Below are 56092 nucleotides of genomic sequence, written 5' to 3' on the forward strand. Positions count from 1 at the left end.
TGGGGGGTGCGGGCCGGTGCCGCATGTCAGCTCAATACAGCGCCAGAATGTCCGCCGCGGTGGTGCCGGTCGCGCGCACATAGGCCGCGCGGAACGGCAGGATCGCGCCCGCGGGCACGTTCTTCCATACTTGGTCGGCCGCGCCGTCGACGCCGCGCATCGTGACGTTGCCGGCGGTGCCGACAAACAGCGCCTTGGGAATGTCGGTCAGCGCGTTGGTGTCGTGCGGCGTCACCGCGAGCGCCCGGCGCGCGGGCGCCGCCACCGCATCGGCGGCGGAGGAAAAGGGATCGGTCATGTTGGTCTCCGGACAGAAAAACAGTCCGTCACCCCGGCCCTGAGCCGGGGTCCCGCTTCTTCTTGAAGACATGAGAAGCGGGATGCCGGATCAGGTCCAGCATGACGGAAAGGAGAATGGCAAGTCCGTCGGACGAGGACGCTATGCGCCCTCGCCGCCCGGCCTTACCGAGTCCTGATTTTGCTCGCGCAAAATCAGGCTCAGCTGGCGGCGAACTTCATCACCTTGATCGCTTCCGAATTGCTGACGCACCCGCCGACCCGCTTGGTCGCGTAGAAGTGCACGAACGGCTTGTTGCTGTACGGATCGCGCAGGATCGACGTCTCGGTGCGCTCGGCGATCAGATAGCCGGCCTTGAAATTGCCGAACGCGATCGACAGCGAATTGGCGGCGACGTCCGGCATGTCCTCCGCCTCGACCACCGGATAGCCGAGCAGCGTGTCGGGCACGCCCATCTGCAGCCCCGGCTGCCACAGGAACGCCCCGTCCGACGTCTTGAACTTGCGGATCCGTGCCGCGGTCGACGAGTTCATCACCCACACCGCGCCCTGGCGATAGGGCGAGCGCAGCGTCGCGACGAAATCGATCAGCCGGTCCTGCGGGTTGCTCCCGAAATCCCCCGCCGCGCCCGCCGGCACGTATTGCAGCTGGCCGAAGGTGCGCGCCGCGTCGTTCGCGGTCGACAGCGTCGCGGCCAGGAACCCCTTCGGCCGGTTGGTGCCGTTGCCGCCCACGAACGCCGCGCCCTCGGCCCGCGCGAATTCGCTGGCGATTTCCTGCGCTAGCCATGCCTCGACGTCGAACGCCGCATCGTCGAGCATCGCCTGCGACGCCGCCGGATAGGCATAGAGCTCGCCCATCGGCGGCACGATCTCGTGGAAATCGGGGGTCGCGGTCTCGGTCCGTGCGCCCGTCTCCGCCGACCAGCCCGACGGCGTGCCGCCCGACGTCACCAGCTTGCGATACCCGGCCGATCCGACCTTCACGACATTGGCGATCGAGCGGATCGGGGAGATGCTGGCCAGTGTCTCGTCGATCACCGCGTCGATCTCGCGCGGGATGGCATAGCCGCCGGTATTGTCCGCGGTCCCGGCCAGCGCCTTCATCTCGACCGTCGCGCCGGATCGCACGTAGCTGGCAAAGCCCCCCGACGGCGCCATCCCCCCCGCCAGCACCGGCCGCGCGATTACGGGCGGCATCGCCACCCCCGCAAACGACGCCTCGAGCGCGTCCGCCTTCACTTCGATCATGTGACTTTCTCCTTTGGACAAAAAGAAAGGGCGCCCCGGATGGGACGCCCCTGTTGGACATTTCTAATTTTAGCGACCGCTACGCCGTCGGAATTTGCCGATCTATTTGGCTGGCCACGCTACGCGGCGATGGAAGTCGGAATGCCAAAGTAACTCCGGCGTATCTCGTCCGTTGGGAAACGCGATAAGCACGATTTGTAACCCCGCCTTCCTGGCGTGCTTCATGGCTGGAACGCAGTCAGTGTCACCGGAAACAAGAATTATGCGTTCGACAGATCGCTGCTCAGAAAAAGTCGCCATATCGAGACCGATACGCATATCGACGCCCTTCTGCTCGAAGTCCGCAGTAAAGTCGGCATCGGTCAACGCTGCCGCGGCAACCGGTGTTTTCCTAGGCTTCCAGCCACGAAATTTCAGCACTCCTTGCCGTACAGCAAAAAGGTCCTTGGCTGCTAATTGATGGAGCCAGCGATCTGAAGCCTTAAATTCGTGGTCCTGACCACTGACAGGCAGTTTGACAGTGCCACTGAACAAAGCGCAATCGTAGTAGAGCACGCGCACCAAAGCTTCGTCCGCCCCCACGCAAGCGTGCGCAACTTTCTCGATAAAATCTGGATTGTAGGTATGTTTTGCAACACGGGCCAACGCGCGAACGTGCCCACCATCTATCAAAACCGCCGTCCGAACTTTGGAAATAGAAAACCCCCAACGCATTGCTGCGCCGGGGGCCTTCGGATAAGTGCCCGCCTACGGGCGTAGCGGATAACGTGGGTGGCAGATATGCCATGCACACCACATCGTCAATAACCCCTGAAACGTTAAATGTTTTCACCCTCCACCGCATGCACCCGCGCGAGCGACTGCATCGGGCGGGCGACCAGGCTGATTTCCACCAGGTCGAGCTCGGTCAGTTCCCGCACCCTCCCGCGCCGCGCGGCCCGCACGCGATAGCCGAACGACAGGCCGTCGACCGCCCTCGCCGCGACCAGCGTCGCGAGCGCCGGATCATCCACCGCGCCGATCACGCGCAAGCCCGTTTCGTCCGCCTCGACTCGCTCGATCCGCCCCACCGGCTCCCCGCGATGCTGCCACAGCAGCGGCACGTGCGCCGGCACCCGGATCGCGCCCCTGCGCACCACATCCCCGCCGCGATCCACGCGGTCGAACACCGCCGCATAGCCGGCGAAGCGGATCACTTCACGTACCCCGCAAACCCCAGCCGCACTGCGATGCCCACGAGCACCAGTGCCAGCACCATCCGCGCCGCCCAGCCGATCAGCGCCTTCCACACCGACCGTTTCGCGTCGCGCCACGCGCCGAGCAGTTCGCGCAGCTCGGCCATGTCCTTTTCCGCCGCCGCATCGCTCAGCCCCAGCCGCGCCAGCGCCCGGCTCGCGCCCAGTTCGCCCGCTTCCTCGGCGATCGCACGGAGCGTCGCCATGTCCGCGCCCTCGTCCCGCCCTTGCGCAAACAATTGCGCCAGCACCTCGGTCACGCTGTTTTCTCCAGGCCAACCATCGCGCGCTTCTCGCCGCGCGTCAGGAAATCCGCCGCGGTCACGCTCGCCCAGAGCGTCGCGCGATCCTCGGCCAGCGCCGGCACGCGATCGAGATCGACGGAGAGCGCCGCATCGGGGAACCACCCCTTCAGCCCCTGCGCCAGGCCACCCAGGATCATCCCCGCCAGCGGCAGCACTGCGAGCCGCCACAGCGCGCGATTGGCTTCGCGGTAATTGGCGTAGGTCGCATCCCCCGGCAGCCCGAGCAGCATCGGCGGCACGCCGAACGCCAGCGCGATCTCCCGCGCCGCCGCCGATTTCAGCGCGACGAAATCCATGTCCGCCGGGGTCATCGACAGCGCCTGCCACGACAGGCCGCCTTCGAGCAGCATCGGCCGCCCGGCGTTGCGCTCGCCCGAAAAGCTCGCCTCCAATTCGCGCTTAAGCCGCTCGAACTGCGCGGGGGCCAGCGCCGACCCGTCCTTGGGATCATAGACCAGCGCCCCTGACGGCCGCGCCGCATTGTCGAGCAGCGCCTTGTTCCACTGCGCCGCCGCATTGTGGATCGCGATCGCCCCCGACGCCGCGCCCAGGCACCCGAGGCCGAGATGATCGTCGACCGGATTGAAGCACTTGAGGTGGATCACGTCGGGCCGCGGCCCGTCGGGCGACAGCCGCGTCATGCGATCGCCGACCTTGTAGCGATATGCCGCCGGCCAGCCGTCCGCGCCCGGCTCGACCGCGACGCGCTCGGGCCGCAGCGCGAACAATTCGCCCGCCCCACCGCGCCCGTCATCCAGGATCTGCACGAATGCATTGCCGTGCAGCAGCAGTTGCGCGGCCACCGTCTCCAGCAGCGCCTGACCGCCCGATCGCGCGGCGACCAGCGCCGCCAGTTCCGGCGACGAAGCGGTGAGCGGCGCGTCGGCCACGCTTTCGGCGACCAGCTTCACCGCGCGTTGCGCCACCGCATTCTCGACGAACCCGGCGCGCACCTGCGCCTCGTAACTGCGCGGCCAGTCGCCCGTGATCGCCGCCGCGCCATAACGCGACAAAGGCGGCCGCGCCTCGTGCGGCGCGGACTTGCGTCCGAAGAGTCTCATTGGCTTTTCCTTCGATTCAATCTGTTCGCTTGCGCCTGCCCTCACCCTTCCGCGGCTTCGCCGCTCCCTCCCTCTCCCGATGGGAGAGGGAAGGGGCCCGCCCGGCGCGGCCGGTTGGGAAGGGTGAGGGCAGCGCGGCTAGCTACAGCCCCCGCACCCGCGCCTTGCCCCGCCGCGTCAGCAGCAATTCGCTCACCGCCCACACCAGGGCATCCGCGCGGTCGGGGGATCGCCCCGGCCCGGCGTAACCGCCGGTCCTCAGCATCCCGCACAATTGATCCTCCAGCGCCGGGAAAGTGCCCGCGTGCCGCACCTTGGACGCCTCGTAGAGATGCAGCACCGGCTCCGCGCGCGCCGACTTGCCGCGGCTGGCATGGACCAGCCGCACCGGCAGCGTCATGTCCGCGCCCATCAGCACGTGGCGCACCATCTCCCCGCCCTGGTTCTTCTCCGCGACGACGCAGTCCGCACCGACCCGCTCCACGCACGCAGCGACCGCCGCCGCCCAGCCCGCGGGGCTGGCCCCCGCGACGCTCGCATCCTCGATCACATAGCCGATCCCGTCCTCGTCCAGCCCAGCCGCGATGATCCCGCACGCGTCGCCGTCCAGTCCGGCGGGCGGATCGACGGCCACCACCACGCGGACCAATTCAGGCCGGTCGCCCGCTGCGATCCGGCACGCCTCGATCAAGTCGCGGCTCCACAGCGCGCCGTCATGATCGTCGAGCAACTCGCCCTCCAGCTCCTGCCGCCCAAGCCGCGTCCCGCCATATTGCTCCATCATCGCCGCAAGAAAGCTGGCGGGCAGATGAGGGTTGTCGCGGGTTCGGCCCTGCGTGAGCGCGTCCGCCTTTTTGGCCAGCGCGACAACCTGGTTGACCAGCGGCGTCCGGCGCGGCGTCGTCGTCACCAGCACGCGCGCATTCTCCCCGCCGCGCAGCCCCAGCATCAGGTTGCTGAACGCCGCTTCCCCGCCATGCCCCCATTTGCCGATCTCATCGCACCACGCCGCGCGATGCTCCGGCCCGCGCAGCAATTCTGGCGCGCTGGCCGAATAGACCGTCATCACCGCCCGATTGGCGAAGTGCAGCTCACCGTTCGTTTTCCACCAGCGCGGCTCGAGACCCCGCGATCGCGCGACCGCCAGCACACCGGCGGGCCCGTCGACCATCACTCGGCGCGCGTCGTCGATCGTCGCGCCGACCAGCGCGAAGCGGCCGCCGGGCGCACGCGCCGCGACATCGGTCAGCCATTCGGACCCGGCTCGCGTCTTGCCGAACCCCCGCCCAGCCAGGATCAGCCAGACCAGGGGTTCGCCATCCGGCGACAATTGCCCGTCATGCGCCCAGAGCGGCCAGCGCGCGAGCAATTCGCGCCGTTGATCCTGCGTCAACCGTCGCAGCGCGCGATCCTGCTCGTCCGGGGGCAGCATGGCGAGTTCCGCAATCAGGGCACGGTCGGCGGCGACCGCGTACGACGTTCCGGTCATTCGGACTTCGCGGCCAGCCGCTTGCGCGCCGCCGCCAGCGCCCTGCGAAGCGCCGCATTCGTCTCGTCCCGGGTCGCCGCGATCGGCCGGATGCCGCGCCGTAGGCGCGAATCGCCGTCGCGCGCGCTGCGATACTGGCGCAGCACCGTCAGCGCGCGGTCGAAATCGAACGGCGGCGCGCCGGCCGCCGCGCGAGTCGGATCGGGCGGCTCGAGCGGCTGGCCCGCCCCGCCATGCTCCAGCACCAGCGCCTCCAGCGTGTCGTAACCGGCCGCCAGCGCATCGCGCCATTGCTGAACGAACGCCGGATCGCGCGCACGGTGGTAATAGGCCGTCGTCACGTCGATCCCGGCATGCTCGGCGGCCAGCCGGACGTTGCAGGTATAGGCCAGCGCATCGAGGAACAGCTGGCGCTTCTCCGGCGAAAACGCGTTTGCCTTGGGCTTGCGCCGCCGCTGCGGCTTGCCGTCCTGCCGGCCGACGGCCACGTCGTGATCGCCCTTCTTCGTGCGCCCCATGACTGTCTCCCGGCAACAAAAAGGGCCGGCAGGCGTCACCGCCCCGGCCCGAATCACACTTTCTCAACGTTCCTGTTATGTGCCATATCAGCGTGACGATGGGCATTATTATATAAAGCGTACCCAATCAGGATCGGCGGTGCTAAATGAGCGCCGGTGACCGATCCCTTCTCGATTATTCGATCTTCCCGTCGCCGCCGCCAGGTGGAGTTACGATGGTGCTAAAGGCGTACGGGGACGAAAGCGGCAAGCGCACCGCCGGGGGTGAAAGAGTAATCGCGCTCGGCGCCCTGATCGCTGAAAATTCCCAATGGGCTGTGTTTGAACAGCAATGGGCAGCAATGCTCGCTCATTGGGAAGTACCGTATCTGCACATGAAGGAGATACAGGAAGCGCGACTGAATCCAGATCGACCCGGTCCGTTTTCCCATTTGGCGTCTGACATGATGAAGGTTCAGAGCCTGCTACATGGGGCGGTGAAAGTCATCGTTGATACTGGTTTGATTCCTCGCTCAATGGCCGTCTTTACCGATGATCTGGAAGAAGTGATGGTAGCGCATAAGGTCGCTGCCGACCCGTTTGCCTTCACGCTCTATATCGCTGTCGGCATGCTGGGAACTTGGGCGCTTAACAAGCACCCCGACGACCCGAGCTTTGAACTCGTACTTGATCGTTTGGAGAAGGGGCATAAGCGCGTTGCCGAGGCGCAAGACCTCTACGAATCCGACGAATTTATGGCTTGGCGGGGATGGCCCATCGTTACTCCGCTCTCGCCCAACAATGGTCCCGGCTCCAAAGATATTTTTGGCTTGCAGGCTGCTGACCTCGTTGCATGGGTTACTCGCTTCCAGTGCGACAATATTAAGCAGTGGACGCTGCAAGTGAAGCCCACGTTGGAACCGCTGAACTTTAAGCAGTGGAGCGAAAGCATGTTTGAGTTCTTAGCTCGTCGGAGAGTAGAGCAGTCGGAGAAGTTCCCCTGGGGGGTCGTCTTTAACAGCACCTTTGCCCGACTTGTGCATTATGGCGGCATGGAGTTCTATTTTTTCGACAAAGAGCGCCTCGAAGGTCATATTTTCGCATCGCGGTCAAAGCGCCCTGACACGCGCATCATCGATTATTCTATTGCGAAGTCGGGCCGCGCTCGTCCGCTAAGCGCTTAATCGCGCTGTCCATTAGTATTTCCGCGTCGGTGGGGTTGAGTTCGCCAGCGTCGATTAGCTTTTGCGCTTCTTGCTTGAACCGCTCGCTCTGATCCTCCGGAGTCTCCGGGGTTTTCTTCTCTGCCATTACGCGACCGCTCCACGAGTTGTTTGATAGGTCAGACGTTTGCCAACGATGCCCGAAAGCAGAATGTCAGCGCGATCAGCATCGTTGTAACCGAGGGCAACGCGATTGGAGTAGCGGAAATCGAACTCCGCCAGATAGCGGTGCAAGTGGTTTTCGTGGCAATGCTGATAGATGCCGCGCATGCCCCGCTTAAAGATCGAGAAGAAGCCTTCGACGGTGTTGGTGGTCACGTCACCGCGCACATACTCGCCGCGCCCGTGGGTGGTCCAATCGTGCGAGGCGTACTCCTTACCAACGGCGCTGTAGAGGCGGCTTTCGTCGGTGGTCAGCTTGGCTTCCTTGGCGATGTTGGCGCGAACGATCTGGGCGACCTCATCGCGGACCAGCGAGTTAGCGGGCATTGAGCGCGCTGCGCCGCTATCGCGGTCGATTAGCGCCACGACGCGCAGCTTGTGCGCCGAGCCGCCCTTGCCGGGCTTCTTTTGAACGCGCGGGTTGTAGCCGATGTAGGTCTCGTCAACCTCGACCCGGCCACCATTGCCACCGAACATGTCCGGGCTGCCATCGCGCATCGCTTCACGGATACGGTGCGACATGAACCATGCGGTCTTTAGGGTGACGCCCAAAGTCCGGTGAAGCTGATTGCTCGAAATGCCCTTCTTGCTTCCAGCGATCAGGAACATCGCCTGAAGCCAGATGCGGAGAGGAACCTTGCTGTCCTCGAAAATGGTCCCGATCTTGACGGTGAAGGGCTTGCGGCACTGGTAGCACTTATAGAGGCCAACGCGGGTCGATTTGCCGCCCATCAAACCGATGCGGTCAACGCCTCCGCAGTGCGGGCACACCGGGCCTTGCGGCCAAATGCGCGCCTCGACGTAGGCGTAAGCCACTTTCTCGTCGTGGAAGTGGGGAGATGAAAGAACCGACATGGTTATGAACCTCGTTTGTTGAGGCCCTTCTACGCCTGAAAAGGTGGGTACGTCAAGTATAATAACGCCGTGACGATGTCAAGAATAATTATCCCATTTGGTTATCATTGACGCTGGCGGCGATCCGGCGCAGTCTGGCTCGACCGGCGTGCCGCCCGCGCCCATCCGCTGGCGGCAACCCGGCAAAGGACGATTATGACCACGCGCACGACTCGGCGTTCCATCCTCATTCCGCTCACGCTCGCCGCCGGGCTGACCGCGTGCGGCGCCCGCACGGAGGCGACCATGACCAATGCCATCGACCAGTCCGGCCCCAAGAAGGCCAGGCTCAGGGATGCGATGGATCAGGGCACCGTCGTGAGGGCCGCAACGCCTTCCGCGAAGCAATTTGCCGATCTCGCGACGAAGAATGACGCGTTCGAAATCGCCGCCGCCAGGCTCGCGCAATCCAAGAGCACGTCGCCCGCGATCCGCGCCTATGCCGCGAAGATGATCGCCGCGCATGCCGGCCTGACCGCACGGATCACCAAAGCCGCTGCGGCGGCACGCCCCGCGATCGCCCCCGACGCATCATCGACGCAGGATTACGACGCCAAGCTCGCCGAGCTGCGCACGCTGAGCGGTGCCGCGTTCGACCAGGCCTATGTCGCCGGACAGATCCACGAACACCATGTCGCGCTGTCGCTGTACGAACTCTATGCGCGCGGCGGCGAGGACTCGAGCCTAAAGGCTGCCGCGATCGCTATCGTCCCAATCGTCAAATCGCACATCGCGATGGCGGAGGCGCTGGCGGCGAAATAGGCGTCAGGCGGGCGGATCAGCGCCATCGCAACCCGGCCTACGATGCGGCTGTCACTCCGATCTTGCGCAACAGTCGGCTGTTGGGCGGACGAGCCGCGTTAATTCCCGTCCCGGCGACGGACGGTGCTCCCCTAACCTATCGGTTGCCCCGGCCAGCGAGCCGTCTGGCCACGGCGGCAGAGCGCGACGGTGCGATCGTACGTGGCGGGAATTTCCGGTTTCCGGCCCGCGCCGGTAAAGGGCACGAACATTGCCGGCCCCAGCGAACAGCGGTCGAAACCGCCATCGCTGCGCTTGGTGAACACGATCAGCTGCTCGACGGCCGTGTTGGCGCCGATCGGCATGACAAGGCGGCCACCGGTCTTCACCTGCGCCAGCAACGCCGGCGGCGCCTCCGAACTGCCAGCGGTGACGATTATGCCGTCATATGGCGCATATTCCGGCCAACCGACGAACCCGTCGCCAGCCTTTATCGTTACCCCTTTGAATTTTAAGCGATCTAACCGTGCGGACGCCGACTGCGCCAATTCCGGCACGATCTCGATCGAATGCACGACCGCGCCCAGCCTGGACAAGACGGCTGCCTGATACCCGGACCCGGTCCCGATTTCGAGAACATTGCCCCCTGGCCGTGCGCCGACGGAATACGTCATCATCGCGACGATGTAAGGATCGGAAATGGTCTGGCCGAAGCCGATCGGCAGGGGTGTGTCCTTGCTGGCGTTGACCTGCTGATCAACGGGAACGAATTGAGCGCGATCGATGCTCGCTATCGCCTTGAGCACCGCTTGGAAGATGGGATCCTTCTCCACGCCTGGATAATCAACCCGCGCCAGTTTCAGTACATCGCTTGCAAGTCGCGACCCTGCCGGGCTCCGCGCCTCCTTGCTCCGGAGCGGATAGAAGCCAGAAAGGCATACGATCGCTAGCGCGAACACCAGTGCACGAGCGACGTGGTGAGGATACAGAACCATCTTTGCCGGATGTACTTGGCCCACCCGGCATCAACAAGAATGACCTGCGCCGCGGTAGTTGGAGAACAGCACCTTTCCCCTCGCCACCCTCAAAATACGACGAACCGTTGCAACTTCTTGCGGTCAATGCGGTTTACAACGCGCTTGCCGTGCCCCTGCCCGATTTGGCATAGGGCGCTGAGCGGCGGGCCTTGTAACCGTCCGCGCAATCCAGGGGATGCTAAAGTATGAAGAAGCTCATGATCGTCGCCGCCGCCGCCGGCCTGTTCTCGCTTGCCGCGTGCAACAAGTCGACCGACGTGGTCAACAACACCGCCGCCGCCGCTGACAACGCCCTGGAAGACCTGGGCAATGCGACCGACGCCGCCGGCGACGCCGCGGCCAACGCGGGCAGCGCGATCGACGCAGCCACCGACAATGCGACCGGCGCCGCCGGGGCCGCCGCCAGCAACGCTGCCGACGCGGTGAAGGCCTCCGCCGACAACGCCGCCGCCGACCTCAAGAAGAAGGCCGACGACGTGAAGGCCGCGGGCGAAAAGGCCGCCGACGCGATCAAGGCAAACAAGTAACGCTTGGCGAGGGGCGACCGGGGCAACCCGGTCCGTCCGACCAGAAACAGGAAAAGCGGCGGCGGGGCGACCTTCCGCCGCTTTTTCGTGTGCGCAGCGATACTGAAGGGAATATCGCGCCGGGCTATCGGCCTTCGATCGCCGCCGCCCAGGCCGCGATCTCGTCGTTGAAATGCCGGTCGACTCGCACGTCCCCTGCGATCGCACGGGCTAGGTCGATCGCCGCCGACCCCGCCCACTCCCAGGTCGCATTGCCCGACAGCCGCACCATCCCGTCGGGCGCTGCGCACCCCTTCACCAGCCCCCCGCGGTTAAACACCGTGACTTCCGCATCGAACGCCGCTCGCTCGGTCAGGCACGCAGCGAACAGCGACGCTGCCATCGCGCTCCCGCAACTGTCGGTCAGCCCGACCCCGCGCTCGCACGTTCGGACGAACAATTCCGCCGCTCCCCGCACCTCCACGAACGATACGTTCGCGCGGTTGGGCAGCCAGTCGGGCGCCGTCTCGCAGAAGCTGCCCACTGCAACCAGTTCGGCGTCGTCGATCGTGTCCACGAACGCGATCAAGTGCGGGTTGGGGATCGCTACCGCCGTGAACGCCCGATCGCTCGGCAACCCGGCGATCGGCATCTGCACATTCTGGTGCCGCCCGATCGTCATCGGCCAGTCATCGAGTTCCAGGCTCGCCGGACCGGCCAGTTCGCTGATCGTCACCACGCCGGGCGCGAGGTCGGGATCGCGCCGCACTTCAGCCCCGCTTGTCTTCAGACGCACCAGCGCCTGGTCGATCCCAAGCGCCTCGAACCCCGCGCGGGCGACGCAACGCAGGCCGTTGAGGCACGTCTCCGCCTCCGACCCGTCGCTATTGAACATCCGCATCCCGAACGCATGCTGGCCATCGCCGTCGGTCAGCAGCAACAGACCGTCACTCCCCACCGCGCCGCGCCGGTCAGCCAGCGCGCGAGCGATCACCGCCCATTCGGCGTCGTCCCGCACGACGCCACGCGCATCGACCAGCGCGAAATCGTTGCCCGATCCGTGGCACTTAATGAAGTTGATCCGCATGGCGGCGATGTAGCGCCGCCGCCTCGCAGGTTCAAACATGCCGCTTCGCGTCGTTCGCGCGTCCACCGCGCGCGGGTCAGGGAAGGCCATAATGACTCGCTAGCCGGTCGAGCGCCAACCCCAGCACCAGCCGCCCGGAACGCCCCGGCCACCCGAGCGCGCGTTCGGCGGCGGGGATCGCTTCGCCAGCGCAGACGACACGCCAGAGAATGTCGCTCAGGCCGCCGCCCACCGCGGCGATCGCGGCGTCGAACCGGCGCTTGGCGGCGATCTGCGCCAGCGCCGGGTCGACGTCCGCGCCGCCCCGGCCGCCGCCATCGACGCGCACGGCGTCCCACTGCATTGTCACGCGCGCGCCGAGCTGCGCGATCTCATAGTCGCGGCGCATTCGCTCGCCCGCCTCGATCTGGCGCGGATCGACCAACCCGCGCGCCGCCAGCCAGCTAAGGGGCGATTCGGCGCGGTTGACGGTAACGGTGCGTGTCCGCCGCGGTTTCGCCGCCGCGCGGCCGGGGATGATCGCGACATCGGCGGGATCGAATGGCACTTCCACCAAGTCGCGCATGAAACCTCCTTCGGTTGAGTCGGGACACTCTTGCCATCTGGTTCGTTAAGTAGGAAAGTGTATAACCTATTTGGCAAATGGAGCCACCGATGATCACTGCGATCCGCGAAGTCCGCCGGGCGAAGGGTATGACGCTCGACGATGTCGCCAAGGCGTGCGAGCCGCCGACCACAGCACAGACGATCGGCCGACTCGAAACCGGCACGCGCACCGTGTCGGTCGGCTGGCTCAATCGAATCGCGGCGGCGCTGGGCGTCGAGGCGGCGGACCTGGTCAAGCTGCCCGACCACGCGGAGCTGCCGGTCGCGGCGTTGCTCGCGGCGGACGGGGCGCACGCGCCCACCCATCCGATCCTATTACCACCGCCGCGAGCCGTGGGTGGCACACTCGGAATCGCCGTGACGGGCGGGATTGGCGATTATCGCAGCGGCGACACGATCTGGTGCGAGCCGCTTGCGCCAGAAGCGTTCGCGGGCGCGCTCAACCGCGACGTGCTGGTGCCGCGGCCCGGCGGGCGGTTCCTGTTTGGGCGGCTGATCGGGCGCGAGGGCGACCGGCTGCAGATTCTCCCGCTCGGCGCGGGGCAGCGGCAACAAGTCATCACCGACCCGCCCTGGATCGCCCGGGCGACGACCCTCATCCGCGCGCTCTGATTCGCTCAGCGCCCTACGAGGACTGCCCGCAAATCCGACACCGTGATGATCTGGAACCCCGCTCTCACGAACGGCGCCGGTGGGGATGACCGGCGATGGTGGGCGCTGACGGGCTCGAACCGCCGACCCTCTCGGTGTAAACGAGATGCTCTACCAACTGAGCTAAGCGCCCGCCCAGCGGCGTTTGGCGCGAGATGCGCGACAACGCAAGCCGGATCAGAGCGCCGCGAAGCCGCCCTGGCGCAAAGCCGTGAGATAGCTCTCCATCTTGGCGCGCGCCTCGGCGCTCAATCCCAGGAAGGCGCGGCGGCGGTCGAATGGGTCCGGCTGGCGAACGAACAGTCCGACATCGGTCATCCGCCCGATCCAGCGCAGCGCCGTGGTCGGTGCGACGGCGGCGGCGATGCACAGGCTCGATACCGACACCTGCGCGCCCTCGAGTTCCGCGGCATACAGGTCGAGCAACATGTCCCAGGCGGGATCCTCGAACAGCCCGTCCGCGAAGAACTGATTGCGCAGCCGCCGGCCGCGAATGATCTTGCGAACGTCGGCGGCGGTGACGTTCGATGCGGCTGGTGTCGCTGGCGGCGGCGTGAAGCCGAGGGAGCGGTCCGCCAATCCGCCCGGCCTCTTGTCCTCGTTCGCCAGCCGCGACAGCACGCGCGAAATCCGTGCGACTTCCTCGTTCAGTTGCCGGAGCTGGGCCGATTCACCGTCACCCTTCCTGTCATGAAGCGTATCGCGTGAGAAACCGCTGAGGCCGATCAGGAACGCCGCCGCGCGATCGGCCAGCGTTGGCTCGCACAGCAGCTCGACTCGCTCCCCGAGCAAAGCCTCTGCGACGAGATCGATCTGACCCTGGTCGAGCGCAACCACGAACCGCGCGCCCGTTTCGCCGCGTAGCGCCGCGAGACGGGGAAGCGCGGCGGCGAGCATGTCATCCGGCACCCCCTGCGCCTCGACGGCGACGAGTTCGATCGGGCCGGGGTGATCGAACCGCCTGTCGATGGCGCCACGCCAGTCGGTCCGCCCGCGAAATTCCGCATCGGCCAGACCGATCGCACGATCGGCTTCGTCCGCGCCCAAGCCGCCGTTGGTAACGATCAGCGCCAACGGACGATCGCCCGTGCTATAATCCCCCGCTCGCCGCATCGACGCGCCCCACGCCCCACGGCCGCCCCTCGGCCGGATGCACCAGCCTTGCGTATTTTACGTACGTCGGAGAGGACTCCCCTCCGAAACGGCTGTATTTTAACGGATATTTGCCTCCATTTCGGTGGCATCGCCGATCAACCCAGCGCCTTGACGATCTCCTCGACCATCTTCTTGGCGTCGGCGAGCAGCATCATCGTGTTGTCCTGATAGAAGACGTCGTTGTCGACGCCCGCATAACCCACGCCGCCCATCGACCGCTTGATGAACAGCACCGTCTTGGCCTTGTTCACGTCGAACACCGGCATGCCATAGATCGGCGAGGACTTGTCGGTCTTGGCCGCCGGATTGACCACGTCGTTGGCGCCGATGATGAACGCGACGTCGGTCTGCGCGAACTCGGAATTGATGTCCTCCAGCTCGAACACTTCGTCATACGGCACGTTGGCTTCGGCGAGCAGCACGTTCATATGCCCCGGCATGCGACCGGCCACCGGGTGGATGGCGTACTTCACCTTGACGCCTTCTTCCTTCAGCTTGTCGGCCATTTCGCGGAGGACATGCTGCGCCTGGCTGACCGCCATGCCATAGCCGGGGACGATGATCACCTGGTCGGCCTGCGACATCAGGAACGCCGCATCCTCGGCCGAGCCCCGCTTCCACGGACGCTGTTCCTTCGCCTCGCCGCCCGCGGCGCTGCCAGCGTCGCCGCCGAAGCCGCCCGCGATCACGCTGATGAAGCTGCGGTTCATCGCGCGGCACATGATGTAGGACAGGATCGCGCCCGACGAGCCGACCAGCGCGCCGGTGATGATCATCGCGCTGTTATGCAGCGTGAACCCCATCGCCGCCGCCGCCCAGCCCGAATAGCTGTTGAGCATGCTGACCACGACCGGCATGTCCGCCCCGCCGATCGGGATGATTAGCAGGAAGCCGATCGCGAACGAGAGCCCCGTCACCGTCCAGAAGATCCAGGGCGACTGATCCTGCGTGAAGTACGCGATGAGGCCAAGGATGCCCGCCAGCACCGCGAGATTGATGATGTGGCGCCCCGGCAGCAGGATCGGCTTGCCGCCCATATTGCCGTTGAGCTTCAGGAACGCGATCACGCTCCCCGAGAAGGTGATCGCGCCGATCGCGACGCCGAGCCCCATCTCGATCCGGCTGACCTGATGAATCGCCAGGAACGGCTGGCCGATCATCGGATGGACCATGTCGGCAATGCCGAACGCCAGCGGGTTGAGGAAGGCGGCGGCGGCGACCAGCACCGCCGCCAAGCCGACTAGCGAGTGGAACGCCGCAACCAGCTGCGGCATCGCTGTCATCGCGATGCGCCGCGCGGTGACGATGCCGATCGCGGCGCCGATGCCGACGGCGACGAGGATTTCCCCCGCTATTGTCCAATCGATCGGGAAGTCGAGCGCGGAAACGTCGGCATTCTTCGACATGTATTTCGGAGCATGCACGACCAGCGTCGTCACCACCGCGATCGTCATGCCGATCATGCCGAAGCGGTTGCCGCGCTGGCTCGAGGTCGGACTCGACAGGCCGCGCAGCGCGAGGATGAAGCACACCCCCGCGACCAGATAGGCCAGCGCCGCCCAGGGATTTACTGCGATCTGTTCCATTCAACCCCCAGACGTCACCCCGGACTTGTTCCGGGGTCCACCGCGCCGCAAGGCGCAAGTGGATGAGTGGATCCCGGGACGAGCCCGGGATGACGAAATCAATGCTTGGCCGCCGGCCGATCCTTCTTCTTGTACATCGCGAGCATGCGCGCCGTGACCGCGAACCCGCCGAAGATGTTGACGCTGGCCAGCACCACCGCGACCAGCCCGAGCCATTTCGACGTCGCCCCCGTGGCCCCCAGCCCACTCGCTGCCGCCGCGATCAGCGCGCCGACGATGATCACCGACGAAATCGCGTTGGTCACCGCCATCAACGGCGTGTGCAGCGCCGGTGTCACCGACCACACGACATAATAGCCGACGAAACACGCCAGCACGAAGATCGAAAGGATCGAGATGAAGTCCATTCAGCGGCGTCCCTTTTTCGACAGCCCAAGAGCGCTTTCCAAAGCGTTCAATGCTTCGTCGTGTTTCGCCTTGAGCGCGCGAAGGTTTGCGCGATCAAAGACAGGATCATTCGTACGGCATCCGGCGATTGACAGTGCGCCGCTCACATCCTCGAACTCTGGATCGACCCTCGCATCAGCAGTCGCTACTGCCTCCTTACCGAACTGCGAAGTCAACGCTACGCGGATCGCCAACAGGCTCTTTCCGACATTAGCAAATAGCCGATCTTGTCCGGGCGGGTCGCAGTAGAACACGCCGCCTAACCGATAAGCTACCCGCTCCTTCACGTATTGATCGAACATCTGTGCTTTGAAATTTGGTTGAGGCAAAACCGCCTGAAGCCCCGCAAAGAGCAACGCGCTGATCACCCGAGCAGCCTTGCGTTCACGACCTTGCCGTCCTTCGTCAGCCGCACCGCATCGCCGATTTCCTCGTCGAGTACGGGCTTGCCCGCGTCCTTGTCCCAGAAGGTCGAGAGGAAATTGTAGAGGTTGCGCGCGAACAGCGCCGAGGCGTCCGCCGCCAGACGGCTGGCGACATTCTTGTGGCCGACGATCTTGACCCCGTGGCGCTCGACCACCTGGCCCGCGACGGCGCCCTCGACGTTGCCGCCGGCCTCGACCGCCAGATCGACGATCACGCTGCCCGCCTTCATCGTCGCGATCTGCGCGTCGCTGATCAGCCGCGGCGCGGGGCGGCCGGGGATCAGCGCCGTCGTGATCACGATGTCCTGCTTGGCTATGTGCGACGACACCAGTTCGGCCTGCGCCTTCTGATATTCCTCGCTCATCTCGGTTGCGTAGCCGCCCGAGCCTTCGCCCTCGATCCCGGCCACGTTCTCGACGAAGATCGGTTTCGCGCCCAGCGACAGGATCTGTTCCTTGGTCGCCGACCGCACGTCGGTCGCCGAGACTTGCGCGCCCAGCCGTCGCGCGGTCGCGATCGCCTGCAGCCCCGCGACGCCCACGCCCATCACGAACGCCTTGGCAGCGCTGACCGTGCCCGCCGCGGTCATCATCATCGGGAAGGCGCGGCCATATTCGGCCGCCGCGTCGAGCACCGCCTTGTAACCGGCAAGGTTCGCCTGACTCGACAGGATGTCCATCGACTGCGCACGCGTGATGCGCGGCATGAACTCCATCGCCAGCGCTTCGTAGCCCGCCGCCGCATAGCCATCGACGCGCTCGCGCGCGCCGAACGGGTTGAGACCCGCGACCACCCATGCGCCGGCATTGGCGCCCGTCAGGCTCGCCGGCTCCGGCCCCTGCACGCCGAGCACGATGTCCGCGCCCTTCAGCGTCGCCGCCCGCGCGCCGACGCTCGCACCCGCCGCGGCGAAATCGGCATCGGCGATGCTCGCGCTATCGCCCGCCCCGGCCTCGACCGCGATCTCGGCGCCCAGCGCGATGAATTTCTTTACGGTCTCCGGCGTGGCGGCGACACGGCGTTCGCCGTCGGCAATTTCCTTGAGGACGGCGATCTTCAAATTCTTAGCCCCCCAGCCAACGAACTTACTTGTGGCCGCCGGAGGCGATCAGCCAGATCACGATCGCTGCAATGATGATGCAAGCCACCGCGCCCCATTTCAGCAGCGCGATCACCGAATGATAGGTCTGCTCGTGCGTTTTCATGTCGGTATGGCCGGCCATGGTTCACCCTGTCTCCCGTGTTTGTCGCGCGGTCTTAACCGGCGTGAACGCGACCCTCAACCCCCTGAACAAACCCTATCCGGCTGCTTAAGGCTGCCTTTACCTTGCATCCTTATGGGTGGCCGCCTGAGCAAACAAACAAGAGGGCGGGATGACGCGCAACGGACAGCGCCTCCTGATGTTGATCGACGACGAACCGGCGCAGCGGCGGCTGGTCTCGGCGATCGCGGCACGGCGCGATTGGCGGTCGGTCTTCGCCGCCGACGGGGAAACCGCGATCGCGATGCTCGGCACGCAGGACGGGATGCAGCTCGACGCCATCCTGATCGACAGCATCGGGCCGGAGGCGGACGCCGACCGGCTGATCACCGAATTGCGCCTGCGCCGTCCCCAGCTCCCGATCCTGATGCTGACGGCGAACGGTTCGGTCGCCGACGCGGTCTCGGCGATGCGCGCCGGCGCAACCGACTTCCTCGTGAAGCCGTTCGCCGCCGACCGGTTGCTCGCCGCGCTCGACACGGTTGCGGCCGGCACCGACGCGGGCGAATTGCGCCCGCTGACCGAAAAGATTCCGGCTCTCCTGGGCTTTGACGAGATCGTCGGCTCCGCGCCCGATTTCCGCGCCGCGCTCGCTATCGCCGCCAAGGCCGCCCGCGCGCGCGTTCCCGTCCTGATCGAGGGCGAGAGCGGCGTCGGAAAGGAAGTCGTCGCTGAGGCGATCCACGCTGCTTCCACGCGCGGCAAGAAGCCGATGATTGCGATCAATTGCGGCGCGATCCCCGCGAACCTCGTGGAAAGCGAGCTTTTCGGGCACGAAAAGGGCGCGTTCACGGGCGCGTTCGAGCGTAAGATCGGCCGGTTCCAGGACGCCGATGGCGGCACCTTGTTCCTCGACGAAATCGGCGAGATGCCACTCGACGCGCAAGTCAAACTCCTCCGCGTGCTACAGTCGGGCGAAGTCCAGCCGATCGGCGCGCGGCACGTCCGCGAAGTCGATGTCCGCGTGATCGCGGCGACCAACAAGAAACTGATCGAGGAAGTCGAGGCGGGGCGGTTCCGCGAAGACCTCTATTACCGCCTCAACGTCGTCCAGGTGACGATCCCCCCGCTGCGCGACCGCACCGGCGACATTCCGGCGCTCGCCCGCCACTTGCTCGCGCGGATCGCCGACCAGCCCGGCCTGCGCCCGCTCGGCATCACCGACGACGCGCTGGCGCTGCTTGGCCGCTACGACTGGCCGGGCAACGTCCGCCAGCTCCAGAACGCCCTGTTCCGCGCCGCCGTGCTGTGTGACGGCGACGCACTGACGCTCTCGGACTTTCCGCAGATCGCGGCGCTCGGCTCGGGCCGAGTGACCACACCGGTCGGCCAGATGGCGACCAGCGGCGGCGTGACGCTGTTCCGCGCCGACGGGCATCTGCGCGCGCTGGAGGACATCGAAGCCGACGTCATCCGCCTCGCGATCGGCCATTATCGCGGCCGCATGACCGAGGTTGCGCGGCGGCTCGGGATCGGGCGCTCGACGCTGTACCGCAAGCTGGGTGAGTTGGGGATCGATAACGCGGCGTAAGCGCAGGTCCGGCCACGGCCGGACTGGTGCGCAAAGCGCAGCGCCAAGCCCGGCCGGGGGACGGCGTCCGCCGATCCGGCCGACGACGACGGCTTTGCCGTCGGCGCTACCTTCCCACCAGAGCCTGGTCGCGCATCCCCCGCCACACCTTCAACGCCTGCACCGTTTCCGGAACATCGTGGACGCGGAGCAGCTGCACCCCAGCTTCCGCCCCCTTCAACGCCAGCGCGAGGCTCCCGCCGAGCCGCTGATCGGCAAGCGCTTCGTTCGACAGTGCGCCGATCATCCGCTTGCGGCTCGCGCCCAGCATGATCGGGCAGCCAAGGCCGTGGAACATCGCCAGTCCGTTCAATAGCGACAAGTTGTCCTGGAGCGACTTGCCGAAACCGATACCCGGATCGACGATGATCTTCGCCCGATCGACACCGCCCGCGACCACCGCCGCGATGCGCGCTTCGAGCCAGTCGAAAACCTCGGTCAGTACGTTGGCATAGCCGCCGCCGTCATGTGGCCCCTTTGCCGGATCGGGCGAGTGCATCAGCATGACCGGGCACCCCGCGCTCGCCACCACCTCCAGCGCGCGCTCGTCCCATAGCAACGCCGCGACGTCGTTGACGATTGCCGCCCCCGCGCCGATCGCCGATTCCATCACCGCGGCCTTGCGCGTATCGATCGACACGAGCGTCCCCGCGGTCGCCAGGCCACGCACGACCGGTTCGGTCCGCGCGATCTCGTCGCCTTCCCAGACGATCGACGCGCCGGGTCGAGTCGATTCGCCACCGACATCGATCATCGCCGCCCCTGCCGCCGCCATCGCGACACCGGCGGAGACGGGGTCGTTCGTCGCGCCACCGTCCGAAAAACTGTCGGGGGTGACGTTGAGGATACCGGCCACGAGCGGCTGATCGAACCGCAACGTGCGCTCGCCCAGCACGAGCGGCGCACGAGGCGCGGTGATGGCGGCGTGGAGATGCGCGGCACGCTCGTCAGTCGCACCCAATGTGCGTTCGAACTCGGCGACCGGCAGCGTTCGCTTCGCGTCGCCCTGGATCACCTCATAGGCGGCAAACCACTGCATCCCGCCCGCGATCCGCGCGACCTCGCCGTCGCGACCAATCGGCGTATCGACGAATTGGACGGGGCGGAGGTGCACTAGGGCTGTGTCGCCAGCAGGTAGGTCTGGCGCAGCGCATCGATCGGCTTCAGCCCGTCCGCCGCCTCATAATGCCAGAAGGTCCAGCCATTGCACGCCGGCGCGTTCTGCAGGAGCGACCCGAGCTTGTGGATCGACCCCGTCTGGCCGCAGCTCGACTTGAGCGAACCGTCTGCACCGACCGTTGCCGACCAGCGGCGCTTGGCATCGGTAAGGATGCTCCCCGCGCTCAACATGCCGTTTTCGATCAGCGCGCCGAACGCGACGCGCGGCGCGGCCTTGGGCGACTGCATCGTCGTCAGCGCCGATTCGTCGAGCGGGAGGGCCGCCGCGATCCGCTCCTCCGCCGCCTCGATATAGACCGGCTCGCGCTCGATTCCGATCCAGCGCCGGCCGAGCCGCTTGGCGACCGCGCCGGTCGTGCCGGTGCCGAAGAACGGGTCGAGCACCACATCGCCGGGCTTCGTGCAGGCCAGCAGGATGCGGTAGATCAGCGCCTCGGGCTTTTGCGTCGGGTGCACCTTCACGCCGCCGCGCTTGAGCCGCTCCTGCCCGCCGCAGATCGGGAATTCCCAGTCGCTGCGCATCTGGAGCTCGTCGTTCAGCGTCTTCATGCTGCGATAGTTGAAGGTGTATTTCGCCTTCTCGCCTGTCGACGCCCAGATCAATGTCTCATGCGCGTTGGTGAAGCGGGTGCCCTTGAAATTGGGCATCGGATTGGCTTTCCGCCACACGATGTCGTTGAGGATCCAATAGCCCAGATCCTGGATTGCCGAGCCCACCTTGAAGATGTTGTGATAGCTGCCGATCACCCAGATCGCGCCATTGTCCTTCAGAATGCGCCGCGCCTCGGTCAGCCATTCGCGGGTAAAGCGGTCATAGGCGCCCAGCGAATCGAATTTGTCCCAATCGTCGGTGACGGCGTCGACGTGGCTGCCGTCCGGGCGCGACAAATTGCCGCCGAGTTGGAGGTTGTAGGGCGGATCGGCGAAGATCAGGTCGACCGACTTCGCCGGCAGGCCGCGCATCGTCTCGATGCAGTCGCCCATCAGGATGCGGTCGAGCGGCAGTTCGCCCTCAACCGCCATCACCGGCGCGCGCTTGACCTTCTCGATGACCCCCATCGATTACCCCTTCCCCGAATAGCTCGCGCACGAAAACCGGGCGCGCGGACTCCGGTCAAGCAAAGTTTAGTTAACGAGGAAGGTGACCAAATCGTTAAGATTCCGGAACATTTCGCGACGCCGACCAGATATTGAGTCCCGACTTATCCACAGCCCCAAGCGATGGGGTGTGGCGCAAAAGACTCAAAGCGGCAGAACCGCCAATTCTTTTCCATACAAACTCGCGACCGGCGCAAAACTTCTCCGATGCAGCGGTGTCGGTCCGTATTCGCGCAGCGCTCGCAGATGATCGGGCGCGCCATAGCCCTTGTTCGAATGCCAGCCGTAGTGCGGATATGATTCGGCGTGCGCGATCATGATCGTGTCGCGGGTATGCTTGGCGACGATCGACGCGGCGGCGATCGACAGGCTGATCGCGTCGCCCTTCACGATCGCGGTCGCCGCGTAGCTCCAGCGCGGCAAACGGTTGCCGTCGACCAGCACATGGCCGGGGTCGCAGCCGAGCGCCCCCGCAATCTGATCCACCGCCAGCGTCATCGCCTTCATCGTCGCCCAATAGATGTTGAGGCTGTCGATCTCCTCGGCCTCGCAGATGCCGATGCCAACGACCGCTCGTTCCTTGATACGGTCGTGCAGCGTTGCGCGCGTGGCAGCGGTCAGCTTCTTCGAATCGTCGAGCCCGCGCGGGACGCCCTTGGCCGGGAGGATGACCGCGGCGGCGACCACCGGCCCGGCGAGCGGCCCGCGACCGGCTTCGTCCACGCCGACGACGGGCGCGATGCAGAGGCGTTCGTGCTTTAGGCTGGGCACTAATCCAGCCTCCACGGCGGATAGCGCCGGTTCTCACCCGCCTGATACAGGCACACCGGATTGCCCGACGGATCGGTCAGCCGCGCCTCGCGCCACAGCCAGGACTGGTCGGTCGGGAGCTGATCGAACGTCACGCCCTCATTCTGCAACCGCGCGACCTCGGCGTCGAGGTCCTGGCACTCGAAATAGACAGTGGGCCGCGCCCCGCTTTCGACCGACAGCGTCGCGCCGCCCGCCGTTTCGAAGCGGGCATAATGCGCGTCTTCGGTCTCGACGATCTGTTTGAGGCCGAGCCTGGCGTAGAAGGCGCAGGACTTGGTGTAGTCGTCGGTCGGCAGCGTGATCTGGTTGAGCCGCGCGCACGGCCCGAGATCAAGCCGCACCGCTTGATGCCCCATCGGCCCATGCCCGTTACCCAGCCCGGGCGCGTCGCGAAGCGCCAGCCGTACGAACTGCCGCGCGTTGGCGACCGCTACTTTGAGCGGCTGGCCATAGGCGAGGTTGGTCGCGATCGCCGAGGCGAGCGTGCAGCCGGTGCCATGCGTGCTGACGGTATCGATCCGCTCGGAATCCCAGCGCGTTTCGCCGCCACCGATCTCGATCAGGCGGTCGGTCAGCACCGCGCCATCGCCGTGACCGCCTTTCGCCAATATCGCGCAGTCGAGCAACCGCGCCAAAACATCCTCCGTTCGTCCTGAGCCTGTCGAAGGGCGTGTTGTTTGGCCACGTGCTTCGACAAGCTCAGCACGAACGGTTGGGGTTTGCGCAAGTGCTTCGAGCTCGGGAAGGTTGGGCGTCACCACCGCCGCCAGCGCCATCAGTCGCTCGAACGCCGCGACCGTCTCGGCATCGGCCAGCACGTCACCGCTGGTCGCCACCATGACGGGATCGAACACGATCGGCACCTTCAATCCCGTCAGCAGGTCCGCCACCGCATTTGCGGTCTCGGCGGATCCGATCATCCCGATCTTGACCGCATCGACGCCGATGTCGGTCACCACCGAATTGATCTGCGCGACGACCATGCCGGCCGGCACGGGCAGCACCGCCTGAACGCCCAAGGTATTCTGCGCGGTGATCGCGGTGATCGCGGTCATGGCGTGGCCGCCGAGCATCGTCACCGTCTTGATGTCGGCCTGGATGCCCGCACCGCCGCCCGAATCGCTGCCGGCGATGATGAGGATGCGCGGGGTCATCGAAGGTGCAAAGGCCACACTTGGTTCACACTAATCGCGCATCGCGGAATGGTCCGATTTGCGGTCGATATACGTCCTGCGCCGACCGACGACCTGCATGCCACAATGGGCGGCATGGAGGAAAGCGTCATCCCCGCTTGCGCGCCTGCGGATAGCTGCCCAGCACGCGCAACCATTTGGAATGAAATCCCAATTCATCCATCGCCCGGTCGAAATTTTCGTCGCCGGGACGTCCTTCAACGTCGGCGTAGAAATCGGTCGCCGCGAAGCTGCCGCCCTTTTGATAGCTTTCCAGCTTGGTCATGTTGACGCCGTTGGTCGCGAACCCGCCCATCGCCTTGTAGAGCGCAGCGGGGACGTTCTTCACCTCGAAGATGATCGTCGTCATGAACGGGCCGTCGCCGGTCAGCGGGCGAGAGCCGCGCGCCAGCGTGACGAAGCGCGTCGTGTTGTGCTCGGCGTCCGCAATGTCGCTCGCCAGCGTGTCGAGGCCATAGATTTTCGCGGACGGCGGCGGCGCCAGCGCGGCCACCTTCGGATCGTTCAGTTCGGCAACCAGCGCCGCGGCCCCCGCCGTGTCGGGATAGGCGATCGGCGCGATGCGCCGCGCCTTCAGCCAGTGACGACATTGGCCGAGCGCCTGGGGGTGGCTCATCGCTTCCCTGACGCCCTCGATCGGCCCCAGCCCCATCAGCGCATAGCGGATCGGCAGGAAATGCTCGCCGGTGATGACCAGCCCCGATTCGGGCAGCAGGAAATGCATGTCGGCGACGCGGCCGTGGAGCGAATTCTCGATCGGGATGACCGCGCAATCGGCGCGCCCGTCCTTCACCGCGTCGATCGCATCCTCGAACGAAAAACAGGGCAGCGGTAGGCCATCGGGAAACGCTTCCTGCGCCGCGACATGGCTGTTCGCGCCCGGCGCGCCTTGGAAAGCGACCGCGCGTTCCGGGGCGGCGGCGGCGGCTTCGGTCATCGCATCGACGATCGGGCGGGCGGGGGCGGCGAAATTCTCCATCGGATCGCGCGATTAGAGGCGCGATACTCGGGGAGCAACGGGGCTTTTGTTTGACGCGCTCCCGCGCAGGGGCGGAGCCAGCCCGCATGGTGACGGAGAGGTCGCCCAAACGAACCTTGCCCCCTGCGTTTCGCGTTACTAAAGGGTCAGGCAATCAATCAGGGGCCTCGCCGATACCATGAACGACAATACCAACACGATTGCTGGATGGGTGCTGGCCGGTTGCTTCGCCGCGCTGGGGCTGACGATCGTGGGCGGGATGATCTACGAAAGCGGCGAGCCGAAGAAGGAAGGCTTCCCGGTCGAGGCCGTAGCCGAGGGCGGCGACAGCGGCGGCGCGGCGGAAGTGCCGATCGCGAGCCTGCTCCCCGCCGCCGACGCCGCCAAGGGCGCCGAAGTGTTCAAGAAGTGCGCGGCGTGCCACACGATCAACCAGGGCGGCGCGAACGGGATCGGCCCGAACCTTTATGGCATCGTCGGCGATGCCAAGGCCGAAGGGCGTGGCGGCTTCGCCTTCTCCGACGCGCTGAAGTCCAAGGGCGGCAAGTGGACGTTCGACGACCTGAACGCCTGGCTGACCAGCCCGCGCAAGTTCGCGGCGGGCACCAAGATGACCTTCGCCGGCCTGTCCGATCCGAAGCAGCGCGCCGACGTGATCCTCTACATGAACCAGCAGGGTTCGAACCTGCCGCTGCCCCCGCCCCCGGCGGCCGGTGCCGCCCCTGCGGGTAAGGACGGCGCGGCGCCCGCGGAGGGTAACACCGCCGCTCCGGCTGAGGGCAACGCTGCGGCCCCCGCCGGCAACACGGCCGCACCCGAGAAGAAATAACTTCCCAACCGTGCTCCTGCGAAAGCAGGAGCCTAGGGTGATTTCCTAGTCCCGCGCGGTCGGCGCGTGGGCCGCAACCTGCTCGGCAGAATGCGCTTCGGCTTCCGACTTGCCCTGTTCGAACGAGCGGTTGCGGTAGAATTCCTCGACGTGCGCCCAGCCTTCCTCAGCGGTCTCGCAATAGGTGAAGATCTTGAGGTCCTTGGCCGACACCACGCCTTCCTCGACCAGTGCGTCGAAATTGACCACGCGCTCCCAGAACTCCCGGCCATAGAGCAGAACGGGGATCGGCTGGATCTTGCCGGTCTGGATCAGCGTCAGCAGCTCGAAGAATTCGTCGAACGTGCCGAACCCGCCGGGGAACGCCGCCAGCGCACGGGCGTGGAGCAGGAAATGCATCTTGCGCAGCGCGAAATAGTGGAACTGCAGGCTCAGTCCCGGCGTGACATAGGGATTGGGCGCCTGTTCGTGCGGCAACAGGATGTTGAGCCCGATCGATTCGGCGCCGACATCGGCCGCGCCGCGATTGGCCGCCTCCATGATCGACGGGCCGCCACCCGAGCACACCACGAACTGGCGCTTGCCGTTGGCGTCGCGCGGGCATTGGCTGGCGACGCGGGCGAGCTCGCGCGCGACGTCGTAATATTTGGATTTGGCGACCAGCCGTTCGGCGATCTTGCGGCTCGCATCGTCCTTGGCGGCAGCCAGCAGCGCCTTGGCCTTTTCCGGCTCGGGGATACGCGCGGATCCGTACATCACGAAGGTCGAGGCGATGCCCGCCTCGTCCAGGATCAGTTCGGGCTTCAGCAGTTCGAGCTGGAACCGGACCGGACGCAAATCCTCGCGCAACAGGAAATCGAGATCCTGGAACGCCAGCCGATAGGCCGGGTTCGCGGTCTGAGGGGTGGAGATGCCTTGCTTGGCGCGGTCGGCCTCTTCCTTGGCCTGCGGAAAGACGCGCGACGGGATGCGAGTATCAGTCATCCCAGCCACGTAGAGCAAAGTGATGACGCTTTGAAGAGGCCAGAATTGCCGTTTCTCGAAGCACGCCGAGCGTTACCGGCAGAACGCCTTGTGGTCGTCCTCGAGGTGGAGGTGATCGTAGTGCGCCGCGTTGTAGTCGGGGCTGAGCACGGTGCCGAACCGCTTGCAGGCAGAGCTGTGGATGAGCCTCCAGAAACGCTGCACATCCCCGTCACCCGAACGCCAGCTGTCCTTGACCGAAATGCGGCGGCCGTCGGCGAGGATGAACGCCGACACGTCGACCGCATTGGCCAGCGCATGTCCCGACAACCGCGCGGTCGCTGTGCCGACCGTGCTGCGGCACGCATAGGTGCCCATCGTTTCGATACGGACGAGCTGGCTGCCGAGCATTTGATACGCGGCAGGCGCGACGGCGTTGCGCGTCCAGCCGATGAATTCCTCCGCGAGCCCGCAGCGCATCGCCTTGATCCCCGTCACCGGCACGCCGATGTCGAGCAACTGTACCGCGCCGATCACCTGGCACCCGCCGCCATAATCGCGGTCGGGGAGCGGCGAGAAGCGCACGCCTTCGCGGCTGAGATCGTCGAAACAGGCCTGTGTATCCCGGCTCGTCGGCAAGTTGAGGGTGAGCGGCGGCGCGCCCATCGGACGCGTCGGGCGCGTCGGCGGCTCCGCCCCGCCGCCGAACACGCAGCCGGCGAGCAGCAAACCGAACATGGGAGCCAGCCGCTTCATGCGCGCAAAGGTGCGCAAACATAGTTAACCAAACGTAAACGCCACCCGCGCGAGGGGCGCAGGCGGCGTGTTACGCGATCAAAGGATGGAAAGTTGCGGTCGCTTTATCAGGCGTAGGTAACGGCAACCTTCTGACGGCGACGGAGTGCCGCGCCCATCATGCCGAACCCACCGATCATCATCGCCCAGGTCGCCGGCTCCGGCACGGCGGGTGCGCCGGTGTCGAAGAAGGTGATGTGCGACCAGCCCGGATTGTTCGGGAACAGGCTGCTCAACGCGATCGAACCCGAAAGGATCGGCGAGGCGTCATAATACAGGAAAGTCTGGCCCGCCTGATTGATGGCGAAATAGTGCACCACCGGGTCGCCCGCGCCGGGCGTGTAGGTGAACGACAGCGAATTGGTCGCGCTGGTATAGTTCACGGAGAACTCGGAGCCGCTGATCGTCGGGAACAACGTCGAGATGTCGGTCGAGCCGTCGCTGTTCTTCTTGAAGATCGCCGGCGAGCCGGTGCCGTTACCAACGCCCTGTCCGGTCGTGCCGGTCGGGAAAGCGTAGCAGTTCGAAAAACCGCCCTGGCCACCGCATTCGTTGCCGGAGAATTGGCCGATCAGCGTCGGCGCGGCGTTTGCCGGGCTCGCTGCCACCAAAGCGGCAAAGGCGACGGCGGCCAAAAGTCCCATACGATTCGTCATCGAATTTATCCCACTATCAAATAGATGCAGCCGATGCGCCCAGTGATATTTTGCGGCTGTTAGTGATTACTTACACGTTAAGGCCAAGTAATAATACGCACTGACTTCGTGACAGTTTTCATCGTCTCATTTTGGCGCAAGTTGACACCCCGATAACCGTCGCTATGGCCGTCGACGGGCCACGCGGTCCCAACGCCGCGCGTGCTCTCTGCAAGGAGAGACTGACATGACTGATTTGAACGTTGCCGACGCCACAACTGCGTCCCCTGCCAAGCCCGCCACCAAGCCGGCACGCCCCTATTTTTCCAGCGGACCATGCGCCAAGCCTCCGGGCTGGGACGCGGCGAAACTCGCCACCGACAGCCTGGGCCGCTCGCACCGCTCGAAGATCGGCAAGCTACGCCTGCAATACGCCATCGACCTGATGCGCGAGTTGCTCGGCCTGCCCGACACGCACCGTATCGGCATCGTCCCCGGCTCCGACACCGGCGCGTTCGAGATGGCGATGTGGACGATGCTCGGCGCGCGTGGCGTGACGATGCTGGCGTGGGAAAGCTTCGGCGAGGGCTGGGTGACCGACGCGGTCAAGCAGCTCAAGATCGATCCGACCGTGATCCGCGCCGATTACGGCCAGCTGCCCGACTTGACGCAAGTCGATTGGTCGACCGACGTTCTGTTCACCTGGAACGGCACGACCAGCGGCGTGCGCGTGCCGAACGGCGACTGGATCCCGGCCGACCGCGAAGGGCTGAGCTTCGCCGACGCGACCTCGGCCGTGTTCGCGTATGACTTGCCGTGGGACAAGATCGATGTCGCCACGTTCAGCTGGCAGAAGGTGCTGGGCGGCGAAGGCGCGCACGGCGTCCTGATCCTGGGCCCGCGCGCGGTCGAGCGGCTGGAAAGCTATACCCCCGCCTGGCCGCTGCCCAAGGTGTTTCGCCTGGTGTCGAAAGGCGCGCTGGCCGAGGGCGTGTTCAAGGGCGAGACGATCAACACGCCGTCGATGCTCGCGGTCGAGGATGCGATCTTCAGCCTCGAATGGGCGAAGTCGCTCGGTGAGGGCGGCTTGATCGCGCGGAGCGCCGCCAATGCGGCGGCGCTGGACGAGATCGTCGCGGCACGCGACTGGCTCGGCCATCTCGCGACCGACGAGGCGAGCCGGTCGAAGACCAGCGTGTGCCTGACGGTCGCCGGCGCCGACGAGGCGTTCATCAAGGCGATGGCCGGCGCGCTCGAAAAGGAAGGCGCCGCGTTCGACGTCGCCGGATACCGCGACGCGCCGCCGGGGCTACGCATCTGGTGCGGCGCGACGGTCGATACGGCTGACATCGTCGCGCTCGGGCCGTGGCTCGACTGGGCCTACGCAACAGCCAAATCCGCCTGACCGTGCTCCTGCGAGAGCAGGAGCTCAGGACCACAGGCGACTTCCCTTGCGACTCCAGGCTCCTGCCTTCGCAGGAGCACCGCAAATTTCCGAGGATTCTCCCGATGCCAAAAGTACTCATCAGCGACAAAATGGACCCCAAGGCCGCCCAGATCTTCCGCGAGCGCGGGGTCGAGGTGGACGAAATCACCGGCAAGACCCCCGACGAACTCGCCGCGATGATCGGCGAGTATGACGGGCTCGCGATCCGCTCGTCCACCAAGGTGACCAAGGCGATCCTCGACGCCGCGACCAATCTCAAGGTCGTCGGCCGCGCGGGGATCGGGGTCGACAATGTCGACATTCCGGCCGCCTCCGCCAAAGGCGTGGTCGTGATGAACACGCCGTTCGGCAACTCGATCACCACCGCCGAACACGCCATTGCCCTCATGTTCGCGCTCGCCCGCGACTTGCCCGAAGCCGACAAATCGACCCAGGCCGGCAAGTGGGAGAAGAACCGCTTCATGGGGGTCGAGATGACCTCCAAGACGCTGGGCCTGATCGGCGCGGGGAACATCGGGTCGATCGTCGCCGACCGCGCGCAGGGCCTGCGGATGAAGGTCATCGCGTTCGACCCGTTCCTGTCGCCCGAACGCGCGGTCGAGCTCGGGGTGGAGAAGGTCGATCTCGACGATCTGCTCGCGCGCGCCGATTTCATCACGCTCCACACGCCGCTGACCGACCAGACGCGCAACATCCTGAGCCGCGACAATCTGCTCCGCACCAAGAAGGGCGTGCGGATCGTCAATTGCGCGCGCGGCGGGCTGATCGACGAAGCGGCGCTCAAGGAATTGCTCGACAGCGGGCACATCGCGGGGGCGGCGCTCGACGTCTTCGTGACCGAGCCGGCGACCGATTCGCCGCTGTTCGGCACGCCCAATTTCATCTCCACGCCGCACCTCGGCGCATCGACGAGCGAAGCGCAGGTCAATGTCGCGATCCAGGTCGCCGAGCAGATGGCCGACTATCTCGTGTCGGGCGGTGTCACCAACGCGCTCAACGTGCCGAGCCTGTCGGCCGAGGAAGCGCCGCGGCTGAAGCCGTACATGGCGCTGGCGGAAAAGCTCGGTTCGCTGGTCGGTCAGCTGACCACCGGGGCGATCGGCCGCATCTCGATCCATTCGGAAGGGGCCGCCGCCGAGCTCAACCAGAAGCCGATCGTCGCGGCGGTGCTCGCCGGGTTCCTGCGCACGCAGACCGACACGGTGAACATGGTCAACGCGCCCTTGCTCGCCAAGGAGCGCGGCATGGAAGTGCGCGAAGTCCGCACCGAGCGCGAGGGCGACTATCACACGCTGCTGCGCGTGTCGGTCAAGACCGATGCCGGCGAGCGGTCGGTCGCCGGCACCCTGTTCGGTGACGCCGCGCCGCGCCTGGTCGAACTGTTCGGGATCAAGGTCGAGGCCGACCTCGTCGGGCACATGCTCTACGTCGTCAACGAGGACGCGCCGGGGTTCATCGGGCGGCTCGGCACATTGCTGGGCACGGAGGGCGTCAATATCGGCACGTTCCACCTCGGGCGTCGGTCGGCGGGCGGCGAAGCGGTGCTGCTCTTGTCGGTCGACGACGCGGTGACGCCCGAACTGATCGCCAAGGTCCGCGGTCTGGCGGGCGTGAAGACCGTGATGGGGCTGTCGTTCTGAGCCGAAGGCGCTAAGGGAGCGCGCGATGACTCACGCGCTCCTCCCGTCCGGTTTCCATGACCGGTTGCCGCCGCTGGCCGATGCGGCGGCGCGGCTGGAGGCGCGCGTGCTGGAGGCGGCGCATGCCCATGGCTATGAGCGTGTCGATCCGCCGCTCGCCGAGTTCGAGGACGCGCTCGCGCACCGGCTGAAATCGACCCGCGCGCAGGATGCGGTGCGCTTCGTCGATCCGGTCAGCCAGCGCACGCTCGCGATCCGGCCCGACATCACCGCGCAGGTCGGGCGGATCGCGGCGACGCGGATGGGCCACCACCCGCGCCCGGTGCGGCTGAGCTATGCCGGGTCGGTGCTGCGGTTGCGCGCGGGGCAGCTCTCGCCCGAACGCGAGCGGCGCCAGGCGGGCTGCGAGTTGATCGGGCTCGATACGGTGGCGGCGGCGCGGGAGATCGTGACGGTTGCGGTCGAGGCGCTGGAGGCAGCGGGCGTCACCGGCATCTCGGTCGACTTCACCTTGCCCGACCTGCTCGGCGTGCTGAGCGCGGGGCCGTTCCCGCTCGGCGAGGCCTCGCTCGACGATCTCGCCAACCGGCTCGATGCCAAGGATGCCGGCGGTGTCGCGGCGATCGCGCCCGCCTATCTGCCGCTGATCGAGGCGGCGGGGCCGTTCGATGCCGCGCACGATCGGCTCTGCGCGTTCGACGCGGGCGGGGCGCTGACCAGCCGGCTCGACGGGTTGTGGAAAGTGGCGGAGGCGGTGCGCGGCCGCGTCGCGCTGACGCTCGACCCGACCGAGCGGCACGGGTTCGAATATCAGACCTGGCTCGGCTTCTCGCTGTTCGCCGACGGGGCGCTGGGCGAGATCGGGCGCGGCGGCAGCTATACGATCGTGCACGAGGACGGCAGCGAGGAGGCCGCGATCGGCTTCTCGCTCTACACCGATGCGATCGTCGCGGGCGGCGGCGAGGACGCGCGGCGGCGGCTGTTCGTGCCGCTCGGCACCGACCCCGCGCTGGCGGCGAAGCTGCGCGGCGAGGGCTGGGTCACCGTCGCTGCGCTGGAGGCCGGCGACACGCCCGAGGCGCAACTCTGTACGCATGTTTTACTCGACGGCGAGGTCCGACCGCTCGCCACTTAGTCCACCGTCACCCCGGCTTTGTGCCGGGGTCCGCCGCGCCTCGGGCTTTATCGCTTGCGGCTCTGCGGATGCCGGGACGAGCCCGGCATGACGAATTAAAACGAGGGAAGAATGGCAAACGTCGCCGTGATCGGCGCCCAATGGGGTGACGAGGGCAAGGGCAAGATCGTCGACTGGCTGTCGGAGCGCGCCGATGTGGTCGTGCGGTTCCAGGGCGGGCACAATGCCGGGCATACGCTGGTCATCGACGGCAAGACGTACAAGCTCGCGCTGCTGCCCTCGGGCGTGGTGCGGGGCACGCTGTCGGTCATCGGCAACGGCGTGGTGTTCGATCCCTGGCACTTCCGCGACGAAGTGGCGAAGATCGCCGAGCAGGGCATTTCGATCACCCCCGACGTGCTCCACATCGCCGAGACCGCACCGCTGATCCTGCCACTCCACCGCGATCTCGACGCATTGCGCGAGGATGCGCTGGAGGAGGGCAATTCGGGGCAGAAGATCGGCACCACGCGGCGGGGCATCGGGCCGGCGTATGAAGACAAGGTCGGCCGCCGCGCGATCCGCATCTGCGACCTGGCGCATCTCGACGAGCTCGGGCCGCAGATCGATCGCCTGTGCGCGCATCACGACGCGCTGCTCGCCGGGTTCGGCAAGCCGCCGGTGGATCGCGAGAAGCTGCTGGCCGATCTGCGCGAGATCGCCGATGTCGTGCTGCCCTTCGCCAAGCCGGTCTGGGTGACGCTCAACGAGGCGCAGGCGCACGGGCGGCGCATCCTGTTCGAAGGCGCGCAGGGCGTGCTGCTCGACGTCGATCACGGCACCTATCCGTTCGTCACCTCGTCCAACACCGTGGCGGGAACGGCCTCGGCAGGCTCCGGTCTTGGGCCGAGCCGGGTCGGGTTCGTGCTGGGGATCGTGAAGGCTTATACGACCCGCGTCGGGTCGGGGCCGTTTCCGACCGAACAGGATAACGAGATCGGCGACTATCTCGGCACGCGCGGCAAGGAATTCGGGGTCAACACCGGGCGCAAGCGGCGCTGCGGCTGGTTCGACGCGGTGCTGGTGCGGCAATCGGCGGCGGTCAGCGGCATCACCGGGATCGCGTTGACCAAGCTCGACATCCTCGACGGGCTGGAAGAAATAAGGATCTGCACGGGGTATCGGCTGGGCGGCAAGACCTACGACTATCTGCCCCCGCATCCGCAGGACCAGGCAGCGGTCGAGCCGATTTACGAAACGGTGCCGGGCTGGTCGGAATCGACCGCGGGCGCGCGGAGCTGGGCCGACCTGCCGGCGGCGGCGGTCAAATATATCCGCCGGATCGAGGAATTGATTCGCTGCCCCGTGGCGCTGGTGTCGACCAGCCCGGAACGGAACGACACCATCCTGGTGCGCGATCCGTTCGCGGACTGATCCGAAGGGTTACTTCTTCTTTTTCTTGGTCGTGGTGGTCGTCGTCGTGCTGGCGGCCGTGCCGTTGTCGCTTGTCGTCGCGGTCGTCGAGGTCGTGGCGTTCGGATCGGCCATCGGCGTGGTCGCCGTCGTGTCGGTGGTCGTTGTCGTGCTGGTATCGGGTGTCGACACGGGCGGGGTCGTGACCGGGGGCACGGTCGTGCCGGGCGTCGAGACCGGCGGAACATTGGTCTGCGGGGTCGATACCGGCGGCACGGTCTGCGCGGTGGCGATGCCCGACGTGCCGGCGATCAACGCGCCGGCGAGAATGGCGAACTTCATGAAAATCTTCTCCTGGTCCCATGATGGACCCAAGTGGGAAGATTCCTGCCGCGAAATGGGTCCGGCCACGGATACGAGGCATCCCCGAATTCCAACGACTGACCGTCAATTGAGCGGAATCAACGATTAACCGTCCCGCGATCAGCCCATTTGCGCGCGGTGCAGCAGTTTCTGGTCCGCCAGCACCAGCGCGACCATCGCTTCGACGACGGGCACGCCACGGATGCCGACGCAGGGATCGTGGCGACCTTTGGTGCGGATCTCGGTGGAGTCGCCGTCACGCGTGATCGTCTCGACCGGGGTCAGGATCGAACTGGTCGGCTTGAACGCGACGCGCACGCGGATCGGCTGACCGGTCGAAATCCCGCCCGCAATGCCCCCGGCATGGTTGGCGAGGAAGACAGGCCCGTTATTGCCGGGCCGCATCGGGTCGGCATTCCCCTCCCCCGTCGCCAGCGCCGCGGCAAAGCCATCACCGATCTCGACCCCCTTCACCGCGTTGATCCCCATACAGGCGTGCGCGAGTTCGGCGTCGAGCTTGGCGTAGAGCGGCGCGCCCCAGCCCGGCGGTACCCCGGTCGCCTCGCAAACGATGGTCGCGCCGAGAGACGATCCCGCCTTGCGCGCGTCATCGACCAGCCGCTCCCAGCGGGCAGCCGCCTGGGCATCGGGCGAGAAGAAGGAGTTGCGGCCGATCTCGTCCGCATTGAAGCACGAGTAGAGGATGGGATCGTGTCCGATCGCCTCGACCCACGCGGTGATCGTCACTTCGGGAATCACGAGCCGCGCCACCGCCCCAGCCGCGACTCGCGACGCCGTCTCGCGCGCCGACGACCGCCCGCCGCCACGATAGTCGCGAAAACCGTATTTGACGTCATAGGCGTAATCGGCATGGCCGGGGCGATAGGCCGCCGCAACCTCCGAATAATCCTTCGACCGCTGGTCGACATTCTCGATCATCAGGCTGATCGGCGTGCCGGTCGTCTTGCCCTCGAACACGCCCGACAGGATGCGGACCTGGTCGGGCTCCTGCCGCTGCGTCGTGAAGCGCGACTGGCCGGGACGGCGCGCGTCGAGGAACGGCTGGATGTCGGTTGCGCTGAGGCTCAGCCCCGGCGGGCACCCATCCACCACCGCGCCGATCGCCGGCCCGTGGCTCTCCCCCCAGGTGGTGAAGCGGAAGACGTGGCCGAAGGCGTTGTAGCTCACGCCCTCAAACCAGTGCGATGTCCGGCGCGTCCTCGGCCTTCATGCCGATGACGTTATAGCCGGCGTCGACATGGTGGACTTCGCCGGTCACGCCGCTCGCCAGGTCGCTGAGCAGGTACAGGCCCGCGCCGCCGACATCCTCGATCGTGACGTTCCGCTTGAGCGGCGAGTTCAGCTCGTTCCATTTCAGGATCAGGCGGAAATCGCCGATCCCGCTCGCCGCCAGCGTCTTGATCGGCCCGGCCGAGATTGCGTTGACGCGGATATTGTCGCGCCCCAGATCGACCGCGAGATACTGCACGCTGGTCTCTAGCGCGGCCTTGGCCAGCCCCATCACGTTATAATGCGGGATCACCTTCTCCGCGCCGTAATAGCTCAGCGTCAGCAAACTGCCGCCCTCCGGCATCATCGCCGCGGCACGCTGGGCGACGGCGACGAACGAATAGACGCTGATGTTCATCGTCATCAGGAAATTGTCGAGGCTGGTGTCGACGAACCGCCCGCGCAGCTCGCTCTTGTCCGAAAAGCCGATCGCATGGACGACGAAATCGATCGTCGGCCAGTCCTTGCCCAGATCGGCGAAGCATTTGTCCAGGCTCGCCATGTCGGACACGTCGCAATCGAACAGCCGCGCGACGCCTAGTTGCTCGGCCAGCGGACGGACGCGCTTCTCCATCGTCTCGCCCTGATAGCTGAATGCGAGGTCCGCACCCTGCTCCGCCAGCTTCTGCGCAATCCCCCAGGCGAGGCTCTTGTCATTCGCCAGGCCCATGATCAGCCCGCGCTTGCCCTGCATCAGTCCGCTCACGTTGCGACGGTCTCCGTATTCGTGGTTTGTGGAGCCTTTACGTCCTCCAACGGGGTTTCGGCTAGTGCCGCGTTCAAATGCGCGCCGATCGAGATGCCGAACCCTACGATCCAGAAGAACAGGAGGGTGACGATTACGCCGGCCAGGCTGCCATAGGTTAGATCGTAGCTGCCGAATTGCGCGAGCGTCACGGGCAGCAACGCGGTCGCGCTCATCCACCAGATCGTCGTGAACAGGGCGCCGGGCCAGCGCGGGCATTGGCGGACGCGATATTTGCTCGGCGTGACCGCGGCGAACAGCATGTAGAGCGCGGCGAACAACACGATCGCCGGCACCAGCCGCGCCGCGCCGACCCAGCCGCCGACTTCCTGCGCCCAGGGCAGCAAGCGATAGATGAACTGTTCGACGATGGTCAGCAGTCCCTGGACGAAGAATGCCAGCAGCGCGAGGATCACCGACGCGACGATGACCGCCATCGACCGCAGCCGATACTGCCAGAAGGGCCGGTCGAACGTGATGCCATAGGCGCGGCGAAATACGTCGCGGATCGTCTCGACGAAACTGCCGACGGTCCACAACGCCACAACCGCGCCCAGGATCAGCAAGCCCCCGGTGCGGGCGGCGAGCACATCCTCGATCGGCTTGCGTAGAATCTCTCCCACACTCGGCGGCAGCGTGTAGAGAAACGACTCGACCGCATGCTTGGTCTCGCTCCGCTGGCCCAGGAGCGACGAGATCGCGGCCGCCAGGATGAAGAACGGAAACACCGTTATCAACGCCAGATAGGCGAGATTGCCCGCGTACATGAACCCGTTGTCGAAGATGCCGACGACAACTCGCTTGGTGACAATCCACACCCGCGTCCAGATCGGCTTGCCGAAGCGTTCGCGGACCCCGCGAAGGGCGCGCGCCTCGGGGGAGAGGGGCGATAGGTGCGACATCTAGGCGATCAGACGCCCATATTGCCGCGCGGGTTCCTGTCCTTGTCCTTCCAGCCCTGGACGAATTCGACCAGCGCATCGTCGTCGACCGGCAGGTCGACCATCAGCGTGACGAGCTGGTCGCCCCGAGGATCATTGGGGCCCCCGCCCTTCTTGTGGAACCCCTTGCCTTTCAGCCGCAGCACCTTGCCCGAGCTCGACCCCTTGGGGATCGTCAGCATCACCGGCTTGTCGGCGGTCGGCACACGCACGCTCGCGCCGAGCACGGCCTCGGACAGGCTGATCGGCAGATCGAGCCGGATGTCGTCGCCGTCGCGGGTGAAGAAACGGTGCTGCTGGACCTCGATCGTGATGATCGCGTCGCCCGCACCGCCCGGCCCCGGCTGGCCCTTGCCCGACAGACGCATCTGCGTGCCGGTCTCGACGCCCGCAGGCAGCTTCAGGTCGATCGTCTTGCCGTCCGCCAGCGTAATGCGCTGCGGCGCGAGCGTCGCGGCATCGACAAACGGCACCGCCAGCTTATAGGCGGCGTTGGCGCCCTTGGGCTGCTGGCGCCGGCCGAAGCTGCTGGCGAAGCCGCCCTGCCCGCCGCGCCCGCCGAACAATCCTTCGAACAAATCGCTGAAATCGCCGCCGCTATCGGTGAATTCGAACCCGCCCGCGCCGGACCGGAACCCGCCTTGCTGCGGACCACCGCCACCGCCGAACCCAAACGGCATGGCCGGATTCCCGTCGGCGTCGATCTCGCCACGGTCGAACCGCGCGCGCTTGTCCTTGTCGGTCAGCAGGTCATAGGCCTGAGTCACCTGGCTGAACTTCTCCGCCGCCTTGGGATTGTCCTTGTTGCGGTCGGGATGAAGCTCCTTCGCGAGCTTGCGATATGCCTTCTTGATCGCGGCCTCATCGGCCCCGCGCGCGACGCCGAGGGTGGTATAGGGATCTGCTGCCATCTTGGCCTGCTATTTGGGGGATTGATCGGCCGAGTGCAAACGATGGTGACGCGTGTGTTGCCACCGCCATAATTATGCGCAAGGTGTTCCATGGCCTATGAACCATTCGGGCAGGGCAACCGTTGGTGGGATCGGTTGGCGCCAACTCGCCTGCCTTTCATTTTTTGGCCATTCTCGTTCAAAGCGTGGCTTGCGCTACAGATGGTTATCGTGACTACGGTCATCGCATTTTTGTTGGCGCGCTAGCCTGGTCCTGGCCCTTCGACCGGTGCGACGTCGACCGATACGTCCATCTTCTGTGCGCCGGAGCCGAGCACGATGCCGTCGATCGGGGCGATTTCGGCATAATCGCGGCCGATCGCCATCACGACATGGTCGCCCGCCATCCAGATGCCGTTGGTCGGGTCCAGCCCGATCCAGCCGCGCTGCGGCCCGCACCACAGCAACACCCAGGCGTGGGTCGCGTCGGCGCCGATCAGCCGCTCCTGCCCCGGCGGCGGGATCGTGCGGATATAGCCGGAGACGTATGCCGCCGGCAGCCCGGCGGCGCGCAGGCCGGTGATCATGATCTGGGTCAGGTCCTGGCACACCCCGCGCCGCTTGAGGAACGCTTCGCGCGGCGGGGTGTCGACCAGGGTCGCGGCGGGATCGAACGCGAACTCGCGCTGGATGCGCCGGGCAAGCGCGATCCCGGCCTCCAGCGCGCCACGACCTGGATCGAGATCCTGCGCGCACCACGCGGCGATGTCGGCGTCGAGCGGGATCAGCGGCGACGGATAGAGATAGGCGGTCGGCCCGGCGGGTCCGAGCTCACGGTCGGCGCGCGCGAGGCTGGCGATGTCCCCGAGCGTCGGATCGGCCGCCGCCGGCACGGGCACGGGCCGATCGACGATCACTCGCGCCGCGCTTTCGATCGTCAGATTGCGCACGGGTTCGCGCACCACCAGCCGCATGACGTTCGCGAGTCCCGCCTCGGCCAAAGCGGGCCGCGTCTCCCCAGCCGGAGTCACGGCGAGCGCGTATCGTTCGACCTTCTGGCCCGACCAGTGAATCGGCTTCAGGCGCAGATTGCACCGCGCGAACGCGACCGGCTGGCCATAGTCGAACCGCGTGACGTGCCGGATGTCGTAGATCACGCGCCAAAGCTCATGCGAGCGTAAGGCCGCCCGCGCGCAGAGGTTCCGCCCCCTGCAGGAAATAACGCCGCGCGATTGCTTCGGACAAGCGCGTCAATTGACGCTCCGCCTCGAACAATTGCGCTGCTTCCAGATGGGCTGCATTTGCCGTGGCGAGCAACGCCTTGAGCGCCAGCGCCTCGGCCTGCTGGTCCTCGGGCAAGCCATCGTCGTTGAGCACGGGAAGGTGGTCGAGATGCGCGGCGATCGTATCGACCTGATACGCCAGGCTGCGCGGATTGCCGGGATCGAGCGCGACGAGATCGACCACCGGCACTCGCGCGATGCCCGTCAGGTAGCGCTGACGGTAGCTGATCTGGCTGTCGGCGAGGTCGAGCAGGGTCGACAAATCGTCGGCGGTCGCCCCCGCCATCCCGAACGTGCGCACCAGCCGCGCGACGACGACCCCGCGCTCGACCCGGCGGCCGAGGTCGTGAAAGCGCCAGGACGCGGTGCGGCCCATATGCTCGGCGGCGAGTCCCGACAGCGCGGCGTAGCGGCGCTGGAGCGACCCGCAGCGATCGAGCATGCTGCCTTTGGTCGGGTGCGGCGCGTCGAGTAGCCGACACATGTCGGCCGACAGCCGATCCCGCGACACGCCTGCGATATTACGCGCGAGCCGGTTCATCGCGGGAATATTGTGCCAACCGTCCATGGCGTCGAGCGCGGTGCGGGCAAGCTGGACGAGATCGGGCCGCTTAAGCCGTTCGGGATGCGCCGCCGCACCCGCCGCCACGACCAAGCCCGCCATCCGCCCGACCGTTTCGTGGTCGAGCGCCGCGCCGGCATCGGCGTCGATCGAATTGCCCAGCATCACGCGCACGATCGTCAGCAGCGCTTCGCCGCGTTCCAGATACCGCCCGAGCCAGAAGAAATTGTCGGCGACGCGGCTGGGCAAGGTGCCCGGATTACGGCGAATCTGGGTGCTGTCGGTGGCGGGCAACAGCGATACGTGCGCGACCGGATCGGGGCTGTGCACCGTGACGTCGGCCGACCACAAACCGTCGCCCATCACCGCTGCGCGGTCGTCGGCGTGCGCGCCGATCCGCGCGAACCCGCCGGGCAATACCGCCCAGCCGCCATCGGGCGCTCGCGCCGCGAACACGCGTAGCGTGAAGGGCCGCGCGGCGAGATCGTTGTCGGCGACCACCGGCATGGTCGACAGCCGCACCGTCTCCTGCCCGACATAATCCTCCGGCCGCCGCGCGAGGTCGGCGAGCAAGGCCGCACGCTGCTCGGACGACAGGTCCGCGCCCAGCATCGCACCATCGGGCAGCCCCAGCGGCTTCACGCCAAAGGCAGGCGCGATCCGCAATTCGTCCAGCCGGCCTTCGACCAGCGCGCGTGCATCATCGGCGCCGCACCACCACGTCGCGACATTGGGCAGCCGCAGCTTTTCCCCGGTCAGCCGCTCGGCCAGCAGCGGCAGGAACGCCTGCATCGCCGGCGCCTCCAGCACGCCCGCGCCGGGCGCGTTGGAGATCAGCACGTTATGCGCGGCGAAGGCGTCGATCAGCCCCGCGACCCCGATCTGCGAATGCGAATCGAACGCCAGCGGATCGAGCAAGCGGGGGTCGGCGCGCTGCCACAGCGCATCGACGCGCTTCAGCCCGGCAATGGTGCGGACGTAGAGCCTGTCCTCCGCCACCGTCAGGTCGGCGCCCTCGACCAGCAGGAAGCCCAGATAGCGCGCGAGGTGCGCCTGTTCGGCATAACTCGCGTTCCAGCGACCCGGCGTGAGCAGACCGATGCGCGGTTCGGCGCGCTTGCACAGTTCGGCAAGCCCTTCGCGGAACGCCGCGAAGAACGGCGCATGGCGCAGGATGTTGAGCCGCCCCTGCAGCCCGCCCAACGTCCGCGACGTGGCGAGACGGTTTTCGAGCGCATAGCCCGCCCCCACCGGCGAGCGGACATGGTCGGCGAGCACGCGCCATTCGCCGTCAGGCCCGCGCCCGAGGTCGAACGCGACGAACTGGAGCTGATACCCGCCGGGCACGGTCAGTCCGACCATCGGGCGCAGGAACAGGGGGCTGCCATTGACCAGCGCCGCCGGAATAGTGCCGTCGGCGACCAGCCTGCCCTCGCCGTAAAGATCGGCGAGCACGGTTTCGAGCAGGGCGGCGCGCTGCGCGGCCCCTGCGGCGATCCCCTGCCACTCGTCCTCGGCGATCAGCAGCGGGATGGGCGAGACGGGCCAGGGCCGCTCGTCGCTGTCCCCGGCGACGCGAAATCCGGTGCCGATGTCCTCGGCGTGGCGCTGGACGCGCTGGCGGGCATGGCCGAGATCGTCGCCCGCGGCGATGGCGAGTTCCTCGAACGCAGCGGTCCAAGCCTCGGCGTCGCCGCTCGCGACGACATCGCCCGCGCCGGCGCGCCCGCGATAGTCCGCCAGCCAGCGCGCGGCGTGCGCGCTCGCATCGAACAATCCTTCGCTGGTCGCCTGACTGGCCATGCTTCCAACCCCCGGCGCTTCAGAACCAGAATCCATGCTGCGTGGCAACACGGATTAGATCGCAGCAGGCCGATCTATTTTCGTCATGCCGGACGTGATCCGGCATCCCGCTTCTTGTTCTGGGCGGAAAAAGCGGGACCCCGGATCAAGTCCGGGGTGACGTGCTCTTTCTATAAATCGGGCAGCACCTGGCCGGCGACGCCCCAGCCGGCGAGTCCCTTGCTCGACGCGCGCTTCAGCAACTCTTCCCCGTCGCCGACATGCCACGTCGCCGCGCTGTCGATGTCGTCGAGTTCGGCCCAGGTCACCGGCGTCGCGACCGGAGCCCCGCTCCTGGCGCGCGCGGTATAGGGCATCACGGCGGTCGATCCGCGCTGGTTGCGCAGCCAGTCGATGAAGATGCGGCCCTTGCGCTTCGCCTTGGACATCGTCGCTACGAAGCGATCGGGTTCGGCCTGAGCGAGCGCCTGACTGAAGCGGTCGGCGAAATCCTTGACCGCCGGCCACTCGGCTTGGGGCGTCAACGGCACGACGACGTGCACGCCCTTCCCGCCAGACAGCATCGCGAAGCTGACCAGGCCGATTTCGGCGAGATGCTCCTTCAAATCGACGGCCGCTTTCTTGACCGCGTCGAAGCCGAGACCTTCGTCTGGGTCGAGGTCGAACACCATACGATCGGGCTGTTCGATCGATCCGACCGACGACCCCCAGCCGTGGAACTCGATCGTCCCCATCTGCACGCACGCCACGAGCCCGCCAGCATCGTCGATATAGATATAGGGTTCGACCGACCCGTCCTTCTCCTTGATCTTCACGTGCTTGACGTGGTCGCCGAACGACCCGGCGTCGTGTTTCTGGAAGAAGCAGTTCTTCCCCCGTCCCTGCGGACAGCGGACCAGGCTGATCGGACGATGCGCGGCGAAGGGGAGAATGACCGGCGCCAGCTCCTCGTAGAAGGCCGCCAGGTCGCCCTTAGTGACAGTGGAATCCGGAAAGATCAGGCGGTCCGGGTGCGTGATCGTGACGCCGGAAGCGCGCTTGGGCGCAGGCCTGGCCTTCTCCACCACCACCTTGGTCGCCTCCTTGTCCTCGCGCAGCCCCAGAAAGCTCGGGTGGCGCAATACACCATCGGGCGTCACCTCCGTGTAGGCGATCTCCGCGACCAGCTTCGGCGTCACCCAATGCGCACCACGCGTCGCTGCTTTGGGCGCATCTACCGTCGGCGTCTTGCGGGTCAGCTTGTCGAGCCTTGCGCGCAAGTCGTTCATCGTCTCGACCGAAAAGCCGGTGCCGACCTTGCCGGCATAGCGCAGCGCCTTGCCCTCATGCACACCGAGCAACAGCGCGCGAAAGCCGCGGCTCTTGTCGCTCTCAGTCCAGCCGACGATCACGAATTCCTGCCGCTGCAGGCATTTGATCTTGAGCCAGTTCTGCGTGCGCTTGCCAGCGTAGGCCGCGTCGGCGCGCTTTGAGACGATGCCCTCATACCCCTCGTGGCACATCGCCTGGAACAGCTTCTCGCCGTCGCCAATGATGTGTTCGGCGAATTGCAGGCGCTTGTCCTCCCCGTCGATCAGCGCGCGCAGCCGCTCCTTGCGCTGGACGTTGGGCAGCTTGTCGAGCTTCTCGCCGTCGCGTTCGAGCAGGTCGAACGCGAACAGGGTCATGGCGCCGCCAGTCGAAATCGCATCCTTGAGCGTGGAGAAATCGGGGCGCCCGCCCTTGAACGCGACGATCTCGCCATCGATCAGCGCCGACCCGACCGGAAGGGCCGCCGCCGCTTCGGCGACGCCAGGAAACTTGTGGGTCCAGTCGAGCCCGTTCCGGGTGAACACCTTTGCCTTGCCGTTCGCGACCGCGATCAGCGCGCGGTAACCGTCATATTTGACCTCGTGGATCCAGCCGGAGCCGGTGGGCACGCTGTCGACGAGAGTGCAGAGTTGCGGCTCGTGGAATTTCGGAAGGCCTCGTTCTTTTTCGTCATTCCCGCGAAAGCGGGAACCCATCTCCTGCCCGCGCCGCGCACTCGACGGTAAGGAGTTGGACCCCCGCTTTCGCGGGGGCGACGACGGCTTTGTGGCTGCAGCCCGCAGCTTCTTCCAGCTCGCCAACTCCTTCGCCTTCTTCCCCGCGGCGATCGCTTGCATCGTGCGGCCGGTCTTCACGCTCGTCACCGCGCCGTCGACCAGGTCGTCCGAACCGCCGGCATAGTCATCCGCAATCTTGCGCAGCAGCCAGTTGGTGTGTCGCTCCTTCCCGCGCGGCTTCAGCCGGATCAGCAGCCATTCGCCCTTCATCCGCTCGCCGTGCAGGATGAAATGCAAGTGCCCGTCCTTCAAGTCGTCGGCCGACTTTCCGGGAATCGGCTCCCACCAGCCGTCGTCCCACAGCATCACCGTGCCGCCGCCATACTCGTCCTGCGGGATCGTGCCCTCGAAATCGGCATAGCTGAGCGGGTGGTCTTCGGTCTGGACCGCGAGCCGCTTGTCGCCGGGGTTGAGGCTGGGCCCGCGCGTCACCGCCCAGCTCTTCATCACGCCCCCGACCTGCAACCGCAAGTCCCAGTGCAGCCGCGTCGCGTCGTGTTTCTGCACCATGAAGCGCCGATTATCTTTGGTGCCGGTGTTCGGCCCGACCTCTCCGCGCGGTTCCGCGGTCTTCGCGAAATCGCGCTTCTTGTTGTAGGTCGAAAGGGGGTCGGGTTCCGCCATCAAGCGCGTTTCCTGGTTGTCGCTTTCTTCGCGGGGGCGCGCTTGGCAGCGGGTTTCTTCGCCGCAGCGCCGGGCTTTTCGATCGATTTCTTCAGCGCCGCCATCAGGTCGACGACGTTCGACGCGGAGCGCCCGCCGCCCTCATCCTTGTCCTCGATGATCTTGCGATTGGTCTTCTGCTTGGACTTGCGCGCGATCAGGTCCTTGAGGGCATCAACGTACCGGTCGTGGAATTTCGACGGGTCGAACGTGTGCGATTTCTTCTCGATCAGCGTTGTCGCGAGGTCGAGCAAGTCGGCGTCCGGTTTGGCGTCGGGGATGTCGCGGAAATAGCCCTGCGCCTCGTTGACCTCGTCGGCGTAGCGCAGCGTCTCCAGCACCATGCCGCGTCCGCACGGCTTCAGGCTGACGATATATTCGCGTCCGCGCATCGCCAGCTGTCCCAGCCCGACCTTCTTCGCCCGCCGCAGCGCCTCACGCAGCACGATAAATGCTTCCTCGGCCAGGTCGTCGGCGGGGACGACGAAATAGGGACGCTCGTAATACAGCACGTCGATCTCGTCGGCATCGACGAACTGGGTCAGCTCGAGCGTCTTCTTCGATTCGAGCTTCACCGCGTCGATCTCGTCCTGATCTAGGAGGACATAGTCGCCCTTGTGCAGCTCATATCCTTTGACGATGTCGTCGGCATCGATCGCGCCGATGCCGGGGACGACTTTCTCGTATTTGACTCGCTTGCCCGAAGGCTCGTGGACTTGGTGGAACGCGATTTGCGCGCCCGATTTTGTCGCGGCGTAGATTTCGACCGGGATCGACACCAGCGCCAGCCTGATCTGTCCCTGCCAATAGGCGCGTGCTGCCATGATCGGGAAACCTCTCCGTTGCGGAAGCGATTCAATTCACCAGTGCGGGAGTCGTTCCCCTTCGCGGTGTCGTGCGTTAAGGGGCGCGCATGGCCGACGATCCCTTCGCCTTGTTCGACGCCTGGTTTGCCGAAGCGCAGGCGAGCGAGCCCAACGATCCCAACGCGATGGCGCTGGCGACGGCTGGTGAGGTGGGTAATCCTTCGGTGCGCATGGTGCTTCTGAAGGGGCAAGGGCCGGACGGCTTCGTTTTCTATACGAACCTCGATAGCCACAAGGGCAACGATCTGCGCGAAAATCAGCAAGTTGCGCTACTGTTCCATTGGAAGTCGTTGCGTCGTCAAATTCGCATCGAAGGCAACGTCGAACCGGTGACCGACGCGGAGGCTGACGCTTATTTCGCTACTCGCGGCCGCGATTCGCAGCTCGGCGCTTGGGCATCGGATCAGTCGCGTTCCCTCGATAGTCGCGAAATTTTCGAAGCACGGTTCGAGGAAGTTAAGGCGCGGTTCGACGGCCAAGACGTGCCCCGCCCACCTAATTGGTCCGGTTTTCGTGTCATCCCGGAAAATATCGAATTCTGGCAGGATCGCGCGCATCGGTTGCACGAGCGTCGTTTCTTCGTCGCGCAGAACGACGGTCTGTGGGCCGAATGGCTGCTCTACCCATGACCGAAGACCAGCGCCGCGCGATACCCTTCGCCGTGCGCGCCGCGCTCGCCAGCGTGGCGATGGCGTGCGGGCTGATCGCGCTCAAATCCTATGCGGCGTGGAGCACCGGGTCGGTCGCTATGCTCGGCAGCCTTGCTGACTCCGGTCTCGACCTGCTCGCCAGCCTCGTCACGCTCTACGGCGTCAAGCTCGCCGCCGAACCGGCGGATCACGATCACCGCTTCGGGCACGGCAAGGCGGAGGCGCTGGCGGCGCTGTTCCAGGTCGTGCTGATCACCGTGTCGGCGATCGGGATCGCGTGGCGCGCGATCGCCGCGCTGAACAGCAACGCGCCGACGCAGGACGCCGAATTCGGCATCGGCGTGTCGATCGCGGCGATCCTGGCGACGATCGTCCTGCTCGCCTATCAGCGCAGCATCATCCGCCGGACCGGGTCGGTCGCGATCATGGCGGACAATGTCCATTACCAGTCCGACGTCCTGCTCAACGGGTCGGTAATCGCCGCACTCGCGCTCGACCAGTTCCTCGGCTGGCACCGCGCCGACCCGATATTCGGCATCGCCATCGCGGCGTGGCTTGCCTGGGGCGCGTTCCAGGCGTCGAGCCACGCGATCGACATGCTGATGGACAAGGAATGGCCCGAGGACCAGCGCGCCGCCTTCATCGAGGTCGCCGCGCGCCAGCCGGGGATCAAGGGCATCCACGATTTCCGCACGCGCCGCTCCGGCAGCCACGACTTCGCGCAATTCCACATGGAGGTGGCGAGCGACATCACCGTGCGGCAAGCGCATGATGTGGTGGAAGGCGTCGAGACCGCGTTGCGCCGCGTATTCCCCAAGGTCGAGGTGTTGATCCATCTCGATCCCGAAGGGCATGTCGATACCGACAATCCGCTGGTCGAAGCGGACGTGACGCCGCACTGGTTCGGGAAACGCGTTTAGGCGCTGGCCAAACTTCCGTTCGCCCTGTGCTCTTCGAAGGGCGTGACCGGAACACCTGCTTCGACAAGCTCACACAAAGGATTGAGTGGGAGAACGAAATGAGATTGCCCATCGCCCAGATCGACGCCTTCGCCTCGCGCCCGTTCGAAGGCAATCCGGCGGCGGTGATGCCGCTCGGCGACTGGCTGGACGACGCCACGCTTCAGGCGATCGCGGCCGAAAACAACCTGTCGGAAACCGCCTTCATCGTGGCGAGCGGTGATGAGGACGTCGATTTCGACCTGCGCTGGTTCACGCCGACGAGCGAAGTCGTCTTGTGCGGCCATGCCACGCTCGCGAGCGGGCATTTCGTGCTGTCCTCAGCCGCCGATATGGACCGCGTGCGGTTCCGGACGCGCAAGGCCGGCATGCTCGACGTGGCGCGCGCCGGGGCGGGCTATGAACTCGCGCTGCCGGCCTGGGGGCCGGACCCCAAGCCCCTGCCCGCGATCATCGCCGGGTTGGGGCTGGACGGCGCGGCGGAGACGCTGTGGCACGAACATCGCTACGGACTGATCGTGCTCGACAGCGCTGATCAGGTTCGCGCGCTCGACCCGGATTTCCGCGCCTTGGCCCGGGAGGGCGACGTGCTGACCATCGTAACCGCGCCGGGCGAGGACACCGACGTGATCAGCCGCGCGTTCGCGCCGGGCGCGGGAATCGACGAGGATCCGGTGACGGGTTCGGCGCATGCGGTGATGGTGCCCTATTGGACAAAGCGGCTCGGCCGTGACCAATTCACCGCCTATCAGGCGAGCGAGCGCGGCGGGCATCTGACCTGCAGACTCGATGACGACCGCGTCGTGCTCGGCGGTGGCTGCGTCACGGTGATGGAAGGAACCTTCCTGCTTTGACGGCCATGCCGTAGCGTCAACCCGCCGCCAGCAAAAAACTGGCGGAAAACCGGCCTTTTTGCTAAGGTCGCCCGCGTGACTGACCATGCGCTCCCCCACGATTACCCGATTCCGATCGATCCCGCGGACATCGATTTCATGGGGCACGTTAACAATGCGTCCTATCTGAAATGGGTGCAGGACGCGGTGCTCAGTCACTGGCGCAAGATCGCCCCGGCCGATGCCGTCGCCAGCCTGCTGTGGGTCGCGCTCAAGCACGAGATTACCTATCGCAAGCCGACCTTCCTGGATGACGAGGTGATCGCGACCGTCCTGCTCGAAAAGGTGCAGGGCGCGCGGGCCTTCTACCAGACGATCATCAAGCGCGGCGAGGACGTGCTGGCCGAGGTGCAATCGAGCTGGTGCTGCATCGACGCTGAGACGCTGCGGCCGGCGCGGCTGGCGTCGAACGTGATCGAGAAGTTCTTCGCCAAGCCGGCAGACGCCGCTTAGGTTCTTTACCTGTATCAGCGCGAAATTGTGCGTATCGCAGGCGAAACGATGCTAGTGATACGGGATGTCCGACGCATCGCCCCGCCAGCTATCGACCGTCGAGCGCGCGTATCAGCTCGCCAGGTCGGGCAGCTGCCGATCGATCGATGACATCCGCCGCAAGCTGAGCGCCGAGCACTACGATTCGGTGCAGGGGCATTTGAGCGGCGCATCGATCAAGCGCGACCTGACCGCCTTGTGCAAGGAAGCATGCAAGGCGGCCGTCGCGCCCTGACGATCACCTACGCGGCGAGCGCGTCTTCCGCCGCTTGCGTTTCCTCGATCCAGCCGCCGCCGAGTACGCGATCGCCCGCGTAGAACACCGCTGCCTGACCCGGAGACACGCCATATTCGGGGCTGTCGAAGAACACCCGGTCGCCGGCCAGGCGTGCCGGGACAGGTTTCGCCAGGCTGCGCACCTTGACGCTGAGTGCGCCGTTGGTCGGGCCGATCCGATTGATCTCGCTGAGTCGCGCCGACGCGACCGCAAGCGCCGAGCGCGGGCCGACCACGACTTCGCCGCGCGACGGGTCGAGGCGCACAACGTAAAGCGGCTCCGGGCTGCCGCCGATCTCCAGCCCGCGGCGCTGGCCGATCGTGAAATGGATAAGCCCGCGATGCTCGCCGAGCTTGCGGCCGCCGAGATCGACGATGTCCCCGCCCGCGCCGGCTTCGGGCCGCAGCTTCTTGACGAGCGACGCGTAATCGCCGTCTGGGACGAAACAGATATCCTGGCTGTCGGGCTTCGCCGCGACACCCAGGCCCAGGTCCGCCGCCAGCTCGCGCACCCGCGGCTTGGGCAGGCCGCCCAGGGGAAAGCGCAGGAAATCGAGCTGGTCCTGCGTCGTCGCGAACAGGAAATAGCTCTGGTCGCGCGCCGGATCGGCCGCGCGGTGCAGTTCGGCGCCGGCCACCCCCTCGACTCGACGGACATAATGCCCGGTCGCAAGGCAATCCGCGCCCAGATCGCGCGCGAGGGCGAACAGGTCGGTGAATTTCGGTCCCATGTTGCAGCGGACGCAAGGAATCGGGGTGCGGCCCGCGACATATTCATCCGCGAACTGGTCGATCACCGTCTCGCGGAACGCGCTTTCATGGTCGTGGACGTAATGCGCGATACCCAGCCGATCGCACACGGCGCGCGCGTCGCGGATATCGCGGCCCGCGCAGCAACTCCCTGCGCGCCCGGTCGCCTCGCCGTGATCGTAGAGCTGGAGCGTGATGCCAATCGTTTCCGCACCGCTCTTCGCCGCAAGCGCCGCCACGACGGACGAATCGACCCCGCCCGACATCGCGACGACGATGCGTTTGCCCGATAGATCGGGGCCCAACTGGAAATCCGCGACGGTCATTTGCGCGCGTTCAATAGGGATGCCGACGCCAATTGCCTAGGTTCGGGGAGGATTCGTTAGCGCACGCTAATAGATTGTAACATCCGTGTTTACCGGGCCTTAGGCTCATCCCGTTACATCCACGAGTCTGTTGAAGACGAACGAGTGACGCGTGGACCTGAGCTATCTCCGATTCGAGCACGATGCGTCGGTGGCGGTGTTGCCGCCCGATCTCGCCGTGCTGTTGGTCGGGATCGCAGCGCGCCAGGCGGCATCGCCGACTGCAACGATGCAGGCGCGGTTCGCGCCGACGACCTGGGCCGACTTGCCGTTCAGCCCGCCATCGGGCGCGTTTGACCAGCGCCAGGCCGTGCGGATCGAACGGTGGAGGCAGGAGTAAAGAGCGCGTTTACCGAGCCGCTTCAAGGGATGTTCAAGTCCGGCCGCTAATGGTCGTTATTGGTAATAATGCTTTGGGGTCCCCCCGACCCGAACGAGGTAACGAATGATCGAGAACCAGAAGATAAGGCCAGCAAAAGTCATCGGTCCGCTCGGCGAGCCGCTGACGCTCGATACGTTGCCCCCGCCGGAAACGACGCGCTGGGTCGTGCGCCGCAAGGCCGAAGTGGTCGCGGCGGTGAATGGCGGCCTGCTCTCGGTCGATGAAGTGTGCGATCGCTATGGCCTGACCGTCGAGGAATTCGCCGGCTGGCAGCGTGCGATCGATCGTTCGGGCATGCCCGGGCTACGCGTCACGCGCATCCAGCACTATAAAAGCCTCTACGAGCGCCAGCAAAAATATTAATTAAAAATATTGACGTACGTTAATCGGTCAGAACGCTGTCGGAACAAATTTTACGGCCAAGAGTCATGCCTCCTGTCGCAGCCGGGCAAAACGCCGGGTGCAAGATAAGGTAACAGGAGGTCTCGATGGTCGGAATTATCGTTTGGCTGGTGGTGGGTGGTCTGGCGGGCTGGCTCGCCAGCATCGTGATGCGGACCGACGGCCAACAGGGGCTGTTGCTCAACATTATCGTCGGTATCGTCGGGGCGGTGATCGCCAACCTGATCTTCGGCGTGGGTATCAATCAGGCCATCACAGTGATGACATTCATCTATTCGGTGATCGGCGCCATCATCCTGTTGGCGATCCTCAATCTGATCAACCGCGGCCGCGTTCGCTAACGACGCGGATCGGCAAAAGGGGCCGTTCCCGCGAGGGAGCGGCCCCTTTTTCGTGTCACTTCAGCAGGAAGCGCACCGATACGGTCGCGGTGACGTCAGTTTCGCCGGGCGCGATGGCGGTGTCGGCCTTCGGCGCCGCGGCGACCCGCGCCATGTACACGACCGGCGGCTGCGGGCCGGCCATTTCGCCGCTTTCGCTGATCGACAGGATGCGCACCACCGTCAGCCCCGCCGCCTTGGCATAGAGGTCGGCGCGGGCCCGGGCACGCTTGATCGCGTCGGTTCGCGCTTCGTCCAGCGCAGCGTCGGGCTGGTCGAGCGACAGGCTTGGCCCGTCGATCTGGTTCGCGCCCTGCGCCACCAGCGCGTCGAGGATCGCGCCCGACTTCGCGACGTCGCGGAACCGGATCGAAACGGTGTTCGACGCCTGATAGCCGGTGATGGCAGGCGGCTGATTCTCCGCGTAGCGATATTGCGGTTGCAGCGACACGTTCGAAGTCGCGATGTCGCGCGGCTGCACGCCGGCGGCCTTGAGCGCGGCGAGCACGCCCACCATGCGCTTGGCATTGTCGGCCAGCGCCGCTGCCGCCGTCGCGTTCTGCGTCACCACCCCGGCGCGGATCGTCGCGATGTCGGGCACGCGCGTGGTCTTGCCGGTGGCGCTGACGTCCAGAATAGTTCCGTCGGGAATCATCGCGGGCGCGCCGGCGACCTGCGCCGCGGCGGGCAAGGCGGCAAGCGGCGACAACGTCAGCAGACAAGCGGTAGCGAACAGGCGCATTCTAATCTCCAAAGCAGACGAAAAGGTCCGTCACGACCCGATTGGCAGGATAACGTACAACGCACGATGAACAGCCACGCCCACTAGGCCCGGCGATCCCTCGCCAGCCGGAAAACGGCGAGCGCCGCCGCCGCACCCAGTATCGAGGCGCCGAAATTCGGCCAGGAGCCGCTCGACGTCCATCGCATCGTTTCCGTGACGAAACCGGCGATCAGCGCACCGCCGATGCCGATCAGGATATTGACGATCATCCCGCCCGGATTTCGACCGGGCGCGATCAGTTTTCCGATTACGCCAACTACAAGGCCGATCGCCAGCCACGCCAGGACCGATCGTTCGGGCATCGGAGGCCTCCTCCCCAAAGCCGGGTCCTTTTTCGACTCGGTGCCTCACCTTCTGCCTGAAGCGGCATCGTTGCAATCGTTTACCATCCGAAACGGTGGCTCCGTGTTGCCGTTTCGCTCCGAAAAGTGCACAGAAGCGCCATTCGGCACCGAGCCTCTTGAGGTCGGTGCTTTATTTGTATAACACAGCCTTGCGGGGCGTAGAGAGCATCCGCGATCAGCGAGTTACGGGGACCGGGACGAGATGAACTACGAACCGAGCAGCGGGTATGCGCTCACCGACGAGACCGAGCGGCCGTCGCGGCGGCGCGCCTGGATCATCGGCGGCGTCATCATCGTGCTGGTCCTGATCGCGGCTTTCGTGATGATGCGTCCGGGCAAGACGGCGCCGGCGGACTCTGCGGGCGGCAAGCAGGGTGAGCAATTGCCACCCGTCACCGTCGCCGCGCCCGGCAACAATATCGTCGATCGCACGGTCACCGGCACCGGCAGCCTTGCCGCGCGCGTCGACATGCCGGTCGGCGTCGCGGGCGAAGGCGGCCGCGTGACCGCCGTCCTGGTTCAGCCTGGCCAGTGGGTCGCCGCCGGTCAGGTGCTGGCGACGGTCGACGCCTCCGTGCAGACGCAAACGGCGAACAGCCTGGAAGCGCAGATCGCGGTCGCGCGCGCCGACGCCAAGCTGGCGCAGGCGAACGTCGATCGCGCCCAGGCGCTGGTCGGCAACGGATTCATCTCGAAGGCCGATCTGGAAACCCGGATCGCCACGCGGGACGCAGCGGTCGCGCGCGTGCGCGTCGCCGAAGCAACCCTGGCGCAGCAGCGCGCGGCGAACGGCCGGCTCGCGATCCGCGCGCCCGCCGCGGGACTCGTCCTGACGCGCTCGGTCGAACCCGGCCAGATCATCAGCGCCGGATCGGGCGCGCTGTTCCGCATGGCCAAGGGCGGCGAGATGGAGTTGCGCGCCGAACTCAGCGAAAGCGACATCCAAACGCTCAGCGTCGGCGCGCGCGCGCAAGTGACGCCGGTCGGCAGCACGCAGACCTTCAACGGCGCGATCTGGCAAATTTCGCCGGTGATCGACCCGAATACGCGGCGCGGCATCGTGCGCATCGCGATTCCCTATGACAAGGCACTGCGTCCCGGCGGTTTCGCTTCCGCATCGATCTATGGCGGCGCGTCGACCGCGCCGGTGCTGCCCAATTCCGCGATCCAGACTGACACCAAGGGCAATTTCGTCTATGTCCTCGACAAGGACGACAAGGTTCAGCCGGTTCGTGTCACCACGGGTGAAGTCACCGACGCCGGTGTCACGATCACCAGCGGCCTGACGGGCAGCGAGCGTGTCGTTCTGCAGGCCGGCGCGTTCCTGAACCCGGGGCAGAAGGTCAAGCCGATCCTGAAGCAAATCGCCAAGAAGTGAGGCGCTGACACATGGGCTTCCGCAATATCTCCGCGTGGTCGATCCGCAACCCGGTTCCCAGCATCGTCCTGTTCATGGCGCTGACGCTGGCCGGGATCGTCAGCTTCATGACGATGAAGGTCAATCAGGACCCGGACATCGACTTCCCGCTCGTGTTCGTGGTGATTTCGCAGCCCGGCGCGGCGCCGACGGAGCTCGAGAACCAGGTCACGCAGAAGATCGAGAATGCGCTGCGCAGCGTGGCGGGCGTCGATGAGATCAACTCGACCGTCACCGAAGGCAATTCGCAGACCGCCGTCCAGCTCCAGATCGGCACGCCGATCGACCGCGCGCTCGAGGACATTCGCAGCGCCGTCCAGCAGACGCGCAGTTCGCTGCCCGACGGCATCCTCGAGCCGCAGGTGTTCCGCGTCGATACCAGCGGCAACGACCTGGCGAGCTATGCCGCGGTGTCGACCAGCATGTCGGTCAAGGACTTGTCCTGGTATATCGACGACACCGTGACCAAGGCGTTGCTGGGCGTGCCCGGCATGGCGACGGTCGATCGCAACGGCGGCGTCGACCGCGAAATCCGCGTCAAGCTCGACCCCGCCAAGCTGCAGTCCCTGGGTCTCACCGCGAGCCAGGTCAACGCGCAGTTGCGCCAAGTCAATGTGAACGCCGCTGGTGGCCGCGCGGAGATCGCCGGATCGGAACAGACCGTGCGCGTGCTCGGCAACGCGCAGGACGCCTATCGGCTCGGCCAGACACAGATTTCGGTCGGCAACGGCCGGCTAGTGAAGCTGACCGACATCGGGACCGTGGTGGACGACGCCGCCGAACAGCGGTCCGCGTCGCAGCTCAACGGCGCGCAGGTCATCACCTTCGACTTCCAGCGCGCCAAGTCGGCGTCGGACATCGCCGTGTTCCATGGCGCCGAAAAGAAGCTCGCCGAGCTCGAAAAGGCGAACCCCGACGTCAAGTTCAAGCTTATCTTCAACGAAACCGAATATGCCGAGAAGCAATATCACTCGGCGATTGAGGCGATGATCGAGGGCGCTTTGCTCGCGGTGGTCGTGGTGTTCCTGTTCCTGCGCGACTGGCGCGCGACCGCGATTTCGGCGCTGGCCATCCCGCTGTCGGCGATCCCGACCTTCTGGGTCATGAGCCTCCTGGGCTTCACGCTCAACCAGATGACCCTGCTCGCGCTGAGCCTGGTCGCGGGCGTGCTGGTCGATGACGCGATCGTCGAGATCGAGAACATCGTGCGCCACATGCGCATGGGCAAGACCGCGTATCAGGCCGCGATCGACGCCGCCGACGAAATCGGCATCGCCGTGCTGGCGACGACGATGTCGATCGTCGCGGTGTTCTTTCCGGTCGCGTTCATGCCGGGCGTCCCGGGCCAGTTCTTCAAGAGCTTCGGCCTCACCATCGTCGTCTCGGTGCTGATGAGCCTTGCCGTCGCGCGCCTCGTCACCCCGATGATCGCCGCCTATTTCCTGCGCGCCAAGGGCCATGCGTCGCACGGCGAGGGCCGGTTGATGGACGTCTATATGGGCGCGCTGCGCTGGACGCTCCGGCATCGCTGGTCGTCGATCGTCGCGGGCGCGGTGGCGCTGGCGCTGACCGTGTTCTTCTTCGCGATCATCCCGCAATCCTTCCAGCCCGACCAGGACCAGGACGCGTCGACCGCCAACATCGAAATGGTGCCCGGCACGACGCTGGCCGAGACACAGGTGGTCGCCAATCAGGTCTATGACCTGCTCAGGAAGCAGCCGCAGGTCAGCGATATTTACACGCGCGTCGGCGTCGGCAACGCGCGCGTCACCGCGATCTTCAAGAAGGACAAGGTCGGCACCAGCGTGCAGTTCGAGCGCCGGCTGGCGCCCGCCCTTGCGCAGATCCCAGACGCGCGGGTATCGTTCCGTTCGCAACAGGGCTGGGGGTCAAGCGGCCGCGACATCACCATCGTGCTCGGCGGCGCAGATCCGAAGGCGCTCAACGACCAGGCGCAAAAGGTCGTCGCCGACCTGCAGAAGCTGAAGGTGGTGACCGCGCCGCGCGTGCAGGGCGACCTGCAGCAGCCCGAACTGGAAATCCGCCCGCGCTTCGACCTTGCCGCCGACCTCGGCGTCACGACGGCCGCGCTGTCGAACACGATCCGCCTGGCGACGTTGGGCGACATCGATCAGAACAAGGCGAAATTCTCGCTCAGCGACCGCCAGATCCCGATCACTGTCGCGCTCGAACAATCGTCGCGGTCGCGGCTGGCGACGATCCAGAACCTGCCCGTCGCGACTTCGACCGGCGGGTCGGTGCCGCTATCGACCGTCGCCGACATCGGTTTCGGCGCCAGCCCGAACAAAATCCAGCGCGTGCAACAGCAGCGTCAGATCACGATCGGCGCCGACCTCGCGCTCAACCCGAAAACGGGCAAGCCGTTGGTGTCGGGCGAAGCGTGGAAGGAGATCGACAAGATACCGTCGCTGGCCAAGCTGCCCGCGGGCATCGAGCGGCTGACGCTCGGCCAGCAGAAATGGCAGCAGGAGATGATTCTGAACTTCTTCATCGCGCTCGGCTCGGGGATCATGCTCGTGTTCGCGGTGCTCGTGCTGCTCTATCGCCGCGTGCTGCCGCCGTTCGTCAACATGGGGTCGCTGCTCCTCGCGCCGCTGGGGGGCCTGATCGCCCTGTGGATCGTGGGCCAGCCGGTCTCGATGCCGGTCTATATCGGCCTGCTCATGCTGTTCGGCATCGTCGCCAAGAATTCGATCCTGCTGATCGATTTCGCGCTGGAGGAAATGCAGAAGGGCGTGCCGAGCCTGGAGGCGATCGAGGATGCCGGGCACAAGCGCGCCCAGCCGATCGTGATGACCACCGTGGCGATGGTCGCGGGCATGGTGCCGACCGCGCTGTCGCTGTCGGGCGACGCGTCATGGCGCGCGCCGATGGGGACGGTCGTGATCGGCGGTCTGA

The 56092-nt window shown here is 66.0% G+C and carries 58 protein-coding genes and 1 tRNA gene (1 of these 59 cut by a window edge); 20 read left to right on the forward strand and 39 right to left on the reverse strand.

Features of this window, described 5'->3' with window-relative positions; all coding sequences use genetic code 11:
- Window positions 1-31 precede the first annotated feature (31 nt).
- The 8 genes from J0J06_RS16225 to J0J06_RS16260 all read right to left on the reverse strand — a co-directional run bounded on the left by J0J06_RS16225 (window position 32) and on the right by J0J06_RS16260 (window position 6156).
- The gene (locus J0J06_RS16225) at window positions 32-298 is read right to left on the reverse strand and encodes a hypothetical protein (protein ID WP_294043755.1); all 267 of its coding nucleotides are present in this window, start codon (window positions 296-298) and stop codon (window positions 32-34) included.
- Window positions 299-498: 200 nt separating this feature from the next.
- Window positions 499-1548, reverse strand: a complete 1050-nt coding sequence (locus tag J0J06_RS16230) for a phage major capsid protein (protein WP_294043756.1) — start codon at window positions 1546-1548, stop codon at window positions 499-501.
- Between the two features lie 102 nt (window positions 1549-1650).
- Window positions 1651-2262 (reverse strand): NYN domain-containing protein, encoded by a 612-nt coding sequence (locus J0J06_RS16235; protein ID WP_294043757.1) that lies wholly within the window; start codon window positions 2260-2262, stop codon window positions 1651-1653.
- Window positions 2263-2366: 104 nt separating this feature from the next.
- Entirely contained in the window at window positions 2367-2741 is a 375-nt protein-coding gene (locus J0J06_RS16240) for an HK97 family phage prohead protease (RefSeq protein WP_294043819.1), read from the reverse strand.
- Window positions 2741-3043, reverse strand: a complete 303-nt coding sequence (locus J0J06_RS16245; protein ID WP_294043758.1) for a DUF6127 family protein — start codon at window positions 3041-3043, stop codon at window positions 2741-2743. The genes J0J06_RS16240 and J0J06_RS16245 overlap by 1 nt, the downstream gene beginning before the upstream one ends.
- Window positions 3040-4149 (reverse strand): phage portal protein, encoded by a 1110-nt coding sequence (locus J0J06_RS16250; RefSeq protein WP_294043759.1) that lies wholly within the window; start codon window positions 4147-4149, stop codon window positions 3040-3042. Before J0J06_RS16250 ends, J0J06_RS16245 begins: the two co-directional genes overlap by 4 nt.
- Window positions 4150-4291: 142 nt before the next feature.
- Window positions 4292-5638, reverse strand: a complete 1347-nt coding sequence (locus J0J06_RS16255) for a terminase family protein (protein ID WP_294043760.1) — start codon at window positions 5636-5638, stop codon at window positions 4292-4294.
- Window positions 5635-6156, reverse strand: coding sequence for a hypothetical protein (locus J0J06_RS16260; RefSeq protein WP_294043761.1), 522 nt, complete (start codon window positions 6154-6156; stop codon window positions 5635-5637). Before J0J06_RS16260 ends, J0J06_RS16255 begins: the two co-directional genes overlap by 4 nt.
- 146 nt (window positions 6157-6302) lie before the next feature.
- Here J0J06_RS16260 and J0J06_RS16265 point away from each other — a divergent pair, with 146 nt between their 5' ends.
- Window positions 6303-7319: a hypothetical protein gene (locus J0J06_RS16265; RefSeq protein ID WP_294043762.1), complete on the forward strand. Its 1017-nt coding sequence runs from the start codon at window positions 6303-6305 to the stop codon at window positions 7317-7319.
- Window positions 7320-7445: 126 nt separating this feature from the next.
- On the opposite strand, the gene J0J06_RS16270 is transcribed toward J0J06_RS16265, so the two are convergent.
- Window positions 7446-8375, reverse strand: coding sequence for an IS1595 family transposase (locus J0J06_RS16270; protein ID WP_294043763.1), 930 nt, complete (start codon window positions 8373-8375; stop codon window positions 7446-7448).
- A gap of 195 nt (window positions 8376-8570) precedes the next feature.
- Here J0J06_RS16270 and J0J06_RS16275 point away from each other — a divergent pair, with 195 nt between their 5' ends.
- Window positions 8571-9176 (forward strand): DUF4142 domain-containing protein, encoded by a 606-nt coding sequence (locus J0J06_RS16275; RefSeq protein WP_294043764.1) that lies wholly within the window; start codon window positions 8571-8573, stop codon window positions 9174-9176.
- 131 nt (window positions 9177-9307) lie between these two features.
- On the opposite strand, the gene J0J06_RS16280 is transcribed toward J0J06_RS16275, so the two are convergent.
- Window positions 9308-9988 carry a protein-L-isoaspartate(D-aspartate) O-methyltransferase gene (locus tag J0J06_RS16280; protein WP_294043765.1) on the reverse strand — a complete coding sequence of 227 codons (681 nt, stop codon included), beginning with the start codon at window positions 9986-9988 and terminating at the stop codon, window positions 9308-9310.
- Between the two features lie 401 nt (window positions 9989-10389).
- Here J0J06_RS16280 and J0J06_RS16285 point away from each other — a divergent pair, with 401 nt between their 5' ends.
- Window positions 10390-10719 (forward strand): hypothetical protein, encoded by a 330-nt coding sequence (locus J0J06_RS16285; protein WP_294043766.1) that lies wholly within the window; start codon window positions 10390-10392, stop codon window positions 10717-10719.
- Between the two features lie 124 nt (window positions 10720-10843).
- Here J0J06_RS16285 and dapF read toward each other — a convergent pair whose 3' ends face one another.
- Together dapF and J0J06_RS16295 are read right to left on the reverse strand one after the other, a co-directional pair.
- The gene (gene dapF / locus J0J06_RS16290) at window positions 10844-11785 is read right to left on the reverse strand and encodes a diaminopimelate epimerase (protein ID WP_294043820.1); all 942 of its coding nucleotides are present in this window, start codon (window positions 11783-11785) and stop codon (window positions 10844-10846) included.
- Window positions 11786-11861: 76 nt separating this feature from the next.
- On the reverse strand, window positions 11862-12350 hold the full coding sequence (locus J0J06_RS16295) for a DUF6456 domain-containing protein (protein ID WP_294043767.1): 489 nt from the start codon (window positions 12348-12350) through the stop codon (window positions 11862-11864).
- 89 nt (window positions 12351-12439) lie between these two features.
- On the opposite strand from J0J06_RS16295, the gene J0J06_RS16300 reads away from it, so the two are divergent.
- Window positions 12440-13003 (forward strand): helix-turn-helix transcriptional regulator, encoded by a 564-nt coding sequence (locus J0J06_RS16300; protein WP_294043768.1) that lies wholly within the window; start codon window positions 12440-12442, stop codon window positions 13001-13003.
- A gap of 96 nt (window positions 13004-13099) precedes the next feature.
- Here J0J06_RS16300 and J0J06_RS16305 read toward each other — a convergent pair.
- From J0J06_RS16305 to J0J06_RS16335, 7 genes are all read right to left on the reverse strand, one after another.
- A tRNA-Val gene (locus tag J0J06_RS16305) sits at window positions 13100-13175 on the reverse strand.
- 44 nt (window positions 13176-13219) lie between these two features.
- Window positions 13220-14116, reverse strand: coding sequence for a MarR family winged helix-turn-helix transcriptional regulator (locus tag J0J06_RS16310; RefSeq protein WP_294043769.1), 897 nt, complete (start codon window positions 14114-14116; stop codon window positions 13220-13222).
- A 176-nt stretch (window positions 14117-14292) separates the two neighbouring features.
- Window positions 14293-15783, reverse strand: coding sequence for an NAD(P)(+) transhydrogenase (Re/Si-specific) subunit beta (locus J0J06_RS16315; RefSeq protein ID WP_294043770.1), 1491 nt, complete (start codon window positions 15781-15783; stop codon window positions 14293-14295).
- A 98-nt stretch (window positions 15784-15881) separates the two neighbouring features.
- Window positions 15882-16190, reverse strand: a complete 309-nt coding sequence (locus J0J06_RS16320; protein ID WP_294043771.1) for an NAD(P) transhydrogenase subunit alpha — start codon at window positions 16188-16190, stop codon at window positions 15882-15884.
- On the reverse strand, window positions 16191-16598 hold the full coding sequence (locus J0J06_RS16325; RefSeq protein ID WP_294043772.1) for a hypothetical protein: 408 nt from the start codon (window positions 16596-16598) through the stop codon (window positions 16191-16193).
- Window positions 16595-17716, reverse strand: a complete 1122-nt coding sequence (locus tag J0J06_RS16330) for an NAD(P) transhydrogenase subunit alpha (protein WP_294043773.1) — start codon at window positions 17714-17716, stop codon at window positions 16595-16597. Before J0J06_RS16330 ends, J0J06_RS16325 begins: the two co-directional genes overlap by 4 nt.
- 25 nt (window positions 17717-17741) lie before the next feature.
- Window positions 17742-17879, reverse strand: a complete 138-nt coding sequence (locus J0J06_RS16335; protein ID WP_294043774.1) for an aa3-type cytochrome c oxidase subunit IV — start codon at window positions 17877-17879, stop codon at window positions 17742-17744.
- A gap of 151 nt (window positions 17880-18030) precedes the next feature.
- On the opposite strand from J0J06_RS16335, the gene J0J06_RS16340 reads away from it, so the two are divergent.
- Entirely contained in the window at window positions 18031-19449 is a 1419-nt protein-coding gene (locus tag J0J06_RS16340) for a sigma-54 dependent transcriptional regulator (protein WP_294043775.1), read from the forward strand.
- Between the two features lie 106 nt (window positions 19450-19555).
- On the opposite strand, the gene folP is transcribed toward J0J06_RS16340, so the two are convergent.
- The 5 genes from folP to J0J06_RS16365 all read right to left on the reverse strand — a co-directional run bounded on the left by folP (window position 19556) and on the right by J0J06_RS16365 (window position 24750).
- Complete coding sequence (gene folP, locus J0J06_RS16345; RefSeq protein ID WP_294043776.1) at window positions 19556-20602, reverse strand: dihydropteroate synthase; 1047 nt, start codon at window positions 20600-20602, stop codon at window positions 19556-19558.
- Complete coding sequence (locus J0J06_RS16350; RefSeq protein ID WP_294043777.1) at window positions 20602-21726, reverse strand: site-specific DNA-methyltransferase; 1125 nt, start codon at window positions 21724-21726, stop codon at window positions 20602-20604. Before J0J06_RS16350 ends, folP begins: the two co-directional genes overlap by 1 nt.
- Window positions 21727-21909: 183 nt before the next feature.
- The gene (locus J0J06_RS16355; protein WP_294043778.1) at window positions 21910-22536 is read right to left on the reverse strand and encodes a ribonuclease HII; all 627 of its coding nucleotides are present in this window, start codon (window positions 22534-22536) and stop codon (window positions 21910-21912) included.
- A complete protein-coding gene (gene thiD / locus J0J06_RS16360) occupies window positions 22536-23732 on the reverse strand; it encodes a bifunctional hydroxymethylpyrimidine kinase/phosphomethylpyrimidine kinase (protein ID WP_294043779.1) in 1197 nt (398 codons plus the stop codon). Before thiD ends, J0J06_RS16355 begins: the two co-directional genes overlap by 1 nt.
- A gap of 127 nt (window positions 23733-23859) precedes the next feature.
- A complete protein-coding gene (locus J0J06_RS16365; RefSeq protein ID WP_294043780.1) occupies window positions 23860-24750 on the reverse strand; it encodes a prephenate dehydratase in 891 nt (296 codons plus the stop codon).
- A gap of 178 nt (window positions 24751-24928) precedes the next feature.
- Between J0J06_RS16365 and J0J06_RS16370 the strand changes: the two genes are divergently transcribed.
- Window positions 24929-25579: a cytochrome c family protein gene (locus tag J0J06_RS16370; RefSeq protein ID WP_294043781.1), complete on the forward strand. Its 651-nt coding sequence runs from the start codon at window positions 24929-24931 to the stop codon at window positions 25577-25579.
- 45 nt (window positions 25580-25624) lie between these two features.
- Here J0J06_RS16370 and J0J06_RS16375 read toward each other — a convergent pair whose 3' ends face one another.
- The 3 genes from J0J06_RS16375 to J0J06_RS16385 all read right to left on the reverse strand — a co-directional run bounded on the left by J0J06_RS16375 (window position 25625) and on the right by J0J06_RS16385 (window position 27993).
- A complete protein-coding gene (locus J0J06_RS16375; RefSeq protein WP_294043782.1) occupies window positions 25625-26563 on the reverse strand; it encodes an LOG family protein in 939 nt (312 codons plus the stop codon).
- Between the two features lie 72 nt (window positions 26564-26635).
- Complete coding sequence (locus J0J06_RS16380; protein WP_294043783.1) at window positions 26636-27298, reverse strand: extensin family protein; 663 nt, start codon at window positions 27296-27298, stop codon at window positions 26636-26638.
- Window positions 27299-27405: 107 nt separating this feature from the next.
- Entirely contained in the window at window positions 27406-27993 is a 588-nt protein-coding gene (locus J0J06_RS16385; RefSeq protein WP_294043784.1) for a PEPxxWA-CTERM sorting domain-containing protein, read from the reverse strand.
- A 226-nt stretch (window positions 27994-28219) separates the two neighbouring features.
- Between J0J06_RS16385 and J0J06_RS16390 the strand changes: the two genes are divergently transcribed.
- The 4 genes from J0J06_RS16390 (at window position 28220) to J0J06_RS16405 (ending at window position 33607) form a co-directional block, all read left to right on the forward strand.
- A complete protein-coding gene (locus J0J06_RS16390) occupies window positions 28220-29377 on the forward strand; it encodes a phosphoserine transaminase (protein WP_294043785.1) in 1158 nt (385 codons plus the stop codon).
- A 104-nt stretch (window positions 29378-29481) separates the two neighbouring features.
- Window positions 29482-31059, forward strand: a complete 1578-nt coding sequence (serA, locus tag J0J06_RS16395; RefSeq protein ID WP_294043786.1) for a phosphoglycerate dehydrogenase — start codon at window positions 29482-29484, stop codon at window positions 31057-31059.
- Window positions 31060-31084: 25 nt separating this feature from the next.
- Window positions 31085-32194, forward strand: coding sequence for an ATP phosphoribosyltransferase regulatory subunit (locus J0J06_RS16400; protein WP_294043787.1), 1110 nt, complete (start codon window positions 31085-31087; stop codon window positions 32192-32194).
- Window positions 32195-32305: 111 nt separating this feature from the next.
- Window positions 32306-33607 (forward strand): adenylosuccinate synthase, encoded by a 1302-nt coding sequence (locus J0J06_RS16405; RefSeq protein WP_294043788.1) that lies wholly within the window; start codon window positions 32306-32308, stop codon window positions 33605-33607.
- A gap of 9 nt (window positions 33608-33616) precedes the next feature.
- Here the strand turns inward: J0J06_RS16405 and J0J06_RS16410 are convergent, their stop codons facing one another.
- The 9 genes from J0J06_RS16410 to J0J06_RS16450 form a co-directional block, all read right to left on the reverse strand.
- Window positions 33617-33928: a hypothetical protein gene (locus J0J06_RS16410; protein WP_294043789.1), complete on the reverse strand. Its 312-nt coding sequence runs from the start codon at window positions 33926-33928 to the stop codon at window positions 33617-33619.
- A gap of 141 nt (window positions 33929-34069) precedes the next feature.
- Window positions 34070-35137: a chorismate synthase gene (aroC, locus tag J0J06_RS16415; RefSeq protein WP_294043790.1), complete on the reverse strand. Its 1068-nt coding sequence runs from the start codon at window positions 35135-35137 to the stop codon at window positions 34070-34072.
- A gap of 4 nt (window positions 35138-35141) precedes the next feature.
- Entirely contained in the window at window positions 35142-35945 is an 804-nt protein-coding gene (gene fabI, locus J0J06_RS16420) for an enoyl-ACP reductase FabI (protein WP_294043791.1), read from the reverse strand.
- Complete coding sequence (locus J0J06_RS16425) at window positions 35942-36886, reverse strand: YihY/virulence factor BrkB family protein (RefSeq protein ID WP_294043792.1); 945 nt, start codon at window positions 36884-36886, stop codon at window positions 35942-35944. Before J0J06_RS16425 ends, fabI begins: the two co-directional genes overlap by 4 nt.
- Window positions 36887-36894: 8 nt before the next feature.
- A complete protein-coding gene (locus tag J0J06_RS16430; RefSeq protein ID WP_294043793.1) occupies window positions 36895-37836 on the reverse strand; it encodes a DnaJ C-terminal domain-containing protein in 942 nt (313 codons plus the stop codon).
- Between the two features lie 242 nt (window positions 37837-38078).
- Window positions 38079-38972: a transglutaminase family protein gene (locus J0J06_RS16435; RefSeq protein ID WP_294043794.1), complete on the reverse strand. Its 894-nt coding sequence runs from the start codon at window positions 38970-38972 to the stop codon at window positions 38079-38081.
- A 10-nt stretch (window positions 38973-38982) separates the two neighbouring features.
- A complete protein-coding gene (locus tag J0J06_RS16440; RefSeq protein WP_294043795.1) occupies window positions 38983-41463 on the reverse strand; it encodes a circularly permuted type 2 ATP-grasp protein in 2481 nt (826 codons plus the stop codon).
- Window positions 41464-41633: 170 nt separating this feature from the next.
- Window positions 41634-44174, reverse strand: coding sequence for a DNA ligase D (gene ligD, locus J0J06_RS16445; RefSeq protein WP_294043796.1), 2541 nt, complete (start codon window positions 44172-44174; stop codon window positions 41634-41636).
- On the reverse strand, window positions 44174-45037 hold the full coding sequence (locus J0J06_RS16450; protein WP_294043797.1) for a Ku protein: 864 nt from the start codon (window positions 45035-45037) through the stop codon (window positions 44174-44176). Before J0J06_RS16450 ends, ligD begins: the two co-directional genes overlap by 1 nt.
- An 89-nt stretch (window positions 45038-45126) precedes the next feature.
- On the opposite strand from J0J06_RS16450, the gene pdxH reads away from it, so the two are divergent.
- From pdxH to J0J06_RS16475, 5 genes are all read left to right on the forward strand, one after another.
- The gene (gene pdxH, locus J0J06_RS16455) at window positions 45127-45708 is read left to right on the forward strand and encodes a pyridoxamine 5'-phosphate oxidase (RefSeq protein ID WP_294043798.1); all 582 of its coding nucleotides are present in this window, start codon (window positions 45127-45129) and stop codon (window positions 45706-45708) included.
- On the forward strand, window positions 45705-46649 hold the full coding sequence (locus tag J0J06_RS16460; RefSeq protein ID WP_294043799.1) for a cation diffusion facilitator family transporter: 945 nt from the start codon (window positions 45705-45707) through the stop codon (window positions 46647-46649). Before pdxH ends, J0J06_RS16460 begins: the two co-directional genes overlap by 4 nt.
- Before the next feature lie 98 nt (window positions 46650-46747).
- The gene (locus J0J06_RS16465) at window positions 46748-47542 is read left to right on the forward strand and encodes a PhzF family phenazine biosynthesis protein (RefSeq protein WP_294043800.1); all 795 of its coding nucleotides are present in this window, start codon (window positions 46748-46750) and stop codon (window positions 47540-47542) included.
- 75 nt (window positions 47543-47617) lie between these two features.
- Window positions 47618-48034, forward strand: a complete 417-nt coding sequence (locus J0J06_RS16470; protein WP_294043801.1) for a thioesterase family protein — start codon at window positions 47618-47620, stop codon at window positions 48032-48034.
- A gap of 64 nt (window positions 48035-48098) precedes the next feature.
- Entirely contained in the window at window positions 48099-48308 is a 210-nt protein-coding gene (locus J0J06_RS16475) for a hypothetical protein (RefSeq protein WP_294043802.1), read from the forward strand.
- A 7-nt stretch (window positions 48309-48315) separates the two neighbouring features.
- Here J0J06_RS16475 and mnmA read toward each other — a convergent pair whose 3' ends face one another.
- On the reverse strand, window positions 48316-49425 hold the full coding sequence (gene mnmA, locus J0J06_RS16480; RefSeq protein ID WP_294043803.1) for a tRNA 2-thiouridine(34) synthase MnmA: 1110 nt from the start codon (window positions 49423-49425) through the stop codon (window positions 48316-48318).
- 151 nt (window positions 49426-49576) lie between these two features.
- Between mnmA and J0J06_RS16485 the strand changes: the two genes are divergently transcribed.
- The 3 genes from J0J06_RS16485 (at window position 49577) to J0J06_RS16495 (ending at window position 50589) form a co-directional block, all read left to right on the forward strand.
- Window positions 49577-49804, forward strand: a complete 228-nt coding sequence (locus tag J0J06_RS16485; protein WP_294043804.1) for a hypothetical protein — start codon at window positions 49577-49579, stop codon at window positions 49802-49804.
- A 105-nt stretch (window positions 49805-49909) separates the two neighbouring features.
- Complete coding sequence (locus tag J0J06_RS16490) at window positions 49910-50209, forward strand: DUF1153 domain-containing protein (RefSeq protein ID WP_294043805.1); 300 nt, start codon at window positions 49910-49912, stop codon at window positions 50207-50209.
- A 125-nt stretch (window positions 50210-50334) separates the two neighbouring features.
- Window positions 50335-50589: a GlsB/YeaQ/YmgE family stress response membrane protein gene (locus tag J0J06_RS16495; protein ID WP_294043806.1), complete on the forward strand. Its 255-nt coding sequence runs from the start codon at window positions 50335-50337 to the stop codon at window positions 50587-50589.
- A gap of 55 nt (window positions 50590-50644) precedes the next feature.
- Here the strand turns inward: J0J06_RS16495 and J0J06_RS16500 are convergent, their stop codons facing one another.
- Both J0J06_RS16500 and J0J06_RS16505 read right to left on the reverse strand, forming a co-directional pair.
- The gene (locus J0J06_RS16500) at window positions 50645-51370 is read right to left on the reverse strand and encodes an SIMPL domain-containing protein (RefSeq protein WP_294043807.1); all 726 of its coding nucleotides are present in this window, start codon (window positions 51368-51370) and stop codon (window positions 50645-50647) included.
- Window positions 51371-51453: 83 nt separating this feature from the next.
- On the reverse strand, window positions 51454-51714 hold the full coding sequence (locus tag J0J06_RS16505; protein WP_294043808.1) for a GlsB/YeaQ/YmgE family stress response membrane protein: 261 nt from the start codon (window positions 51712-51714) through the stop codon (window positions 51454-51456).
- A gap of 244 nt (window positions 51715-51958) precedes the next feature.
- On the opposite strand from J0J06_RS16505, the gene J0J06_RS16510 reads away from it, so the two are divergent.
- Complete coding sequence (locus J0J06_RS16510) at window positions 51959-53134, forward strand: efflux RND transporter periplasmic adaptor subunit (RefSeq protein WP_294043809.1); 1176 nt, start codon at window positions 51959-51961, stop codon at window positions 53132-53134.
- Window positions 53135-53145: 11 nt separating this feature from the next.
- A protein-coding gene (locus J0J06_RS16515) for an efflux RND transporter permease subunit (RefSeq protein ID WP_294043810.1) crosses the window boundary here: on the forward strand, window positions 53146-56092 show its 5' portion. Its footprint extends 200 nt past the window's final position; only the first 2947 of its 3147 coding nucleotides appear in the window; the start codon lies at window positions 53146-53148; its stop codon lies off the right edge, out of view.

It is taken from the genome of Sphingomonas sp., from assembly GCF_017304615.1.
In the GTDB taxonomy this organism is placed as follows: Bacteria; Pseudomonadota; Alphaproteobacteria; order Sphingomonadales; family Sphingomonadaceae; genus Sphingomonas.

Excerpts from the sequence above, each read along its gene's own strand:
- J0J06_RS16225 (WP_294043755.1), bottom strand. The coding sequence starts at position 298 with ATGACCGATCCCTTTTCCTCCGCCGCCGATGCGGTGGCGGCGCCCGCG.
- J0J06_RS16230 (WP_294043756.1), bottom strand. The coding sequence starts at position 1,548 with ATGATCGAAGTGAAGGCGGACGCGCTCGAGGCGTCGTTTGCGGGGGTG.
- J0J06_RS16235 (WP_294043757.1), bottom strand. The coding sequence starts at position 2,262 with ATGCGTTGGGGGTTTTCTATTTCCAAAGTTCGGACGGCGGTTTTGATA.
- J0J06_RS16250 (WP_294043759.1), bottom strand. The coding sequence starts at position 4,149 with ATGAGACTCTTCGGACGCAAGTCCGCGCCGCACGAGGCGCGGCCGCCT.
- J0J06_RS16255 (WP_294043760.1), bottom strand. The coding sequence starts at position 5,638 with ATGACCGGAACGTCGTACGCGGTCGCCGCCGACCGTGCCCTGATTGCG.
- J0J06_RS16260 (WP_294043761.1), bottom strand. The coding sequence starts at position 6,156 with ATGGGGCGCACGAAGAAGGGCGATCACGACGTGGCCGTCGGCCGGCAG.
- J0J06_RS16265 (WP_294043762.1), top strand. The coding sequence starts at position 6,303 with ATGAGCGCCGGTGACCGATCCCTTCTCGATTATTCGATCTTCCCGTCG.
- J0J06_RS16270 (WP_294043763.1), bottom strand. The coding sequence starts at position 8,375 with ATGTCGGTTCTTTCATCTCCCCACTTCCACGACGAGAAAGTGGCTTAC.
- J0J06_RS16275 (WP_294043764.1), top strand. The coding sequence starts at position 8,571 with ATGACCACGCGCACGACTCGGCGTTCCATCCTCATTCCGCTCACGCTC.
- J0J06_RS16285 (WP_294043766.1), top strand. The coding sequence starts at position 10,390 with ATGATCGTCGCCGCCGCCGCCGGCCTGTTCTCGCTTGCCGCGTGCAAC.
- dapF (WP_294043820.1), bottom strand. The coding sequence starts at position 11,785 with ATGCGGATCAACTTCATTAAGTGCCACGGATCGGGCAACGATTTCGCG.
- J0J06_RS16295 (WP_294043767.1), bottom strand. The coding sequence starts at position 12,350 with ATGCGCGACTTGGTGGAAGTGCCATTCGATCCCGCCGATGTCGCGATC.
- J0J06_RS16300 (WP_294043768.1), top strand. The coding sequence starts at position 12,440 with ATGATCACTGCGATCCGCGAAGTCCGCCGGGCGAAGGGTATGACGCTC.
- J0J06_RS16315 (WP_294043770.1), bottom strand. The coding sequence starts at position 15,783 with ATGGAACAGATCGCAGTAAATCCCTGGGCGGCGCTGGCCTATCTGGTC.
- J0J06_RS16320 (WP_294043771.1), bottom strand. The coding sequence starts at position 16,190 with ATGGACTTCATCTCGATCCTTTCGATCTTCGTGCTGGCGTGTTTCGTC.
- J0J06_RS16335 (WP_294043774.1), bottom strand. The coding sequence starts at position 17,879 with ATGGCCGGCCATACCGACATGAAAACGCACGAGCAGACCTATCATTCG.
- J0J06_RS16340 (WP_294043775.1), top strand. The coding sequence starts at position 18,031 with ATGACGCGCAACGGACAGCGCCTCCTGATGTTGATCGACGACGAACCG.
- J0J06_RS16350 (WP_294043777.1), bottom strand. The coding sequence starts at position 21,726 with ATGGGGGTCATCGAGAAGGTCAAGCGCGCGCCGGTGATGGCGGTTGAG.
- thiD (WP_294043779.1), bottom strand. The coding sequence starts at position 23,732 with ATGACCCCGCGCATCCTCATCATCGCCGGCAGCGATTCGGGCGGCGGT.
- J0J06_RS16365 (WP_294043780.1), bottom strand. The coding sequence starts at position 24,750 with ATGGAGAATTTCGCCGCCCCCGCCCGCCCGATCGTCGATGCGATGACC.
- J0J06_RS16370 (WP_294043781.1), top strand. The coding sequence starts at position 24,929 with ATGAACGACAATACCAACACGATTGCTGGATGGGTGCTGGCCGGTTGC.
- J0J06_RS16375 (WP_294043782.1), bottom strand. The coding sequence starts at position 26,563 with ATGACTGATACTCGCATCCCGTCGCGCGTCTTTCCGCAGGCCAAGGAA.
- J0J06_RS16380 (WP_294043783.1), bottom strand. The coding sequence starts at position 27,298 with ATGAAGCGGCTGGCTCCCATGTTCGGTTTGCTGCTCGCCGGCTGCGTG.
- J0J06_RS16385 (WP_294043784.1), bottom strand. The coding sequence starts at position 27,993 with ATGACGAATCGTATGGGACTTTTGGCCGCCGTCGCCTTTGCCGCTTTG.
- J0J06_RS16390 (WP_294043785.1), top strand. The coding sequence starts at position 28,220 with ATGACTGATTTGAACGTTGCCGACGCCACAACTGCGTCCCCTGCCAAG.
- serA (WP_294043786.1), top strand. The coding sequence starts at position 29,482 with ATGCCAAAAGTACTCATCAGCGACAAAATGGACCCCAAGGCCGCCCAG.
- J0J06_RS16400 (WP_294043787.1), top strand. The coding sequence starts at position 31,085 with ATGACTCACGCGCTCCTCCCGTCCGGTTTCCATGACCGGTTGCCGCCG.
- J0J06_RS16405 (WP_294043788.1), top strand. The coding sequence starts at position 32,306 with ATGGCAAACGTCGCCGTGATCGGCGCCCAATGGGGTGACGAGGGCAAG.
- J0J06_RS16410 (WP_294043789.1), bottom strand. The coding sequence starts at position 33,928 with ATGAAGTTCGCCATTCTCGCCGGCGCGTTGATCGCCGGCACGTCGGGC.
- J0J06_RS16425 (WP_294043792.1), bottom strand. The coding sequence starts at position 36,886 with ATGTCGCACCTATCGCCCCTCTCCCCCGAGGCGCGCGCCCTTCGCGGG.
- J0J06_RS16430 (WP_294043793.1), bottom strand. The coding sequence starts at position 37,836 with ATGGCAGCAGATCCCTATACCACCCTCGGCGTCGCGCGCGGGGCCGAT.
- J0J06_RS16440 (WP_294043795.1), bottom strand. The coding sequence starts at position 41,463 with ATGGCCAGTCAGGCGACCAGCGAAGGATTGTTCGATGCGAGCGCGCAC.
- ligD (WP_294043796.1), bottom strand. The coding sequence starts at position 44,174 with ATGGCGGAACCCGACCCCCTTTCGACCTACAACAAGAAGCGCGATTTC.
- J0J06_RS16450 (WP_294043797.1), bottom strand. The coding sequence starts at position 45,037 with ATGGCAGCACGCGCCTATTGGCAGGGACAGATCAGGCTGGCGCTGGTG.
- pdxH (WP_294043798.1), top strand. The coding sequence starts at position 45,127 with ATGGCCGACGATCCCTTCGCCTTGTTCGACGCCTGGTTTGCCGAAGCG.
- J0J06_RS16460 (WP_294043799.1), top strand. The coding sequence starts at position 45,705 with ATGACCGAAGACCAGCGCCGCGCGATACCCTTCGCCGTGCGCGCCGCG.
- J0J06_RS16465 (WP_294043800.1), top strand. The coding sequence starts at position 46,748 with ATGAGATTGCCCATCGCCCAGATCGACGCCTTCGCCTCGCGCCCGTTC.
- J0J06_RS16475 (WP_294043802.1), top strand. The coding sequence starts at position 48,099 with ATGTCCGACGCATCGCCCCGCCAGCTATCGACCGTCGAGCGCGCGTAT.
- mnmA (WP_294043803.1), bottom strand. The coding sequence starts at position 49,425 with ATGACCGTCGCGGATTTCCAGTTGGGCCCCGATCTATCGGGCAAACGC.
- J0J06_RS16490 (WP_294043805.1), top strand. The coding sequence starts at position 49,910 with ATGATCGAGAACCAGAAGATAAGGCCAGCAAAAGTCATCGGTCCGCTC.
- J0J06_RS16495 (WP_294043806.1), top strand. The coding sequence starts at position 50,335 with ATGGTCGGAATTATCGTTTGGCTGGTGGTGGGTGGTCTGGCGGGCTGG.
- J0J06_RS16500 (WP_294043807.1), bottom strand. The coding sequence starts at position 51,370 with ATGCGCCTGTTCGCTACCGCTTGTCTGCTGACGTTGTCGCCGCTTGCC.
- J0J06_RS16505 (WP_294043808.1), bottom strand. The coding sequence starts at position 51,714 with ATGCCCGAACGATCGGTCCTGGCGTGGCTGGCGATCGGCCTTGTAGTT.
- J0J06_RS16510 (WP_294043809.1), top strand. The coding sequence starts at position 51,959 with ATGAACTACGAACCGAGCAGCGGGTATGCGCTCACCGACGAGACCGAG.